This is a genomic window from Kribbella alba (genome assembly GCF_039529635.1).
Lineage (GTDB): Bacteria > Actinomycetota > Actinomycetes > Propionibacteriales > Kribbellaceae > Kribbella > Kribbella alba.
Map to the genome: position 1 here is coordinate 197784 of NZ_BAAANE010000005.1, position 55741 is coordinate 253524.

Annotated in this window: 60 protein-coding genes, 1 tRNA gene and 2 pseudogenes (2 of these 63 only partly in view); 33 read left to right on the forward strand and 30 right to left on the reverse strand. The window is 67.4% G+C overall.

Features of this window, described 5'->3' with window-relative positions; all coding sequences use genetic code 11:
- Positions 1-972, reverse strand: the 5' portion of a protein-coding gene (locus ABD210_RS16185) for a DNA topoisomerase IB (RefSeq protein ID WP_344112307.1). The gene continues 45 nt to the left of window position 1, outside the view; 972 of the gene's 1017 nt are visible here — the first part of the coding sequence; the start codon lies at positions 970-972; its stop codon lies off the left edge, out of view.
- 248 nt (positions 973-1220) lie between these two features.
- Here ABD210_RS16185 and ABD210_RS16190 point away from each other — a divergent pair, with 248 nt between their 5' ends.
- The 4 genes from ABD210_RS16190 (at position 1221) to ku (ending at position 4239) form a co-directional block, all read left to right on the forward strand.
- The gene (locus ABD210_RS16190; protein ID WP_344112309.1) at positions 1221-1394 is read left to right on the forward strand and encodes a CsbD family protein; all 174 of its coding nucleotides are present in this window, start codon (positions 1221-1223) and stop codon (positions 1392-1394) included.
- 74 nt (positions 1395-1468) lie between these two features.
- The gene (locus ABD210_RS16195) at positions 1469-2335 is read left to right on the forward strand and encodes an alpha/beta fold hydrolase (RefSeq protein ID WP_344112310.1); all 867 of its coding nucleotides are present in this window, start codon (positions 1469-1471) and stop codon (positions 2333-2335) included.
- A gap of 10 nt (positions 2336-2345) precedes the next feature.
- Positions 2346-3227, forward strand: a complete 882-nt coding sequence (locus ABD210_RS16200) for a hypothetical protein (RefSeq protein ID WP_344112311.1) — start codon at positions 2346-2348, stop codon at positions 3225-3227.
- Between the two features lie 61 nt (positions 3228-3288).
- A complete protein-coding gene (ku, locus tag ABD210_RS16205) occupies positions 3289-4239 on the forward strand; it encodes a non-homologous end joining protein Ku (protein WP_344112312.1) in 951 nt (316 codons plus the stop codon).
- A 108-nt stretch (positions 4240-4347) separates the two neighbouring features.
- Here the strand turns inward: ku and ABD210_RS16210 are convergent, their stop codons facing one another.
- Positions 4348-5022, reverse strand: coding sequence for a hypothetical protein (locus tag ABD210_RS16210; protein WP_344112314.1), 675 nt, complete (start codon positions 5020-5022; stop codon positions 4348-4350).
- Positions 5023-5286: 264 nt separating this feature from the next.
- On the opposite strand from ABD210_RS16210, the gene ABD210_RS16215 reads away from it, so the two are divergent.
- On the forward strand, positions 5287-7395 hold the full coding sequence (locus tag ABD210_RS16215; protein WP_344112315.1) for a thiamine pyrophosphate-dependent enzyme: 2109 nt from the start codon (positions 5287-5289) through the stop codon (positions 7393-7395).
- A gap of 47 nt (positions 7396-7442) precedes the next feature.
- Here the strand turns inward: ABD210_RS16215 and ABD210_RS16220 are convergent, their stop codons facing one another.
- Together ABD210_RS16220 and ABD210_RS16225 are read right to left on the reverse strand one after the other, a co-directional pair.
- Positions 7443-7922 (reverse strand): DnaJ family domain-containing protein, encoded by a 480-nt coding sequence (locus ABD210_RS16220; RefSeq protein ID WP_344112317.1) that lies wholly within the window; start codon positions 7920-7922, stop codon positions 7443-7445.
- A gap of 85 nt (positions 7923-8007) precedes the next feature.
- Positions 8008-8583 carry a hypothetical protein gene (locus ABD210_RS16225; RefSeq protein ID WP_344112318.1) on the reverse strand — a complete coding sequence of 192 codons (576 nt, stop codon included), beginning with the start codon at positions 8581-8583 and terminating at the stop codon, positions 8008-8010.
- A 450-nt stretch (positions 8584-9033) separates the two neighbouring features.
- Between ABD210_RS16225 and ABD210_RS16230 the strand changes: the two genes are divergently transcribed.
- On the forward strand, positions 9034-10578 hold the full coding sequence (locus ABD210_RS16230) for an aldehyde dehydrogenase family protein (RefSeq protein ID WP_344112319.1): 1545 nt from the start codon (positions 9034-9036) through the stop codon (positions 10576-10578).
- Here the strand turns inward: ABD210_RS16230 and ABD210_RS16235 are convergent.
- The 3 genes and pseudogenes from ABD210_RS16235 to ABD210_RS16245 form a co-directional block, all read right to left on the reverse strand.
- Positions 10563-10721 (reverse strand): hypothetical protein, encoded by a 159-nt coding sequence (locus tag ABD210_RS16235; RefSeq protein WP_344112320.1) that lies wholly within the window; start codon positions 10719-10721, stop codon positions 10563-10565. The two genes, ABD210_RS16230 and ABD210_RS16235, sit on opposite strands and share 16 nt — an antisense overlap.
- Positions 10722-10807: 86 nt before the next feature.
- A complete protein-coding gene (locus ABD210_RS16240; RefSeq protein ID WP_344112321.1) occupies positions 10808-11449 on the reverse strand; it encodes a hypothetical protein in 642 nt (213 codons plus the stop codon).
- 191 nt (positions 11450-11640) lie between these two features.
- Positions 11641-11826, reverse strand: a pseudogene (locus ABD210_RS16245) (substrate-binding domain-containing protein); the annotation flags it as partial.
- Positions 11827-11941: 115 nt separating this feature from the next.
- Here ABD210_RS16245 and ABD210_RS16250 point away from each other — a divergent pair.
- From ABD210_RS16250 to ABD210_RS16260, 3 genes are read left to right on the forward strand one after another with little or no spacing between them, the layout of a single operon-like run.
- Positions 11942-12823: a 5-dehydro-4-deoxyglucarate dehydratase gene (locus ABD210_RS16250; protein WP_344112322.1), complete on the forward strand. Its 882-nt coding sequence runs from the start codon at positions 11942-11944 to the stop codon at positions 12821-12823.
- Positions 12820-14085 carry a glucarate dehydratase family protein gene (locus ABD210_RS16255; protein WP_344112324.1) on the forward strand — a complete coding sequence of 422 codons (1266 nt, stop codon included), beginning with the start codon at positions 12820-12822 and terminating at the stop codon, positions 14083-14085. The genes ABD210_RS16250 and ABD210_RS16255 overlap by 4 nt, the downstream gene beginning before the upstream one ends.
- Positions 14079-14249, forward strand: a complete 171-nt coding sequence (locus ABD210_RS16260; protein ID WP_344112325.1) for a hypothetical protein — start codon at positions 14079-14081, stop codon at positions 14247-14249. The genes ABD210_RS16255 and ABD210_RS16260 overlap by 7 nt, the downstream gene beginning before the upstream one ends.
- Before the next feature lie 142 nt (positions 14250-14391).
- Here the strand turns inward: ABD210_RS16260 and ABD210_RS16265 are convergent, their stop codons facing one another.
- The 6 genes from ABD210_RS16265 to ABD210_RS16290 form a co-directional block, all read right to left on the reverse strand.
- Positions 14392-15291, reverse strand: a complete 900-nt coding sequence (locus ABD210_RS16265; protein ID WP_344112327.1) for a DUF2382 domain-containing protein — start codon at positions 15289-15291, stop codon at positions 14392-14394.
- Between the two features lie 82 nt (positions 15292-15373).
- Positions 15374-16819: an aromatic amino acid lyase gene (locus ABD210_RS16270; protein ID WP_344112328.1), complete on the reverse strand. Its 1446-nt coding sequence runs from the start codon at positions 16817-16819 to the stop codon at positions 15374-15376.
- Between the two features lies 1 nt (position 16820).
- Positions 16821-17834: an ornithine cyclodeaminase family protein gene (locus ABD210_RS16275; RefSeq protein WP_344112329.1), complete on the reverse strand. Its 1014-nt coding sequence runs from the start codon at positions 17832-17834 to the stop codon at positions 16821-16823.
- Between the two features lie 216 nt (positions 17835-18050).
- The gene (locus tag ABD210_RS16280) at positions 18051-18437 is read right to left on the reverse strand and encodes a pilus assembly protein CpaE (protein ID WP_344112330.1); all 387 of its coding nucleotides are present in this window, start codon (positions 18435-18437) and stop codon (positions 18051-18053) included.
- A gap of 244 nt (positions 18438-18681) precedes the next feature.
- Positions 18682-19095 (reverse strand): hypothetical protein, encoded by a 414-nt coding sequence (locus ABD210_RS16285; protein ID WP_344112332.1) that lies wholly within the window; start codon positions 19093-19095, stop codon positions 18682-18684.
- Positions 19096-19123: 28 nt separating this feature from the next.
- Positions 19124-19816 carry a M15 family metallopeptidase gene (locus ABD210_RS16290; protein ID WP_344112333.1) on the reverse strand — a complete coding sequence of 231 codons (693 nt, stop codon included), beginning with the start codon at positions 19814-19816 and terminating at the stop codon, positions 19124-19126.
- A 175-nt stretch (positions 19817-19991) separates the two neighbouring features.
- Here ABD210_RS16290 and ABD210_RS16295 point away from each other — a divergent pair, with 175 nt between their 5' ends.
- A complete protein-coding gene (locus ABD210_RS16295) occupies positions 19992-21326 on the forward strand; it encodes a sensor histidine kinase (RefSeq protein WP_344112334.1) in 1335 nt (444 codons plus the stop codon).
- Positions 21323-22066 (forward strand): response regulator, encoded by a 744-nt coding sequence (locus ABD210_RS16300; RefSeq protein WP_344112503.1) that lies wholly within the window; start codon positions 21323-21325, stop codon positions 22064-22066. The genes ABD210_RS16295 and ABD210_RS16300 overlap by 4 nt, the downstream gene beginning before the upstream one ends.
- A 291-nt stretch (positions 22067-22357) precedes the next feature.
- Here the strand turns inward: ABD210_RS16300 and ABD210_RS16305 are convergent, their stop codons facing one another.
- On the reverse strand, positions 22358-22615 hold the full coding sequence (locus ABD210_RS16305; protein ID WP_344112335.1) for a DUF6343 family protein: 258 nt from the start codon (positions 22613-22615) through the stop codon (positions 22358-22360).
- Between the two features lie 113 nt (positions 22616-22728).
- A complete protein-coding gene (locus tag ABD210_RS16310) occupies positions 22729-23073 on the reverse strand; it encodes an MmcQ/YjbR family DNA-binding protein (protein ID WP_344112336.1) in 345 nt (114 codons plus the stop codon).
- Positions 23074-23238: 165 nt separating this feature from the next.
- Here ABD210_RS16310 and ABD210_RS16315 point away from each other — a divergent pair, with 165 nt between their 5' ends.
- The 5 genes from ABD210_RS16315 to ABD210_RS16335 all read left to right on the forward strand — a co-directional run bounded on the left by ABD210_RS16315 (position 23239) and on the right by ABD210_RS16335 (position 29475).
- Positions 23239-24279, forward strand: coding sequence for an alpha/beta hydrolase (locus ABD210_RS16315; RefSeq protein ID WP_344112338.1), 1041 nt, complete (start codon positions 23239-23241; stop codon positions 24277-24279).
- Between the two features lie 208 nt (positions 24280-24487).
- The gene (locus ABD210_RS16320) at positions 24488-25234 is read left to right on the forward strand and encodes an esterase family protein (protein ID WP_344112340.1); all 747 of its coding nucleotides are present in this window, start codon (positions 24488-24490) and stop codon (positions 25232-25234) included.
- A 10-nt stretch (positions 25235-25244) separates the two neighbouring features.
- Positions 25245-26483 (forward strand): ATP-grasp domain-containing protein, encoded by a 1239-nt coding sequence (locus ABD210_RS16325; protein ID WP_344112341.1) that lies wholly within the window; start codon positions 25245-25247, stop codon positions 26481-26483.
- Positions 26484-26546: 63 nt separating this feature from the next.
- Complete coding sequence (locus ABD210_RS16330) at positions 26547-27416, forward strand: amidohydrolase family protein (protein ID WP_344112342.1); 870 nt, start codon at positions 26547-26549, stop codon at positions 27414-27416.
- Positions 27417-27630: 214 nt separating this feature from the next.
- Positions 27631-29475, forward strand: coding sequence for a glycoside hydrolase family 2 protein (locus tag ABD210_RS16335; RefSeq protein ID WP_344112343.1), 1845 nt, complete (start codon positions 27631-27633; stop codon positions 29473-29475).
- Positions 29476-29582: 107 nt separating this feature from the next.
- Here the strand turns inward: ABD210_RS16335 and ABD210_RS16340 are convergent, their stop codons facing one another.
- Together ABD210_RS16340 and ABD210_RS16345 are read right to left on the reverse strand one after the other, a co-directional pair.
- Positions 29583-30155 (reverse strand): hypothetical protein, encoded by a 573-nt coding sequence (locus ABD210_RS16340; RefSeq protein WP_344112345.1) that lies wholly within the window; start codon positions 30153-30155, stop codon positions 29583-29585.
- Positions 30152-30274 carry a hypothetical protein gene (locus ABD210_RS16345; protein ID WP_344112346.1) on the reverse strand — a complete coding sequence of 41 codons (123 nt, stop codon included), beginning with the start codon at positions 30272-30274 and terminating at the stop codon, positions 30152-30154. The genes ABD210_RS16340 and ABD210_RS16345 overlap by 4 nt, the downstream gene beginning before the upstream one ends.
- Positions 30275-30345: 71 nt before the next feature.
- Here ABD210_RS16345 and ABD210_RS16350 point away from each other — a divergent pair, with 71 nt between their 5' ends.
- Positions 30346-30477 (forward strand): hypothetical protein, encoded by a 132-nt coding sequence (locus ABD210_RS16350; RefSeq protein WP_344112347.1) that lies wholly within the window; start codon positions 30346-30348, stop codon positions 30475-30477.
- Between the two features lie 8 nt (positions 30478-30485).
- On the opposite strand, the gene ABD210_RS16355 is transcribed toward ABD210_RS16350, so the two are convergent.
- Positions 30486-31463: a YeiH family protein gene (locus tag ABD210_RS16355; protein WP_344112348.1), complete on the reverse strand. Its 978-nt coding sequence runs from the start codon at positions 31461-31463 to the stop codon at positions 30486-30488.
- 254 nt (positions 31464-31717) lie between these two features.
- Here ABD210_RS16355 and ABD210_RS16360 point away from each other — a divergent pair, with 254 nt between their 5' ends.
- Positions 31718-32497, forward strand: a complete 780-nt coding sequence (locus tag ABD210_RS16360; RefSeq protein ID WP_344112349.1) for a GntR family transcriptional regulator — start codon at positions 31718-31720, stop codon at positions 32495-32497.
- On the opposite strand, the gene ABD210_RS16365 is transcribed toward ABD210_RS16360, so the two are convergent.
- Positions 32487-33431, reverse strand: coding sequence for an MBL fold metallo-hydrolase (locus ABD210_RS16365; RefSeq protein WP_344112350.1), 945 nt, complete (start codon positions 33429-33431; stop codon positions 32487-32489). The genes ABD210_RS16360 and ABD210_RS16365 overlap by 11 nt on opposite strands.
- A 130-nt stretch (positions 33432-33561) precedes the next feature.
- Here ABD210_RS16365 and ABD210_RS16370 point away from each other — a divergent pair, with 130 nt between their 5' ends.
- On the forward strand, positions 33562-34437 hold the full coding sequence (locus ABD210_RS16370) for a LysR family transcriptional regulator (RefSeq protein WP_344112351.1): 876 nt from the start codon (positions 33562-33564) through the stop codon (positions 34435-34437).
- 16 nt (positions 34438-34453) lie between these two features.
- On the forward strand, positions 34454-35326 hold the full coding sequence (locus tag ABD210_RS16375) for a serine hydrolase (protein ID WP_344112352.1): 873 nt from the start codon (positions 34454-34456) through the stop codon (positions 35324-35326).
- On the opposite strand, the gene ABD210_RS16380 is transcribed toward ABD210_RS16375, so the two are convergent.
- Entirely contained in the window at positions 35323-36225 is a 903-nt protein-coding gene (locus tag ABD210_RS16380) for a Rid family hydrolase (RefSeq protein WP_344112353.1), read from the reverse strand. The genes ABD210_RS16375 and ABD210_RS16380 overlap by 4 nt on opposite strands.
- 64 nt (positions 36226-36289) lie before the next feature.
- Between ABD210_RS16380 and ABD210_RS16385 the strand changes: the two genes are divergently transcribed.
- Entirely contained in the window at positions 36290-36997 is a 708-nt protein-coding gene (locus ABD210_RS16385) for an ArsR/SmtB family transcription factor (protein WP_344112354.1), read from the forward strand.
- A gap of 63 nt (positions 36998-37060) precedes the next feature.
- Positions 37061-37300, forward strand: a complete 240-nt coding sequence (locus ABD210_RS16390) for a hypothetical protein (protein WP_344112355.1) — start codon at positions 37061-37063, stop codon at positions 37298-37300.
- 209 nt (positions 37301-37509) lie between these two features.
- Here the strand turns inward: ABD210_RS16390 and ABD210_RS16395 are convergent, their stop codons facing one another.
- Positions 37510-38184 carry an ANTAR domain-containing protein gene (locus ABD210_RS16395; RefSeq protein ID WP_344112356.1) on the reverse strand — a complete coding sequence of 225 codons (675 nt, stop codon included), beginning with the start codon at positions 38182-38184 and terminating at the stop codon, positions 37510-37512.
- A gap of 437 nt (positions 38185-38621) precedes the next feature.
- On the opposite strand from ABD210_RS16395, the gene ABD210_RS16400 reads away from it, so the two are divergent.
- The 5 genes and pseudogenes from ABD210_RS16400 (at position 38622) to ABD210_RS16420 (ending at position 43272) form a co-directional block, all read left to right on the forward strand.
- Positions 38622-38694 (forward strand) — tRNA-Lys (locus tag ABD210_RS16400).
- A 128-nt stretch (positions 38695-38822) separates the two neighbouring features.
- Complete coding sequence (locus tag ABD210_RS16405; RefSeq protein ID WP_344112357.1) at positions 38823-39269, forward strand: hypothetical protein; 447 nt, start codon at positions 38823-38825, stop codon at positions 39267-39269.
- A 131-nt stretch (positions 39270-39400) separates the two neighbouring features.
- Positions 39401-40486, forward strand: a pseudogene (locus ABD210_RS16410) (IS630 family transposase).
- 14 nt (positions 40487-40500) lie between these two features.
- On the forward strand, positions 40501-41004 hold the full coding sequence (locus ABD210_RS16415) for a hypothetical protein (RefSeq protein ID WP_344112358.1): 504 nt from the start codon (positions 40501-40503) through the stop codon (positions 41002-41004).
- 1548 nt (positions 41005-42552) lie between these two features.
- On the forward strand, positions 42553-43272 hold the full coding sequence (locus ABD210_RS16420; protein WP_344112360.1) for a class I SAM-dependent DNA methyltransferase: 720 nt from the start codon (positions 42553-42555) through the stop codon (positions 43270-43272).
- Positions 43273-43387: 115 nt separating this feature from the next.
- Here the strand turns inward: ABD210_RS16420 and ABD210_RS16425 are convergent, their stop codons facing one another.
- The 3 genes from ABD210_RS16425 to ABD210_RS16435 all read right to left on the reverse strand — a co-directional run bounded on the left by ABD210_RS16425 (position 43388) and on the right by ABD210_RS16435 (position 45150).
- Complete coding sequence (locus tag ABD210_RS16425; protein WP_344112362.1) at positions 43388-43669, reverse strand: hypothetical protein; 282 nt, start codon at positions 43667-43669, stop codon at positions 43388-43390.
- A gap of 435 nt (positions 43670-44104) precedes the next feature.
- Positions 44105-44515 carry a VOC family protein gene (locus ABD210_RS16430; protein ID WP_344112364.1) on the reverse strand — a complete coding sequence of 137 codons (411 nt, stop codon included), beginning with the start codon at positions 44513-44515 and terminating at the stop codon, positions 44105-44107.
- 41 nt (positions 44516-44556) lie between these two features.
- On the reverse strand, positions 44557-45150 hold the full coding sequence (locus ABD210_RS16435) for a dihydrofolate reductase family protein (protein ID WP_344112365.1): 594 nt from the start codon (positions 45148-45150) through the stop codon (positions 44557-44559).
- 36 nt (positions 45151-45186) lie between these two features.
- Here ABD210_RS16435 and ABD210_RS16440 point away from each other — a divergent pair, with 36 nt between their 5' ends.
- From ABD210_RS16440 to ABD210_RS16455, 4 genes are all read left to right on the forward strand, one after another.
- Positions 45187-45540: a tyrosine-type recombinase/integrase gene (locus tag ABD210_RS16440; RefSeq protein WP_344112366.1), complete on the forward strand. Its 354-nt coding sequence runs from the start codon at positions 45187-45189 to the stop codon at positions 45538-45540.
- Positions 45541-46477: 937 nt separating this feature from the next.
- Complete coding sequence (locus ABD210_RS16445) at positions 46478-47221, forward strand: ANTAR domain-containing protein (RefSeq protein ID WP_344112367.1); 744 nt, start codon at positions 46478-46480, stop codon at positions 47219-47221.
- A 191-nt stretch (positions 47222-47412) separates the two neighbouring features.
- A complete protein-coding gene (locus tag ABD210_RS16450) occupies positions 47413-48132 on the forward strand; it encodes a GAF and ANTAR domain-containing protein (RefSeq protein WP_344112368.1) in 720 nt (239 codons plus the stop codon).
- Between the two features lie 38 nt (positions 48133-48170).
- The gene (locus ABD210_RS16455) at positions 48171-48893 is read left to right on the forward strand and encodes a GAF and ANTAR domain-containing protein (RefSeq protein WP_344112370.1); all 723 of its coding nucleotides are present in this window, start codon (positions 48171-48173) and stop codon (positions 48891-48893) included.
- A 169-nt stretch (positions 48894-49062) separates the two neighbouring features.
- Here ABD210_RS16455 and ABD210_RS16460 read toward each other — a convergent pair whose 3' ends face one another.
- Complete coding sequence (locus tag ABD210_RS16460; protein ID WP_344112371.1) at positions 49063-49710, reverse strand: dihydrofolate reductase family protein; 648 nt, start codon at positions 49708-49710, stop codon at positions 49063-49065.
- Between the two features lie 959 nt (positions 49711-50669).
- On the opposite strand from ABD210_RS16460, the gene ABD210_RS16465 reads away from it, so the two are divergent.
- On the forward strand, positions 50670-51278 hold the full coding sequence (locus ABD210_RS16465) for a class I SAM-dependent methyltransferase (protein WP_344112373.1): 609 nt from the start codon (positions 50670-50672) through the stop codon (positions 51276-51278).
- A gap of 47 nt (positions 51279-51325) precedes the next feature.
- Here the strand turns inward: ABD210_RS16465 and ABD210_RS16470 are convergent, their stop codons facing one another.
- The 3 genes from ABD210_RS16470 to ABD210_RS16480 all read right to left on the reverse strand — a co-directional run bounded on the left by ABD210_RS16470 (position 51326) and on the right by ABD210_RS16480 (position 53684).
- Positions 51326-51832, reverse strand: a complete 507-nt coding sequence (locus ABD210_RS16470; protein ID WP_344112374.1) for a DinB family protein — start codon at positions 51830-51832, stop codon at positions 51326-51328.
- Between the two features lie 42 nt (positions 51833-51874).
- The gene (locus ABD210_RS16475) at positions 51875-52726 is read right to left on the reverse strand and encodes a phosphotransferase enzyme family protein (protein WP_344112375.1); all 852 of its coding nucleotides are present in this window, start codon (positions 52724-52726) and stop codon (positions 51875-51877) included.
- A gap of 436 nt (positions 52727-53162) precedes the next feature.
- Entirely contained in the window at positions 53163-53684 is a 522-nt protein-coding gene (locus tag ABD210_RS16480) for an alpha/beta hydrolase-fold protein (RefSeq protein ID WP_344112376.1), read from the reverse strand.
- A 123-nt stretch (positions 53685-53807) separates the two neighbouring features.
- Between ABD210_RS16480 and ABD210_RS16485 the strand changes: the two genes are divergently transcribed.
- Positions 53808-54806, forward strand: coding sequence for a molybdopterin-dependent oxidoreductase (locus ABD210_RS16485; protein ID WP_344112378.1), 999 nt, complete (start codon positions 53808-53810; stop codon positions 54804-54806).
- A 33-nt stretch (positions 54807-54839) separates the two neighbouring features.
- Here the strand turns inward: ABD210_RS16485 and pspAB are convergent, their stop codons facing one another.
- Positions 54840-55403, reverse strand: a complete 564-nt coding sequence (gene pspAB, locus ABD210_RS16490) for a PspA-associated protein PspAB (RefSeq protein ID WP_344112380.1) — start codon at positions 55401-55403, stop codon at positions 54840-54842.
- A 4-nt stretch (positions 55404-55407) separates the two neighbouring features.
- Positions 55408-55741 carry the final stretch of a zinc metalloprotease HtpX gene (gene htpX / locus ABD210_RS16495; RefSeq protein WP_344112382.1) on the reverse strand. It continues 563 nt past the right edge of the window, so only the last 334 of its 897 coding nucleotides appear in the window; its start codon lies beyond the right edge, outside the window; the stop codon is at positions 55408-55410.

Genomic DNA, 55741 nt, shown 5'->3' on the forward strand with positions numbered 1-55741 from the left:
CGTCTCCCGTACTTCGGTGTCGCCGAGGTCGTCCGAACCGGTCCGGGAGATCGCGCGGGCGATCGTGTGACCCTGCTCGTACTCCGTGATCACCCGCGGGTCCACGTAGGAGACCCGGGCCACCGTCGGGGTGTTGCCGAGGTGATCGGAGACCTCCTCGAGCATCGACTTCACCGAGGATCTGGCAGCCTTCCTGGTCTCCGGCGGATCGGCCTCGGCCAGCTCCACCGCCGCATGCACCGTGGCGGTCCAGGTCCGCAGATCCTTCACCGTGTACTCGTCGCCGACCAGCTCGTGGAACCGCTCGTTGATCAGGGTCGCGTCGATCTCGTGCCAGCCACTCTCGTCGCGGTACATCAGCAGACGCGGATTGCCGTGCCGGCTGCGCTTGAGCGCGGACACTGCCGCCACCAGCCGGTCGTCGTCCAGCTCGAGCGTGCGCCGGATGCCACCTTTGGCGGTGAAGTCGAAGGCCAGCTTGCCCTTGCGGACCCGGACATCCTTCCGGAGCAGTGTGGCGGCTCCCCGGCTCCCGTACTCCTCGGCGTACCGGGTGTTGCCGGTGCGGAAGACGCCGTGGTCGAGCATGCGGAGTGCGACCGCAAGCACCCGGCCCCGGCCGAGGCCCTCGGCGCAGAGGTCGCGGTCCACCGCTTGGCGGAACTCGGGCAGCTTGTCGGCCAGGCGGCGGACGCGATCGTGCTTGTCCGTGTCCTGCGCGATGCGCCACTCGTCGTGATACAGGTACTGCCGGCGCCCGGCCTCATCGGTGCCGACGGCCTGGATGTGGCCGTTCGGGTAGGGACAGATCCAGACGTCCTTCCAGGCCGGCGGGATCGCCAGCATGCGGATCCGGTCGAGGATCTCGGCGTCGGTCACCCGGTTGCCTTCGGCATCGAGATAGCCGAATCCCTTGCCTCGCCGGCGCCTGGTCAGGCCCGGCTTGTCGGGATTACCACGTCGCAACCGCATGCGCCTTCGGTACCCGGAGACAAACTGCTTCTCGGTGCCTCCGGCGTCGAAGCTGGTGAGGAAGACGTCGCCGTTGCCGCACGCGGGCTGGGCGGCGGTGCTCCCGGCGGTGAGGCCGGACAGGTACGCCGTACCGCCGCTGCCGGTGGCGAAAACGATTACAAGAGGCCGATAGCAAGAAGGCGAATGGGATGCGCCGGGCTGGGCACCGGAGCCTTGTCAGATCCGGCACCACACAGGAGGAAGCGATGGGTATCGGGGACAAGATCAAGAACGCCGCCGAAAGCGCCAAGGGCGAGACCAAGGAGAAGGTCGGCGACGCGACCGACAACGAAGACCTGCAGGCCGAAGGCCAGGGCGAGAAGTCCGTGGCCGACCTGAAGCAGGCCGGCGAAAAGGTCAAGGACGCCTTCAAGGACTGAGTGCCGCCCCTCTGAGTTCCCCGCGCCCCCATCAGCAGACCGCTGGTGGGGGCAGCCATGATCGGAGCGACGACGTGTTCGAAGGATTCACCCTGGAGCGGATCGACACCGGCGAGGTGACGTTGCGGGTGCGCCACGGCGGATCCGGGCCGCCGGTGGTGCTACTGCACGGTCATCCGCGGACCCATACGACGTGGTACCAGGTCGCGCCCGCGCTCGCCGCGGACTTCACCGTGGTCTGTCCGGATCTCCGCGGCTACGGCCAGTCGGACAAGCCCGCCGCGGACGAGGACCATACGCAGTACTCGAAGCGATCGATGGCGGCCGACATCGTCGGGCTGATGGTTGCCCTCGGCCATGAACAGTTCGCCGTCGTCGGGCATGACCGCGGCTCCCAGGTCGCCTACCGCACCGCGATGGATCATCCGGAGCGGGTGAGCAAGCTGGTCGTGATGGACGGCGTCCCGGTGGTCGAGGCCCTCGAACGGTGCGATTCGGACTTCGCCGAGGCCTGGTGGCACTGGTGGTTCTTCGCCCAGACCGCGAAGCCGGCCGAGCGGGTGATCTGCGCGGATCCCGAGACCTGGTACAACGCGTGGACATCGAACGGCCCGGACCAGCTGGGCCCGGAGAACCACGCCGATTTCCTGGCGGCAATCCGCGATCCCGCGACCGTGCATGCGATGGTCGAGGACTACCGGGCCGGTCCCCGCTGCGACCGCCGGCACGACGAGGACTATCGCGCGGCCGGACGGCAGCTCGAGTGCCCGATGCTGATGCTGTGGTCGACCAAGGACGACATGGAGGAGATCTACGGCGACCCGCTGGCGGTCTGGCGCCCGTGGTGTCCGGGGATCGTCGGGCACGGGATCGACTCGCCCCACCACATCGCCGAAAATGCCCCGGCCGAGCTCGTTCAGAGCCTGCAGGAGTTCCTGTAGCGTCAGCCGGGTGGACTTCGAGGAAGCGGCGAGCCGGCTCTATGCCACGCCCGCGGGCGACTTCATTGCCACTCGCAACGAGCTCGCCAAGCAGCTCAAGGCGGACGGCGACCAGCTCGGCTCGACCCGCCTGAAGGCGCTGCGCAAGCCCACGGTGGCAGCCTGGCTGACGAACCTGGTGGCTCATGAGCTGCCGGACGAGATCGACGACCTGCTCGCGCTCGGGGACGAGTTCCGGGAGGCGACGGCAGACCTCGACGGCGAGCGGCTGCGGGAGCTGACCCCGAAGCGACACAAGCTGCTCGACAAGCTGTCGAAGGAAGCCACCAAGCTCTCCGAGCGGGAGGGCCAGAAGGTCAGCGCGGATGTCGGGCAGAAGTTGCGGGAGACCCTCGACGCGGCGCTGGTCGATCCAGCCGCGGGCGAGGCCGTGCGTGAAGGCCGGTTGAGCAGCGCGCTGCGCCATGTCGGTTTCGGCGTCGTCGACGAAAGTGGCGAACCCTCCAATGTGATGCCGCTGACCGACGAGCGCCGGCAACGGGCGCAGGAGCGCCGCGCCAAGTCCTCGGCCAAGGAGGCGGAGGAGACTGCCGCCAAGGAGTCCGCCGCTGAGAAGGCCAAGCGCGAGAAGGCCGAACGCGACCAGGAGGAACGCGAGGCCGCCGAGAAGGCGCAGGCCAAGCAGGAACTGGAGGACGCGGTCGCCGCGGCCAAGCAGGCGGAGACCTCGGTGGAAGACCTCGCCGGACAACTGGACCAGGCCAGGGAAGCCCTCGCGGATGCCCAGGAGGCAGTCCACCGGATCGGCGACGAGCTCGACGAGGCCCGGAAGGCCGCCCGCGCCGCCCAGAAGGAAAGCCGCGAGGCACGTAAACGGTACAACCGTCTCTGAGCTGGGTACTCGACGCTGACAGGACACTAGTTCTCAACGCTCGGAGCGAAGGGAGTCGGTGATGGCGCGGGCGATCTGGAATGGCTACATCAACTTCGGGCTGGTCTCGGTGCCGGTCGGGCTGTTCAGCGCGACCGAGGAGCACGAGCTGGACTTCCACCAGTTCCAGCGCGGCACCTCCGACCGGATCCGCTACAAGCGGGTGAACGAGCGGACCGGCCGTGAGGTCGACTACGACAAGATCGTCAAGGGCCACGACCTCGGGGGCGGCAAGTACGTCATCGTCGAGCAGGACGAACTGGCCGACATCGCGCCCGGCCGGTCCCGCTCGCTGGAGATCTCGCAGTTCGTCGACCTGGACGAGATCGACCCGATCTACTACCAGAAGAGCTACTACCTCGGCCCCTCGGACAAGGAGAACGCCTCGGCGTACGCGTTGCTCCGGGATGCGCTGGCCAAGGCGAACCGGGCAGGCATCGCGTCGTTCGTGATGCGCAGCAAGGAATATCTGGCCTGCATCCGGGCCGACGACAAGGTGCTCGTGCTGGAGACCATGTACTTCGCCGACGAGATCCGCGACCCCGTCGAGGTGATCGGCTCGCTGCCGGCGAAGTCGAGCGGCGGGAAGCAGCTGTCGATGGCGGTCGACCTGATCGAGGCGATGAGCGGCCCGTGGCGCCCGGTCGACTACAAGGACAGCTACACCGAGCGGGTGAAGAAGCTCGTCGACACCAAGCGCAAGGGCAAGGAGGTCGTCTTCAACGAGGAGGAGCCCGAGGCAACCCCTGTGACCGACCTCGTCTCAGCCCTCCGAGCCAGCGTCGAAGCCGCCCGCGCCCGACGCCAGGGCGGATCTGCAGCGAAGAAGACGACCGCCAAGAAGACGACCGGCAAGAAGGCCGCCGGCAAGAGGACCGCCGACAAGAAGGCGGCAGCCAAGAAGACGACCGCGAAGAAGGCGGCGACGAAGAGGCCGGCCAAGAAGACCGCGGCCAAGAAGAAGGCTGCTTGAGGCGGACCGCCAACACTCACCTTCGGCGACCAGCACACTGGCGTTGAGCGTGGACGAGCTCCCGCGGCGGCCGCGGAGAGAGGTTGGTGAGTGCTGGCGGTCCGGGCCCTACTCGCCGGGTCTCGGGAGCAGGAAGGTGCCGGGGTCGGTGGACGCGCCGGCTTCGATCCAGCGCTGGAAGCCGTCGGGATTGCGGCGCTCGAACTCGTCCAGGCAGATCCGCCGAACCTCGGCGACCGCCTGCCTGTCCCGCGGGCCGGCGCCCTCGGCCAGCGTCATGGTCGTCTCGCACCAGACACCGCAGAGTTCCTCGATGCTGAGCGGGCACTGGAGCGACGCGATCAACCTCTCGTCCTCTAGCGCCTGCAGCCTGCTCAGTTCCGCCAGCCCGCCATACGCACGCTTCCGGCGGCTTCGCTGCACCCAGACCCGGGAGTGCACCAGGTCGATGACCACGGCGAGGAGCGCCGCGATCATCGCGACGACCATGCCGAGGGCGCCATAGGCGAGCAGGCTGACCACGCCCGGCACGCACAGCACAGCTCCGGCCGCACAGATCGCGACCACGATCGGTGAGTCGTACGGCGCATCGTCCGCGACCTGCCGTATCACCGTGGCGAGCGGCCACACGAGAAAGAACACCACTGCGAGCAGGATGGACGCGGCCTTGGGACCGAGCAGCAGGACCCCGGCCAGCAATCCAGCCGTACCGATTCCCACACCGGCCGCGATCGCCGTGCGCCGAAGCAAGGGGGAAAGCTGCATGTCGCCGAACTCACTCATAGTAGTGGTGGGAACACCCTCGTGGGTACCCCCGCCGACCACCGCCAAACTGGTCCCGAAGCGCGCCCCAGCACCCCTGCCGCCGGGCGGCGTCGACACCCCGACAACGAACGAGGACCCCAGCCGGTTCCCGCGACCGTGTCAGGCTGTCCCGGCAACTGCTCGCCCACTGCGTCAACTCCGGTGGTGAGCCGGCCTCGGAGCTGGTCAGATTCGAGTCGCCGGCCCGCTGATCCGGCGGCCCGCACCCGTAGACTCTGGCGCATGAGCCAGGTCGATGAGCTCTTCGCCCAGCGCGTCCAGGCTCTCAAGCCCGCGCCCTGCGACCACCCTGCTGAGCTCCTGTGCGGCCTGTACGACGCGCAGCTCGGCAGCAGGCACGCCGATCTCGCGGCCAGGTGGTTGCAGGCGACTGGCCACGGCTTCTACACGATCGGGTCGTCCGGCCACGAGGGGAACGCCGGGGTCGCCGCGGCTCTCCACCCGACCGACCCGGCGCTGCTGCACTACCGCTCCGGCGCCTTCTACCTCGCCCGTGCCGCGCAACACCAGGACAAGGACGGCATCCGCGACATCCTGCTCGGCGTGGCCGCGGCGACCACCGAGCCGATCTCGGGCGGCCGGCACAAGGTGTTCGGGCGGCACGACCTGGCGATCATTCCGCAGACATCGACGATCGCCTCACATCTGCCCCGCGCCATGGGCGTCGCCTTCTCGATCGCCCGGGCGGCCAAGCTGGCCGTACCGTCGCCGTGGCCGACGGACTCGATCGTGGTGACCAGCTTCGGGGACGCGTCGGCGAATCACTCGACGGCTACCGGGGCGATCAACGCGGCGCAGCACGCGTCGTACCAGGGAATTCCGATGCCGTTGCTGCTGGTCTGCGAGGACAACGGGATCGGCATCAGCGTGCGGACACCCGACGGCTGGATCAAGCAGGCGTACGGGCAGCGCCCCGGATTGCGGTACTTCGATGCGGATGGCACAGATCTCGCCGCGACCCTGACGATGGCGACGGAAGCAGCGACCTTCGTACGCCGGAACCGCCGGCCCGCGTTTCTCCGGCTCCGAACCGTGCGGCTGATGGGCCACGCCGGATCCGACGTGGAAGCCGCGTACCGGAGCCCGGCCGAGGTCACGGCTGACGAGGAGCTGGATCCACTGCTCGGCACCGCTCGTCTCCTGCTCGGTGCGGGGTTCCATCAGGACGAGGTGGTCGAGCTCTACGAGAACAAGCGGGCCGAGGTGATGCGGATCGCCCGCGAGGTGGCGGGACTGCCGCAACTGGAGTCGGCCCAGGCTGTTGCCGCGCCGCTGCGCTACCCGAATGCCGCGGTGGTCGCGAAGACGCTGCCAGGTCACCACCTCGAACAGAGCGAGCGGCTCACGCTCAGCCAGTCGATCAACCGTGCCCTGGGGGACGTGCTCGCGTCGTACCCGGAGGCCATGGTTTTCGGGGAGGACGTCGGCCGCAAGGGCGGGGTCTATGGAGTGACTCGCGGGCTGCAGAAGTCGTACGGGCCGGCCCGGGTGTTCGACACCTTGCTGGACGAGCAGTCGATCCTCGGCCTGGCGCTCGGCGCCGGGGTGTCGGGCTTGCTGCCGATTCCCGAAGTTCAGTACCTCGCCTATCTGCACAACGCGGAGGACCAGCTGCGGGGTGAGGCGGCGTCGCTGAAATTCTTCTCGCAGGGGCAGTACCGGAATCCGATGCTGCTGCGGATCGCCGGATACGGCTACCAGAAGGGGTTCGGCGGCCACTTCCACAACGACGACGCGATCGGCGTACTGCGTGACATTCCCGGCCTGGTGGTCGCCTCGCCGTCACGGCCGGACGACGCGGCCGCCATGCTCCACACGTGCGCGGCGGCGGCCCGCAGCGACGGGACGGTTTGCGTGTTCCTCGAGCCGATCGCGCTGTATCACCGGCGCGATCTGCTGCGGGACGGCGACGACGAGTGGCTGGCCGACTACCCGAGCGCCCACGTACCGATCGGGAAGGGGCGGACGTACGGCGAGGGCGGCGAACTCACGCTCGTCACCTTCGGGAATGGTCTGCCGATGAGCCTGCGGGTGGCGGCGAAGCTGCCGGGCGTCAGGGTTCTGGACCTCCGCTGGTTGGTGCCGCTGCCGGTCGAGGATTTGTTGCGTGAGGCAACGGCCACCGGCCGCGTGCTGGTGGTCGACGAGACCCGGCGGTCGGGTGGCGTGTCCGAGGGCGTGCTTGCGGCACTCGTGGACGCGGGATTCAGCGGCCGGATGGCGCGGGTGACCAGCGAGGACTCGTTCGTCCCGCTGGGCGACGCGGCCCGGCAGGTCCTGCTCAGCGAACAAACCATCGAAGCCGCGGCCCGCAAACTGCTGGCCCGCTGAACCGCGGCGACCCAAGTCGGTCAACAGTGCCGGTTGGATGACGGTGATCAGCTGAACAGGCGTTGCCAAAGGGAGCGCTTGGGCTTCGGACCCTGCTGCTCCGGCTCGGCCGAGGGAGCCGGGGCGGGGTGTTCCTGCCGCCACTGCTCGATGACCGCTTCCTCGTCCATCTTGCCGACCGGGATCACCGGCCCGGTGGCGTCGCGCACCTGGACCAGGATCCGCTTGTTCAGGTCCTCGAGGTAATCGCGGACCTCGTCTTCCGTGCGCATCTTGGCCACGGTTTCCGCGATGCGCGCCTTCTCCTTGCGCAGCAGCACGGTCGGCGGCAGCAAGGCGTCCGCCTCGATCTGCTCCCGGCGGAGGAAGTCCTTGACCCACCAGTCAGGGTCATGCGGGTCCGCCAGTTTCGGGATCGGCTTGCCTTCGCCGGCCAGGTCCTCGAGGTCGCCGCGCCTCTGCGCCTCCTGGATCTGCTGCTCGACCCAGTCCCCGACGTCCATCCCGGGCGGCTTGCGCTTGGTCATGTACGCCCTCCCATGTCGCTTCGACAGGTTGCAGTACAGCGAGATTCTAACCTCTTGTGAATGAGATCACAAGCTCGTCCGGGGCTCAGTTGGGCGGAATCCGGCGATCGGGCCAGAGCTCGGGCATCGGGATGGGGACGCGCCAAATCCGGACGTCCGGATCCACCAGGCCGTGCCGGATCGCGACGTACCGCAGCAGCCGCAGCGGCCCGGCAACCAGGATGAAGGCCAGCGGCAGTTCGATCACCAAGGCGCTGAGCAGGGCCTGGATCAGGTCGCGCCCGTGGTGGCTGGTCATCACGTCGAACCACGCGTCACAGACCAGCAGCACCCCGGACGCGAACGCCGTCGGGAACAGCACCTGCCGGCGCCGCCAACCCGCGATCGCCGTCGCTGTCAGCATCACCAGCAGCAGGACGTCGAAGCCGACCCAGGTCGCGACCCAGTTGCGGGCCACATAGTGGTTCGGGAGCGTGTTCGCCAGGTAGACGATCCACGGGATCAGCGTCACCACACAGACCACCATCAGCGCCAGCCGCCACTTGCGGATCTGCTCCACCGTCCGGGCGCTCGGTCCGATCCCGTGCGGGGCGGGCGTCAGCCGCAGAATCAGCTCGCGACGTTCCGCGGACGTCATCGCCAGGATCTCTTCATCGCTCACCCGTAAACCGCTCACAGTGAATGCTCACATGTACCCCCCGCCAAACCCCGCACCCTGTCCCGAATCGACGCACCCCGCTCGAGGAGGAGACCGGCCTTGAACCGCCCCGATGTCGGTTCGTCGACCGGCAGCAGCCCCACAGGACACCAGGGCACGAGCGGCACGTCAGCCCACCCTGGCCGGCCCGCCAGCTAACCTGGGCGTCTCCTTCTCACCCCGGACTGCCTCCGACTCGGCGACATAAGCAGAACCCTTTTGGTTCAGTCATCGCTTCTCGCTCATCGCGGCAGCGGCAGCTGAACGCGCACCACGGAGCCAGGTCGGCCCGTGTTGGAGCTGCGGTGCCGGCGGATCGTTGGGGGCGGAGCAGGAGTTGCGGTGGGGTTGGCATTTGGGGGGTGGGTGGCGGAGGCTGGGCGCACCGAAGCCCGTGACCGAGAGGACCCACCTGTGTCGTCTGCCATCTTGTCCGTCGTCGCCGGGGAGCGGGTCCCGAATCCGGTCCGGACCACGCCCTCGACCAACCCGGCGAACACCGCCGACGTGGTCGGCACCATCGGGGTGGCCGGTCCTGAGGTGTTCGTCCAGGCTGCCCGGGCCGCGCGCGATGCACAGGCCGGCTGGGCGGCGTTGCCGGCTCCGCAACGCGGCCAGGTGATCGCGAACGTCGGCCGGCTGATGACGGCGAACAAGGAACGGCTGGCCGCGCTCGTCACCCGCGAGATCGGCAAGCCGGCCGCCGAGGCGCTCGGCGAGGTCCAGGAGATCATCGACACCTGCGACTTCTTCCTCGGCGAGGGCCGCCGCCTCTACGGCCAGACGGTGCCGTCGGAGATGCCGGACAAGCAACTGTTCACCTTCCGCCGTCCGGTCGGCGCGGTCGCGGTGATCTCGGCCGGCAACTTCCCCGTCGCCGTGCCGTCCTGGTACATCGTCCCGGCGCTGCTGTGCGGCAACACGGTCGTCTGGAAGCCGGCTGAATACTCGTCGGTCTGCTCCGACGCGTTCTACCAGATCTTCGCGCATGCCGGCGTACCGGCCGGGGTCCTCAACGTCGTGTATGCCGACGGTCCCGACACCTTCGCTGGGCTCGAGCAGTCGCTCGCGGCCGGCCTCATCGACAAGGTCGGCTTCACCGGGTCGAGCGAGGTCGGGACCCGGATCGGTGAACTCTGCGGCCGGTATCTGCAGACCCCCTGCCTCGAGCTCGGCGGCAAGAACCCGATGGTGATCACCGAGAACGCGGATCTCGACCTGGCGGTCGAAGGCGCCCTCTTCTCCGGCTTCGGTACTGCGGGTCAGCGGTGCACGTCGCTGGGAACAGTGATCGTGCACGAGTCGGTGCACGACGAGTTCGTCTCGCGCTTCGGTGCGGCCGTCGCCGCGGCCGCGATGGGTGATCCCACCCAGGACGTGCTGTTCGGGCCGCTGCTGGACGAGAAGTTCGCGGCCGGCTTCGAGAAGTCCCTCGGCTGGATCGCCGCGCATCACCAGGTCATCGGCACCACCGGACGAGTAACCGAGGAGAACCCGCGCGCGGGCTTCGTCGGCGATCCCGCGGCCGGGCTCTTCTACCACCCGGTGATCGTGGACGGCGTTCGCGCCGACGACGAGCTGTTTCTCAACGAGACGTTCGGGCCGATCGTGGGGATCACGACGTACGGCACGCTGGACGAGGCGATTGCCCTGGGCAACAGGCCGGGGTACGGGCTGTCCAGCTCGATCTACACCACCGATCCGCAGCAGGCGTTCAAGTTCGCGGAAGGGATCTCGGCCGGCATGGTCAGCGTGAACAACTCGACCTCCGGGGCGGAGGCACACCTACCGTTCGGCGGCAACGGCAAGTCCGGCAACGGGTCGCGGCAGAGCGGGATCTGGGTGCTCGACCAGTTCACCCGGTGGCAGTCCCTGAACTGGGACTACTCGGGCAAGCTGCAGAAGGCGCAGCTGGACACGGTCACGGTCGAAGCCGACCACAGCTACTTGCTGCCCTGATGGCGGCCACCCTGCCCGACCCGGATGATCGACGTCGCCGAGGCAGTCCGCCTAGCGCCGATCGTCTCCCCCGACGGCTTGACGGCAGCCTGCTTCTCCCCCGACGACGGGCACTGTAGGCCGAACAGAACGTCGTCTGACATGACGCTCGTGCTCACCCGCTTCGAGATCGTCCCCTGCTCGACCAGGCCGCCGGCCGGGCTTGTCAACAGCGCGGGGGTTGCGAAGGTCAGGGTTGGCCGGGGCCGTTGGGGTCCGGCGGCCAGTTGTCGGGATTGCACCAGTCGGGGTCGTAGCCCTGCTGCCGGCAGTACTCCCGGATGATCTCTTCGCGGGTCGGGGGCCGGGGCGTGGTCGGCCTGTTCGGCTTGGCCGTCTTGGTGGCCGTCTTGGTCGGCACCGGGCTCTGCTCCTCGGAGCGTTGCACCTTCTTGGTGGTCCGCGTCCTCGTCGGTACGGTCGATGGTTTCACCGTGGTCTTCTGCACCGGTGGCGGAGCGGAGGGCAAGGTCGTCGGAGTCGGCGTGCTCGTCGGCGTCGGCGTGATGGACGGGCCCGGCGTGCTGTCGTCGACGAGCTTGGCCGCCTGCGGTCTCGGCTGCTGGTGGTCGAACAGGCCGATCGCGTTCAGGGCCCAGAGATTCACCGCGAGGAACAACGCGATCCCGCCGGCTCCGGCGATCACCGTCCGCCGGGAGGGTCCGCCGTACCGGCCGACCGGTCCGCGGACCGGATTGCCCTTGCCGTCGTCCCAGAACCGCCAGCCGTCGGGCGCGGGCGGCCACGACGGATCGGGACGCCAGGTCTTCGGCGGCACCCAGCTCCGACGAGGCGGCGTAGGCCAGTTCGGCGGAACCACGAACCGCTTCACGAAACCTCCACGTCGCCGACGGAAAAACCCGACCCAGGCTAGTTGATCCACCCGGACCCCGACACCCCAGTCGAGTAAGCACCCGGTAAGAACCGCTCACCCAGACAGATCCCCAACGAAGCGGGACCCGGAAAAGCTACTTCTCCTCTCGCTACTTCGGCGTGTCGCGTGGACTCAGCTCTCACCAACGGTCAGATCGACCTGCCACACCGCAGCGGCCGGCACCTCCGGCAAGCCCACTCGGTTTGCTCGAGGATCTCGCCGGCCTGGCGGCCGAGTTCATCGCGCGAGACCGAGACCGTGGTCAGGTTGGAGTGGGCGACGCGGTCGAGCGCGAGGTCGTCGAAGCCGATCAGCGAGATCTCGGCGGGCACGGAGCTGCCGAGCTCGCAGCCGGGCCAAGGCGCCGAGCGCCACCAGGTCGTTGTAGCTCAGGCTCGCTGTCACAGGATACCCTCGCTGGGCAAGCGCTTACCAACCAAGGGACGCACCGTGACATTGCAGCTCGACCGCCTGTCCTCCTTCCCCGTCACCGCGTTCGATGCCGACGGCAACCTCGCCCTCGATCCGTACCGGGAACACCTGCGGCACCAGCTCGACGCGGGCCCGGCGGCCATCTTCGCCTGCTGCGGGACCGGCGAGTTCTTCTCACTCACCCTCGACGAGTACGCCGCCGCGGTGCGCGCCGCGGTCGCGGAGGCCGCAGGCGCGCTGCCCGTGTTCGCCGGCATCGGCTACGGCACCGCCATGGCCCGGCAGTTCGCCGCGGCGGCGCGGGAGGCCGGCGCAGACGGGTTGCTGGTGTTGCCGCCCTATCTGGTGAAGCCGTCGCAGCAAGGTCTGCTCGACCACTTCCGGGCGCTGGCCGCGACCGCCGGGCTGCCGCTGATCGCCTATCAGCGCGACAACGCGATCTTCACCGCGGACAGCGTCGCGGAGCTCGCCCGGATCCCGGGCATGATCGGGTTCAAGGACGGCCTGGGTGATCTCGATCTGCTCCAGCGGATGATGGCCGTGGCACCCGATCTGACGTACTTCAACGGACTACCGACAGCCGAGGTGACGGCCCGCTCGTACGCCGCGATCGGAGTACGGGCGTACTCGTCGGCGGTGCATTGCTTCGCGCCCGAGATCGCGCATGCGTACGAGGGCGGGCTGGAGGAGTTATTGCCCGAGTTCTACCTGCCGCTGGTCCGGCTCCGGGACAAAGGCGCGGGCTATGCGGTCTCGCTGGTCAAGGCGGCCGTGCGGAGGCGGTGGACCGATGTCGGGTCGGTCCGGTCACCACTCACCGATCCCCTGCCGGAACACCTGGAGGAACTCGACCAACTCCTGGAACAAGGCCTGACCGTCGTCCGGAAGGGAACCGCATGAAGCTCACCGAGGTCGTCATCACCCCGATCGCGATGAAGGACCCACCGCTGCGCAACATCCAGGGCGTGCACCAGCCGTACGCGCTCCGGTCGATCCTCCAGGTCCACACCGACGAGGGCCTCACCGGCCTGGGCGAGACGTACGGCGATCTGGCGATCCTCACCGCTCTCCGCGGGGTCGGACCGCGGCTGGCAGGGCTGGATCCGTTCGACCTCAACGGACTCGAGCGGATCATCCGGGAGACGCTCGGCTCGGCCGCGGGCCTTGCGACGCACGGGCTCGTCGGAGAAGCGAGTGACGAGAAGACCCTGGCCACGGTCCTGTCGGCCTTCGAAGTAGCCTGCTGGGATCTGCAGGGGAAGGCGCTCGGTCGGCCGGTCGTCGAACTGCTTGGCGGCAAGGTCCGGGACCGCGTTCCCTACAGCGGCTACCTCTTCTTCAAACCCGCGACACACACCCCCGATCCCGGCTATCCCGCCGACGCGTGGGGCGAGGCCATGGATGCCGAGGGGATCGTCGCCCAGGCCCGGCGCATGGTCGGCAGCCACGGCTTCAAGTCGCTCAAGCTGAAGGGCGGAGTGCTCCCGCCGCAGGACGAGGCCGACGTGATCCTCGCCCTCCGGGATGCCTTCCCCGACCACCCGCTGCGACTCGACCCGAACGCAGGTTGGACCGTCGCCAGCAGCGTTGCCGTCGGCAAGAAACTCGAGGGGGTGCTGGAATACCTCGAGGATCCGACTGCCGGGATCGAAGGCATGGCCGAGGTGGCTCGCCAAGTCTCGATGCCACTGGCAACCAATATGTGCGTGACCGCCTTCAGTCATCTGCCGCCGGCCGTTCGCGTGGACGCGGTGCAAGTGGTCCTGTCGGATCACCACTTCTGGGGCGGACTGCGCCGCTCGCGGGAGCTGGCGGCGATCTGCCGGACCTGGGGCATCGGGTTGTCGATGCACTCGAACTCTCATCTCGGGATCAGCCTCGCCGCGATGACGCACCTGGCCGGGGCGACTCCGGAACTCACCTACGACTGCGACACGCACTACCCGTACTTGGTGGAGGACGTAGTACAGGCAGGGGTGTTGGAGTTCATCGATGGCGCCGTCGCTGTGCCTGACGGGCCTGGGCTGGGGGTCGAGCTGGATCTGGATTCGCTCGGACGGTTGGCCGAGCAGTACGAGAAGTGTGGGTTCGACACCCGCGACGACATCACCCCCATGCTGGCCGTCCAGCCCGGTTGGGATCCCGTGACGCCGCGATGGTGAGCCACGGCGCGTTCGCCTACACCTGGGATCTGGTCGGCGATCCGGCCGCGGCCGAGCGGTTCGCGGCGTTGGCCATCGACACGGTGACCCCGCAGGCCGCCTATCACTCGGTGCGAGCGACCACCGCCTGGCATCCGGCGCACGGCTGGGCGGTCGGCGGCTGACGGCTGACGGCTGGAGCCTCCCGCCTTCGGCTGCGTTGAGTGTGCGAACTGTGCGACCGAGTGAAGGGACCGTGTCGCCGGAAATCGGTTTCCGACGACACGGTCCCTACAGTCGATGCAGTGATAGAGGTGCAGGATCGACCTAGCTCCTGCGGTGCTTGGGGTCGGTGGTGTCTTCGACCTCGATCTGTTCCTTGCGGACGGTGTCGCTGACCTGCTGCTCGTCGCGCACTGTCTCGGTGTCGAGTCCGACGCGTTCGACCGGGACGGTCTCCTTCGCCACCACCGGACGCTCCTCGTGGAGCACGACCTCGCGCTCGTCCTCCTGGATGTCGCCGCCGCGGGCCTCACCGTCACCGATCGGCTCGCGGGTGACGTGGACCTCCTCGTGGCTGACGGGCACGGTGACCTGCTGCTCCTCGGTCACCACGTGCTTGTGCAACCGCACCCGACCGGTCTCCACCGTCTCGGTCCCGGCCCGCAGTCGCTCCTCCGACCGGACCATCGACTCCTGTCCGTCCACACCACGACCATCCCTGCCACGCGCATCCATACCGCGCGCACTCAGGTCCTGCCCGTCCATGCCGTGCGCGTCCATGCCGTGCTCGCTCATGCCCTGCTCGTTCGTGCCCGGGCGCCGCAGACCGTTGCCGGACATGCCCTGCCCGGCGGCGGCATCGTCGTACCGGCCCGGTTGGCTCTGGCCGGAACGCGGCTGACCCGGCATCGCGGACTTCAGGTCGTAGTGCCGGTAGAGCTCTGCGGCCTCAGCCTCGGACAGATGGCCCTGGTCGTCGATGCGCGGCGCGTCCTTGATCGTGTCCTTGCGGGCGCCGAGGTGCAGGCCGTCGCGTTCGGTGTGCGCGCCGGTCAGCGGCACGAAGGATTCCTTGTTCCCGAACAGTCCGGTCTTCACCGTCACCCACTCAGGCTCACCGGACAGGTCCGATGCGTAGAGGTTGGCTACGGTGCCGACCTTGTTGCCCTCTACGTCGTAGACATCCTTGCCGATGGCCCTTTCCAGTTCCTGCGCGGTGCTCATTTCTTCAATCCCCGTTTCTTGTCGTCGGCAACTGCCTTCGACCGCCGGGTACCCGCAGTCACGGGAAGCAAACAATCCGTGATCAGATCACTTCTTCAATCAACCGCTGCAGATCCACGCCGAGCGGGCGGTCCGCCTCGATCAGCGGTACGACGTTCGCCACCGACTCGAGGAACTCCCGCAACCCGGCCGGCACCACCCGCTTCGACAGCGCGAACGCCTGGTAGACCGCCAGCAGTTCGCACGCCAGCACCTCCCGCGAGAGCCGAACCGCCTCGCCCAATCCGCCGGCGGCCTCCCACGAGAAACTCTGCACATCCTCTTGTCCATTGGACGTCTCGGTCGATCCGATTGCCGACGGCAACGCCAACCGCCGCAGACTGTGCACACTCGCTACAGCCCGCTTGTGTACTGCGACCAGCCCCGCCTGCGGACCTGGCTCGTGGGCCAACTGCGCGGGCAATCCCGTCACGGCCGGGTCCAGCAACCTGTGCAAGCGAGCGGCCGAAACCTCGGACGCATGAGCCAGCGCGGCAACCAGTTGATCGCAGTGCGCCGCGAGGTCGATGCCATGAAATCCCGCGGTCCCGACGAACTCGGCGTCAAGAAAGGCAGGCGAATCGGTCACACCATTGAGCGCACGTTCGACAGCCTCTTCCAGCCGGGCCACCGATCGCCTGGCATGTGAGATCACGTGTCCCGCCACCCGGAACGAGACCGGCGCCTGCAACGACCGCGGCTCGTCTTCGGGCCCGGCGAGCTCAAGGATCCTTGCCAGCTCAGCCGTCAGTACGTCATCACCCCTTCCGCACAAGGGGTTGTACGGATCGCGATTGGCTCCGACGACCACAATGGCAGCCGCGGCGACCAAACTCATCCTGTCCACAAGCCGCCGGCTCCGCCCGACCTGCAACCAAGCCCGCCCAGTTGCCCCAGGAATCCCCGCCAACAAGGCGATCCCTTCCTTAGGCCCGAGCTCGAAGTCCGATCCGGTGGAGTTGGGGTGCAGCTCGGCGGGTGGTTCGCCAGTGAGGTAGCGGATGGTTGCGTCTGGGTCCACTACTGCGCCGATGCCGACGAGTGGTCCGAAGGCGTGGGCGAGCGGGATGATCTCGCCGGCTGATCCGGCTCCGCCTGCCGGGATCGCGGGCACCAGTCCGCTGTTGAGCAAGGCGACCAGTTGTTGGCAGAGCTCCGCGGAGACGCCCGCATCACCTGTCAGGAAGGTCCGCAGCCGGGCGACCACCACAGCGCGTGCTTCGTCTCGGGGCAACCACGGTGGGCCGCCGACAGCCCTTCCCAGCAAGAGATTCCGCTGATGGATCGCCTGCTCCAGCTCGGTCAGTCGAACCTTGCTCAGGGCGCCCATCCCGGTGTTCACCCCATAGACCGGATTGCCCGATCGCAGAGCCGAGAGAACGTCGGCCCGAGTCGCAGTCAAGCGTTCGACAAGATCCGCCGAGAGCTCGAGCGGCCCGGGGGTTGTCAGTTGCTCCGGGCCCAGGTCTTCGGGGTGGTTGATGAGCATGTCAGTGGAACCTGAGCATTGTGCCGACGTCGGCGGACTCGGCTCGACGCAGGATCAGGTGGGCGATGGCGACGTCCAGGAGGGAGAGGCCGCGGTGCCAGAAGAGGTTGCGTTCGGCATCGTTCTCCCGGCCGGGCTTCTGGCCGGAGACGATCTGCCCGAGTTCGGCGTACAGGGTCTGGGGTGAGAGGCGGCCGGTGTCGACGTGTCGGCGGAGTGCTCCGAAGCGGCCGGACTGCGCCTCACGCCAGTCGTCGACGACCACCTTGTCCATCACGTCGAGCAGGTCGAGTTCGACCGCACTGACCGTGCCGTACGGAACCACGAAGGCTCCCGGTTTGACCGCCGCCGTTTGCAGCAACGGTTCCGGCTCGATCAGGCGGGTGGCCTCGACCAGTACGTCTGCGCCGTCGAACGCCTCCTCGGCGGTGGCGACCACCCGGACGGGCGTGGACAGTTCGGCGGAGAGTTCGGCGGCGAACTTCTCCCGCGACTCGGGCCGGCGGGACGTCACGCGGATCTCGTCGAGGTCGAAGAGGTCGTCGAGCATCGTGACGTTCCACCACGCGGTGCCGCGGGAGCCGGCGTGGCCGAGGATCTTGCTGCCGGGGCGGGCCAGGTGCCGCGCGCCGACGGTGGTCATGGCGCCGGTGCGGGCCGCGGTGATCATGGTCGCGTCCAGTACGGCGAGCGGGATCCCGGTGGTCGGGTCGAAGAGGTTGACCATGGCGAGTTCACTCGGCAGACCGACCTGGTAGTTCGGCACGAAGTCGCCGACCACCTTCACCCCGCTGACGCCGTGCTCGCCGAGCCGGTTCAGGTGGCCTCGCAGGATGTTGAAATGCCCGATCCCGCCGTTGTCCGGCTGGAGATGAACCCGCGGCTCGAAGCTGGTCTGCCCCTCGCCGTGATCCCGGACCGCCTCCTCGACCGCGTCGACGATCTCCGTCCGGGTCAACCCCAGCGAGTCGATCTCCGGCCCGGACAGGAAACGTAACCAGATGCCTTCAGGCATGAAACCTCCGCAGTAGTCGTCCTACTCCGCATGGTGCCAGGGCCGACCCAGCCCGTACTCCGCGGCTCGGTGCGGGCTGACACGGCTGCCGCCTGACGCGTCGGCAACTGAACCGCCAGTACTGGCGCGCCGTCTCGAGCCGCGGATCCAGACGCCGCGGGCAAGAGCCCGGACGCCTGCAGGCCCCGCGGCCGGTCTGCGAAATGCAGGTGCCGGTCAGCCCTTCAGGAGGGCCAGGAGGGCTTCGGCGTAGGCCTGTTCGGCGTCTTCGGCGGTGTAGCGGCCGTCGGTGAGTTCGACGGCGTAGCCGCCGGGGACGGCCTCCAGGCGGACGAAGGTGTCGCCGAGGAGTTTGCGGAGTTGTTCCTCACGGGGGAGCCAGATGACCTCGCGCTGCTCGATGCTGTCGAGCGCCCACTCGGTGGTCCCGTTGAACCCGATCACCTTGCTGCCCTGGTAGTCGTGCACCTCGACGGTCATATCGCTGACCACGAACACGTCGTCGTCCATGTCCCGGTCGGGCACCACGAACCGGTCCCCGGCCCCTGGCACCCACAGAGCCCCGGCTTTCCTCAACCGCTTTGCCTGCTCAACCGTGATCACCCCTCCATACTCCCCACCCACAGCAAGTCGCGCACCCCGACGCCCACCCTGCGGGCACGGCGGCGAGGCCTTCGACCACGGTTGTCAGTTCGACGGCCGGTCGGTCCGGGTGAGGCCCCTCAACCCGACTCCGGACCGGACCGGCCGTCGCTGGTGGTGGCACATCCTCCTTCCCGGTTGTTGCGATGGACTACCTGGAGTGGAGGTCCGCCCTGTCTGCAGAAGGCGGACGAAGGCCAGGTCCTCAGCCGATCAGGGCGTGCCGGAGCTCCGCCGCGCGGTGAGCGATCCGGTCGCGGGCGCCGGCGGCGAACCGGTGCAGCTGGAGGTCGAGGATCGCCGTCGCCTGCAGCTGGGTGACCTCCAGCAGGTCGCGGACCCGTAGTACGGCGGCGTCCCGGTCGGGGGCGGAGGCGATCGCGTCCAGCACCTCGGCCCGGCGGTCGAAAGCGCGCAGCAGGCCTTCGTAGATCTCCAGCTGCGTGTACGCCGAACGGTCGGGTTCGACAACTCCCGGGTGCACGACTCGATCGTCTCCCTTCGAGGCGCCGCGGTCGAGAGCCGCGCCCCGGACAACCTGGCGCCACAGCGCCGGTACGGCGTGGGCCCGGCTGCGGGAGCGAGCACGAGCGATCGGCAGGGCATAAGTGGTCGTCATCAGTTGCGCTCCTGATTGATGTCGGTGGTCAGTCGGCCTTGGCGACCGCGTGTGATTCACGGGCCGGGCATCGCCGGCCCGGCGTGGTGAGCGCCTCGAAGTGCCAGGGCTCGTTGTCATAGCGGCGGCAGATCCCGTAGCGCCAACCGTTCTGGTTCAGCCACACCATCGCCGCCTGCGGGCCGATGTCGACTGCCATGCCTTTGACATGCGCGGAGTACTCCGGGGGGAGCACCCAGCGGGTCGCAGCCTTGTACGAGCCGTATCTCTCGATCGCCTCGCGCAGCAGCTTCTGCTGCTTGGCGACGCTGCGGCGGCCGGAGGTGATGCTGATGGCGACTCCGTCGGCCTTGGCTGCGGCGGTCGCCTTTTTGAGCCGGGACCGCAGCCGCGGCGTCAGGCCTTCATCGCTGCTCTCGTCGTAGGACACCTGAGCGGACTTCGTCGGCTTCGGTGTCGGCTTGGTGGGCTTCTTGCTGGGCGGCGGCATCTTGACCGGCTGAGGCGTCGCCTTGACGCTCAGCTCGACCGCAGGCGGGGCGGTGCCACCGGGACCGGATCCCCCGACGACTGGTTGCTTGTCCGCGGCGGGGTTCAGGTCCAGTAGGTCGGCCAGCTGCGAATGCCAGATCAGCAGCGACGCGACCGCGACCACCCCCGTCACGGACAGCAACCGGGTCCGCACCGAGATCGTGCGGCGCGGCGGCGGCTCGTTGGTCATGGGGTACAGCCTCTCGGGTCGGCGGGGTCGCCACATCGGTCCCAGGGACCGTCCTCGGCAGCCGGAAGTCGGACCTGGGTATGGGGTCGGACGCCCGCTCTCCTCCGAAAGTTGGAGACGCTGCCGTCCGGGCGCAGGAGCCGTACATTGTCACCGACGACTACCCTCAGCAAGTGTGTGGGCTTTCTGGCGTCGGTTGCCGTCGCCGCAGCAGGACTTGCTGCTCGCGGCGCTCATCGCCATCGGCTGGTTCTCCGCGCTGGCGCTGATCAACAACAGCGGGCTGCGGCCGGCCAACCCCAGCGTCAGCTTCGTCACCGGCGTGTTCCTGGTTCTCACTGTCGCGCTGGTGCGGACGATCCCGCGGATCACCCTGGTCTTCGTCTCGCTGCTCTATCCGTTCGTGTACGCCGCGGCCGGCACCGGGCTGGCCGAGCAGATCGGCATCGGCATCTTCGGGCAGCCCGCGATCAGCAACGCGGCTCTGCAGTCCGAGTTGCACCTGGTCCCGCTCCTGGTGGTCGGCTACCTCGCTGCGGCCAGCGGTGTCCGCCGCTTCACCTGCCTGTTCTTCACGATGGGCAGTCTGGCCGGCCTGATGATCGCGCTGCCGACGGTCGTCGCGCTCGTGCTCAGCCACACCCCGGGCATCGTCACCGACCGGTACGAGCGGCTGCCGAGGACCCTGGCCAGTCTCTACAGCTATGTCGACCTTTCATTGTTCGTCTTCGCGGAAGCGCTCACCTGCGGCATGGTGCTGCTGGGCGCGAACGCTCTGCGGCGCCGGAAGAGCCTGCGCGTGCTGGAGCACCGCAACGCCGAACTGGTCCGGTTGCGCGCGATCGAGGCGGAGCGGGTGGCCGCCGCCGAGCGGACGAGGATCGCCCGGGACCTGCACGACGTGGTCTCGCACCACATGAGCGCCGTGGTCATCCGCGCCCAGGCGGCCGACCGGGTGGCGGACGACAAACCCGAAGAGTTGCGCGAGGCCGTCCGCTGGATCATCGCCAGCGGCAAAGAGGCGCTGACCGCGATGCGGGAGACCGTGCGAGTGCTGAACACCGCCTCGCCTGGCGGCGGCGGTGAGACGGCCCCGGTGCCGGAGCTGGCGGATGTCGCGCGGATGGGTGAGCGGTTGAAGGCGGTCGGCGTCGAGGTGACGATGGACCTGCCGACGCGGCGGCGGCAACTCACCTCCGCCACGGATCTGACCGCGGTACGGATCATTCAAGAGGCGTTGACCAATGTGATGGTGCACGCGAAGGCCACCGCCGCCCATGTCAGCTGGCAGAGCGGGCCGCAGGGCGAACTGCTGATCATCGACGACAACGGCGGCGGCGGACCCCCGCCGGTGAATGTGCTCGAGACCGCCCGGCGCAACGAGAGCGGCCGCGGCAACGGACTGATCGGAATGCGCGAACGAGCGCTCGCGAGTGGCGGCACGTTGGCCGTCGCCGCCGGACCACTGGGTGGATGGAGAGTGCAGGCATGGTTGCCGCCGCAGAGGTGACAGAAGAGATCCGGGTCCTGGTGGTCGACGACCAGGGCGTGATCCGGATGGGTTTGGCGATGATCCTCGATCACGAGCCGGACCTGACCACGGTCGCGCAGGCCGGCGACGGCGAGGAGGCGCTCCGGCTGATCGAGCAGTACGACCCGGACGTGGTGTTGATGGACATCCGGATGCCGGTGATGGACGGCCTCGTCGCGACCGAGCGGATCACCGAGGCCAACCGCGAGTCCGGCCGCAGCCGGCCCGCGGTACTGGTGCTGACCACGTTCGACGATGAGGCGTACGTGCTGAGCGCGGTGCGGGCCGGGGCGTCCGGGTTCCTGTTGAAGGACACTGATCCGGATCTGCTGGTGTCTGCCGTGCGGGCAGTCCATCGTGGCGATTCGCTGGTGGATCCGGCATCGACACGGGTGCTGCTGGAGCGTTGCGTCGAGCTGGAGCGGCAGGTCGGCAGCGGGGCCGCGAACCCCGCCCCCGCCGTGTCCCCGGACAACCGCTGGACCGGGCTGCTGGCGCAGTTGAGCGAACGCGAACGGGAGATCCTGGTCTGGATGGCGCGCGGGCTCTCGAACCGCGACCTGGCCGCGAAGCTCTTCGTGAGCGAGACGACGGTGAAGACCCACGTCAGCAGCGTGCTCTCGAAGCTCGGCCTGTCCAGCCGGGTCCAGGCCGTGGTGGTCGCCTACGAGGCGGGCGTCGTCCGCCCCGGCGAGGCCGAGGTCCGCTGGGACGCCTGAGCGCTTGCTGAGCCTGTACTGCGAGGTCTCACAGGTACAGGTAGCACGCGACGGCCGCGACGGCGAGCAGAACGGCGAGGGCCAGCAGCTGGGCACGAGCCGACACCGGTCGGCGTTGGGGAAGGAAATCTCCGGTCACATCGTCAAGGGTGCCCCGCAGCCGGCCGCCGGACATCGGCCTCAAGGACGGTTCTGTTGTGACTTGAGTCGCCCCGGAGTAGCCCCCTCGTCCTACCGAGGGAGGATGCCGCCGCGGACTGTTGCCCTCAGCCCCTGCCTGGGAACGATCCGTCATCGCCGCCCGGTCCGCAGCCGGGTGATCACGATGCCCAGGTCCACGAGGCCGACCAGTGCGAACAGAAGGGGCACCAGGATCAGCAGAACGGGGACCTCCAGGCGGACGAGCATGATGGCGATGAAGATGAAGAGGAGGACACCGATCAGGGCCAGCACGAGGCGCAGGCTCAACGCGCTGCGCGGCGGTTCCGGGCCGTTTCCGTCGAAGAATCGATCACCATTGGGCACGTCCTCACCACCTCGATCAGCCATCCGGTGCCCAGCCCCTTCCCCGCGCATGCGCGGGGCTGCTCGCCGTTGTCCGACGCATCAGGTAGTACCGGCTTTCGTCCCGGGCCTGACGTCGGTCAGCCGTCCGCCCCGAGCTACTCCGCCCCGAACCACTCCGCGATGACCTTCTTCGGGACGCACATGCGCCAGGCGTCGAGCACCAGTTCGCGGAGCTCGGCCTGGTCGATGGCGTCGAGGTGCACCCGGATCCACTGGTAGCGCTCGTCGGACGGGACCGGCCGGAAGAACTTCTCCGGCTCGGCGGCGATGGCGGCGTCCCGCTCTTCCTTCGGGAAGCCTATTCCCATCGATTCCTCGTCCGGGGACACCGCGAGATAGACGATCCGCCCGACCCTGAACTTGATCCGGTCCCCGACCAGCACCTCGTAGCTGCGCGGGAGACCGGCTGTGGCGTTGCGGATGTCCGCCAGGTCGACCATTGCTGCGACTCCCTTCTGCGGTGCGGCTCCTGCCCGCGACCGTACCGCCGGCCGATGACAGAACCTGTCAGTGTTCGCCGCCCTGCTGTGATCTCCGCCTCCTCCTGCGGCTCGAAAGGTCCCGATCCTTCTTGGAACGGTGCATTGACGTCGTACCGTGTTCGGATGTCCGAAAAGCCGGTGATCAGTGCTGTGGAGGGGGCTGAGGTGGTGTTCCGCCTCGCCGATCCGGAGCATGCCCTGCCCGGGGTCCGGCTCTGGGAGGAGCTCGGGCTGGCGGCCGAGCAACTGGAGTTCAAGCCGGTCGACTACGGCTGGGAGTTGCGGCTGCCGCGCCCCTCGGTGCACCGGATGGAGTACCTGTTCGACATCGCCGACAGCGGGATGCGGACGGACCCGACCAACCCGCGCGTGGTCGGCGGCGCCTTCGGTGAGCACTCCTGGCTACCGCTGCCCGGATACGTCGAACCAGCCTGGATCTCCGCCGAGCCGATCGCGTCGAGCCTGACACCGCTGCCGGTGGACCCGACGCCGGTGGGGCCGGTCGACGTCCACGTGTGGGCTCCGGAGGGGATCGCGCCGGGGTTCGAGTTGCCGTTGCTGCTGTCGCACGACGGGCCGGAGTTCGCGTCGTACGCGGGGCTGACGCAGTACGTCGGCGCAATGGTTGCCGAGGGCACCTTGCCGCCGCTGCGGTTGGCGCTGGTACGGCCGGGCTCGAGGAACCTCTGGTACGCCGCCAACCCGCGGTACGCGCAGACCTTGACGAACCACGTGCTGCCGGCGGTCGCCTCGCAGTACAAGAGCAAGCTGCCGGTGATGATGGGCGCGAGCCTGGGAGCACTGGCCGCCCTTTACGCCGAATGGAACCACCCGGGCACGTTCGCCGGGCTTTTCCTGCAGTCCGGGTCGTTCTTCACCCGGGCGACGGATCCGCAGGAATCGAAGTTCGAGTACTACGCCGAGGTGACCGGCTTCGTCCAGCAGGTGCTGACGGCAACGGAGCCGCCGTCGCGGCCGCTGGTGGGGATGACCGCGGGCACGCCGGAGGAGAACGTCCACAACAACCGGGTGATGGCCGCGCACCTGGCCTCGCTCGGCCTTGAGGTCGGCTTCGACGAGACTCCCGACATGCACAACTTCACCGCCTGGCGCGACGTCCTCGACCCCTCCCTCACCAACCTGCTGACCCGCGTCTGGTCGTAGGGGCGAGCGGGTGCGCAAGACACTCGCCGGCTTCGGAGCCGTGTTTGCCGCTGCGGCAGCCACCGGGCGGATCAGTGGCAACGCACTGTTTCGCACGGTCCGCCGGACGCGCGGCGACTGAGCGGACAAGCTCATGACATGGAAGGGTTACCAGCGAGGCATCACCTGCTACATCCTGGTCTGACCGACCGGGAGGAAGTGAGGCTGCATGGAGCGCGAGCAGGTCGAGCTGGACGCTCCCGGGCTTGACCGGCCGGGCACCCTGATCCGGTACGGGCACTACGGGCGACCCGTGCTGGTGTTCCCGAGTGAGCAGGGCCGGGCCTGGGACTACGAGAACAACGGCATGGTCGGAGCCGTCGCGGATCTGGTCGAGGCCGGCCGGGTCAAGCTGTACTGCGTGGATTCCTACGACCGCGTGAGCTGGTCCGACCGGAGCATCCCGTTGGAGGAACGCGCCCGCAGGCACGGGTTGTACGAGTCGTGGATCCTCAACCAGGTCGTCCCTACGATCGGCAGTGACACCCCGGGCGCGTCCGACATCGTGACCACCGGCTGCAGCCTGGGCGCCTTCCACGCGCTGAACTTCGCCATGAAACGAGCAGACCTGTTCCCGGTGGCGATCTGCCAATCGGGGAACTACGACGCCGCGAGCTGGCATGCCTGGGGCGAGCACGGCGAGGCGACGTACTTCAACAACCCGGCCGACTACCTGCCCAACCTGGACGGCGACCACCTGGAGTGGCTGCGGAACCGGGTGTTCTTGGTGCTGACAGTCGGCCAGGGCGACTGGGAGACCCACCCGACCGGCTCGTTGCCATCCGCCCGCGCGACGGCCGCAGTACTGGCTTCCAAGGGCATTCCGCACGAGCTGGACCTGTGGGGCCACGACGTAGCGCACGACTGGCCCTGGTGGCGCAAGCAGCTCGCCCACCACCTTCCCCGCTTCTGTTAGGAGTCTCATCGTGGCTGACCGCTCTCAGCATCTGATCGGGTTGTTGCTCGGCGCCGAGGAGGACTGGCCGCAGGCCTTCGAGGCGCTGCTGGGGCGGGTCGGCCCGGTCAAGGACCAGACTGGTACGACACACGAGTTCAGCGCCGAGCGACTCTCCATCGAGCCGTTCGACCTGAACGACCCCGTCCGGGTCGGGCTGGTGATCGACCGGCTCGCCTACTGGTACTACCACCCGCGCGAGTGGCTGAAGAAGGCCGCGCTGATGAACGGCACGTACTTGCTGAACTCGCCGTTCACGTTCCAGGCGATGGAGAAGCACAGCGCGTACTGCGCGATGCTGCGGCTGGGGCTGAAGATCCCGCGGACCGTGCTGGTGCCGTACAAGAACCCCGTCGACAACGTCCGCTGGGCCTACACGTCGGCCAAGTACAACAGGCCGTTCGACCTGGACGCGATCGCGGACGACCTGGGCTATCCGATGTACATGAAGCCGTTCGACGGAGGCGGGTGGCGCGGCGTCTCCCGCATCAACAACCGCGAGGACCTGCACAAGGCCTATGACGACTCCGGCGAGATGCTGATGCACCTGCAGGCCACGGTCGACTACGAGAAGTTCGCCCGGGCGCTGTCGATCGGCGCCGAGACGATGGTGATGGACTTCCAGCCGGACGAACCGATGCACAACCGGTACGCCGTCTCGCACGACTTCCTCAGCTCGTCCGCGGGTCACCAGGCGGTCGCCATCTCGCGGATCGTGAACGCCTTCTTCGGTTGGGAGTTCAACTCCTGCGAGATGCTGGTCAGCGGCGATTCGGTGCACCCGATCGACTACGCGAACGCCTGCCCCGACGTCGCGGTGACCTCGCTGCACTACTACTTCCCGTGGGCGATCGGCGCACTGGTGAAGTGGTCGGTGTTCTCGCTGGTGACCGGCCGCCGGACCAAGGTCGACCTGCACACCGAGCGGTACTTCGCGGTCGCGGACGACGAGTCGCTCGACTACGACGCCAAGATCGACGCATACCTCGCGTTGGCCGACGAGTACTTCGAAACCGCCAAGTACAACCAGTGGTGCGCCGAGAACCTCCCGCATTTCCAGGACCAGCTGGTCGACTGGGTCTCCGGCGAGGACTTCGACCGCATCATCCGCGAAACGGTCGCGGCCACCTATCCGGCGCACGAGCAGGAGAAGTTCCTAGCCCACTTCCGCGGCCTCACCAGCCTCTGGGTCACCGACCAGTCCCGCTGACCCGACCAGTCGCTGCTGCTCCCTGTGCCGGGTCTTTGAGGCCGGGTCTTTAGGGTAGGCCGGGTGCGCGATGAAGATGTGCCGCGATGGTGGCAGCGGCTGGGTCTCGAGGGACTGGTGGATGTGCACGTGCACTTCCTGCCGGACCAGGTGATGAACGCGGTCTGGGCCTACTTCGACCAGGCTGAGAAGCACTACGGGACCGCCTGGCCGGTCAACTATCGGACTCCCGTCGCCGACCGGCTGGCGACGCTGGATGCGCTCGGCGTGCGGCAGTTCCCGGCGCTGGTCTATCCGCACAAGCCGGACATGGCCGCCTGGCTCAACGCTTGGGCTCGCGAGTTCGCTGCGGAGACCCCCGGCTGCGTGCCCAGCGGGACGTTCTACCCGGAGCCAGGCGCCTCGCAGTACGTGAAGGAGGCCTTGGAGCTCGGCACGCGGATCTTCAAGGTGCATGTCCAGGTCGGGGACTACGACCCGCGCGACGAGGAGCTCGACTCCGTGTGGGGTCAGCTTGCCGAGGCCGGAGTACCGGTGGTTGTGCACTGTGGCTCCGGGCCGATCCCTGGACGGCATACCGGTCCGGGACCGTTCGGCGAGGTACTGCGGAATCACCCGCGGCTGACTGCGGTGATCGCGCACCTGGGGATGCCGGAGTACGAGGAGCATCTGCGGCTGGCCGAGTCGTATCCGAACGTGCACCTGGACACGACGATGGCGTGCACGCCGTTCACCGAGGCGATGATGCCGTTCCCGCGCGAGCTCCGGGCGCGGCTGGGTGCGTTGCCGGATCGGATCGTGCTCGGGTCGGACTTTCCGAACATCCCGTATGAGTACGCCGTTCAGCTGGAGTCGTTGGAACGGCTGGAGCTGGGTGACGAGTGGCTCCGGGCGGTGTGCTGGGACAACGGCGTGCGGCTACTCGGCGAGTAGCCGGCTGCCGCTGTTTGCTCCAGCACGAGGGCGTGTCGTGACACCGAGCGGTACCCGTCATGCATCCACGACACTGGCGGCCACTCGGAGGAGTGGCGTGGAGACGACCCTTTTGACAACGCTGTCTCTTCTTCCGGCGAAGCATTGCTCCTGTAATTTTCAACGTTGTACTGTCGTCTGCGACCCGCCACTCCACCTCACGGGAGGCCCCTCGATGTCCAGCACTCTCCCAGCCTCTGCCCAGCCCCGGACCGGGCAGCCGCGGCCCGAGCATCCGCGGCCGCAGTTCGTGCGGCCGGACTGGCTCAACCTGAACGGCGAGTGGCAGTTCGAGATCGACCGGTCCGACTCCGGGCTGGAGCGCGGCGTCCGCGACCGCGAACTGCAGCAGCGGATCGTCGTCCCGTTCGCCCCTGAGTCGCAGCTGTCCGGGATCGAGAACGTCGATTTCCTGGAGGCCGTCTGGTACCGGACGACGGTGACGATCCCCGCGGACTGGGCCGGCAACCACGCTGTCCTCCACTTCCAGGCCGTGGACCACGACGTGACCGTCTGGGTGAACGACGTCGAGGTGGTCCGGCACCGGGGCGGCTTCACCCCGTTCAGCGCCGACCTGTCCGGTGTGGCCGGGCCTGGCGAGGAGGCCGTGATCGTGGTCCGCGCCCGCGACACCCGGTACGGCGTACAGGCGCGCGGCAAGCAGACCACGAACTACTTCAACTCGGGGTGTCACTACACCAGGACGACCGGGATCTGGCAGACCGTCTGGCTCGAGGCAGTCCCGGAGGTGCACCTGCAGCGGCCGCGGATCAGTCCAGACGTCGCAGGCTCCGCGTTCCACCTCGCCGTACCGGTCTCGGCGAACAAGCCCGGTTGGAAGGTCCGCGCGATCCTCTCGGACGCCGATGGCGAGGTCGTCGAGGCCGAGGTCCGCGCCGATCTCGACCTGGTCCCCCGCCTGGTTCTGCCCGTGCCGGCCGACCGCGTCCGCCTGTGGGACACAACGGACCCGCACCTGTACGGCGTACGGCTGGAACTGGTGGATGCCGAGGGCAACATCGCGGATGCCGCGGACAGCTACGCCGGGCTGCGATCCGTGTCGATCAACGGCCAGGCGATCCTGATCAACGGCAAGCACGTGTTCCAGCGGCTCGTGCTCGACCAGGGGTACTGGCCCCAGAGCCTGATGACGGCTCCTTCGGACGAGGCGCTGGTCGCGGACATCGAGCTGAGCCTGGCCGCCGGGTTCAACGGTGCCCGGCTGCACCAGAAGGTGTTCGAGGAGCGGTTCCTCTACCACGCGGACCGGATGGGCTATCTGGTCTGGGGCGAGTTCGGCGACTGGGGTGCAGGTGTTGCCGAGGGCACCCAGAAGGACAACCAGCAGCCGACCGCGTCGTTCGTGACGCAGTGGCTGGAAGCGGTCGAGCGGGACTACAGCCACCCGTCGATCATCGGCTGGTGCCCGTTGAACGAGACGCACCAACTGCTGCACGACCGGATCACCCAGTTGGACGACGTGACGCGGGCGATGTTCCTTGCCACCAAGGCGGCCGACACGACCCGGCCGGTGCTGGACGCGTCGGGATACTCGCACCGGGTGCCCGAGACGGACGTGTGGGACTCGCACAACTACGAGCAGGACCCGGTCGAGTTCGGGAAGCAGATGGCCGGCCTCGCGGACGGAGCGCCGTACGGGAACACGGGCGGCGAAGAGGGCCGGCCGATCTCCCAGCCGTACAACGGGCAGCCGTACTTCTGCAGCGAGTTCGGTGGCATCTGGTGGAACCCCGAGGCGGCCGCGGCGGAGGGCACCGACAGGGAGGAGTCGTGGGGCTACGGGCAGCGGGTCAAGGACGTGGAGGACTTCTACGACCGCTTCCACGGCCTGGTCGACGTGCTGCTCGACGACCCGTTGATGTTCGGCTACTGCTACACGCAGCTGACCGATGTCTTCCAGGAAGAGAACGGCATCTACCGCTTCGATCGCAGCACCAAGCTGGACGTGCCGCGCATCCACGGCATCCAGACCCGCGCGGCCGCCTTCGAGAAGGACTGACCCTCAGAGCTCCAGTCCTGTCTGCCGAGTCATTCGCACCTGCCGCCTGGTCCCGGCATACTGCACAGTCGCCGGGTTCAGGGCCGGGGTGGTCGCCGAAGCCCCACCTAGCCGGGCTCGCCCTGACCGCTGTCGAAGATCTTGAGCGCGCCGGAGAGGGCGGCCCTGGTCACGGTGAGCTTGCTGTCGACCATGAGCAGTGCGAGGGCCAGCGCCAAGGCCTCGGGGCGTGCCGTTGGGGCGATGATGAGTTTGATTGGCTTCGGACCTCTGAGCCTCTTGACCTCGACCAGCGGGTTACCATCACCGTCCCGCAGTTCCTCGACGTTCGTACCGGTCACCAGATAGGTGTAGCTGCGTTCGCCGACTTCGATCCGGAGCGCGCGGTCCTTCTTGGCCAACCCTCGACCGGACGTGATACGTACGACGACGCCGTCGATCGTCATGGTGGTGCGCTCATCGAGCGGCAAGGGCCCGTTACGCGCGGAGTCCGGGTACCGCACCTCCACAGCCGGAAGGCCTGTCGCGGTAACGGTCGCGACCCGCGGCACGTTGCCCGCCCAGAGTTCGATCTCTCCGTACGGCTCGGCCGCACCGGTCCATCGGAAGTCGGTGTTCCGTCGATGGTGGCGATCGCCTACCGGCTTGGCACGACTGAAGTCGATCTCGATCGTGATCACCTACCTCGAACAGGAGCAGGCAGCTCGTCCGGGATCAGGTCGACGATGCGGTCCCAGACCTCCTTGACGGCGGCCAGGCGCTCGAGTTGCTCCGGGCGGAAGCCGCGTTCGTCCCCCATGACGTGACACCCTATGGGTGCCACCGGTTCACCGGTGGCCGATCTGTCCGCCGTGTGAGGAGGTTCCAGGGATGCCGCCACCCGAGGTCGAGGAGATGCGCGCCCGTGCCGGCCGGCTGCGCGTGCTGGCCGACCAAGTCGAGAAACTCGTCGACGGTGTGAAGGACTATGCGGGCAAGCTGGTGCACCCAGCGGCACACTGAGCCGACTGTCAGAGCCCTTGGAGTAGCAGACTGCTCGCGGCGACACAGATCCACAGCACCGCGCCGAGCAGCAGCGGACGCGGCCCCGCCTGGCGCAGCTCCGCCGGCCGCAGTGACAGGCCGATCGCGACCAACGCTGCGGTGATGAGGACCGTGCCGGCCAAGGAGAGCCCGGCCTGCCAGCCGGCCGGCACCAGTCCCGCGCTGCGCAGTGCGGCGGCCGCGATAAAGCCGATCAGGAACAGCGGCACCATCCGCCGCCACGACAGCTTCCGTCCGCCCGCCGAGCTCGAACGGGCTTCGCGCCGGGACTTCAGAATCACCAGCCCAAGCACGATCGGGACCAGCATCAATGATCGGGTCAGCTTGACGACCAGGGCCTGGTCGCCTGCTTGCTGGGAGTAGGCGTACCCCGCGGCGACAACCGAGGAGGTGTCGTTGATCGCGGTTCCCGCCCAGAGCCCGAAGGCGTCCGGGCTCATGCCGAGCAGGTGACCGAGCGGCGGGAAGAGAAGCACGGCAACGACGTTGAACGTGAAGATCGTGGCCAATGCGTAGGCCACCGAGGACCGCTTCGCGCCGATCGCGGCGCTCGCTGCGGCAATCGCCGAGGCGCCGCAGATCGCAGTACCGATTCCGATCAGGGTCTGTGTGTCGCCGCGCACGCCGAGCAACCGCCCGAACAGCCAAGCGCCGCCGAGCGCAATCGCCAACGTGCCGAGCATCACCGGCAATGAACCACCGCCGACACGGACGACCTGCTGCAAGGACAGGCCGGTTCCTAGTACGACGATCGACAGCTGGAGCAGATTCTTCGACGCGAACTCGTAGCCGGGACGAAGGCGCTCGCCTCGCAGTACAGGTATCGCAACTCCGGCAAGCACTCCCAGCACGATGCCGAACACCGGTCCACCGACCACCGGCACCAGCCGCCCGAGCGGAACCGCAGCTCCGGTCAGGACCAGCACCACGAGCAGCCCAGGCACCCGACCGACCAGCCGGCCGGGACCCGTCGTCCCAGAAGTCGCAACGGATGTCGCCCCGGAAGTGGCAACGGAAGAGGCTGCGGAAGAGGCTGCGGCGGACCGGCGAACCCGCAGGTGTGACCTAACCTCGACGTGCAGCATCCGGTCCGACCTCCTGGCAGTAAATGACCGTACATTTACGTTAAGAGATGACCGGACATTTCGCAAGGCGGCCCTGCTGCAGGCCGCTTCCGACGGCAGGAGCGAACGACCGCATGAGCGAGCGCACGCTCGACCGCACTGGCGGCGAGCCGCTGTGGAAGCAGTTGCAGCACGACCTGGTACGCCGACTCGGCGCCGGGGAGTTCGACGACGTCTTCCCCGGGGAGCTCGCGCTGGTCGAGGACTACCAGGTCAGCCGGCACACCGTGCGGCAGGCGCTCGGCAAGCTCCGCACCGACGGGCTGATCGTCGCGGAGCGCGGGCGGCAACCCCGGGTCGCGACTGCGCCAGAGATCCGCCAGCCGATGGGCGCGTTGTACAGCCTGTTCTCATCGGTGGAGGCGTCCGGCCTGACGCAGCACAGCGTCGTACGGGCGCTGGACGTCAGAGCGGACGGCGTGATCGCGAGCCGGCTGGATCTGGAGGCGTCGATCCCGCTGGTCTATCTGGAGCGGCTGCGGTTCGCGGGTGACGAGCCGCTCGCGCTGGACCGCGTGTGGTTGCCGAAGTCGCTCGCCGAGGGGTTGCTCGAGGCGGACTTCAGCCACACGAGCCTCTACAACGAGTTGGCAGAGCGGACCGGGCTCAGGCTGGACCACGGTCGCGAGGACATCCGCGCGGTGAACCCGACGCCGGCCGAGCGGGCGCTGTTGCATTGCCCGGCGGATGCGGCCGCCTTCTCGATCAATCGGCTCGGCCATGCGCAGGGCCGCAAGATCGAGTGGCGCCACACAGTCGTCCGCGGCGACCGCTTCGCCTTGTCCGCGGAGTTCTCCGCCCACGAGGGCTATCGGCTGACGTCAGCCACCACCACCGCGATTTCTAGAACGTGACTGACTTCAAGTGATCCACGACGACGAACTCGGATCCGGCAGCAGTCGCTGATGCGCGGAGTTTGGTGAGACCACCCCAGTCGACCGCGGGCTTGTCCAGCGGCTGGTCGAAGTCGTCCCAGTGCGTGGCGATCACCGTCTTGACCGGCTTCAGGGTCGCGAGCAGCCGGTCGGTGACACCTGGCTCGCCGCCCGGCGCCGCCAGTACTACGTCGACCTGCAGGTCGCGGAGTGCTCCGGGGTCGAAGCCCGCAGTACTGAGGCTGAGGATGCGCAGACCACCGATGGTCAGCACGTAGGCGAGAGTGCCGCCCTCGACCAGGTCGGCGATCGTGCGCGGCTTGGGCGGTACTGCGCCCGGCCGCGTGCCCGGGTACGCGAACTGATGCCGCTTGCCACCACAAGAGTGCAGCGACTTGTAGACCTCGACGGTGAAACCTTCGAAGGGTAGGTATTCCCCGCCTGTGACCTGGGACAGCTGATCCGACGGTGCGCGCAGAGCCCGGAGCAGGTTGAGGTGGGTCTCGTTGCCGAGCACTGTCGCCTTGGTCTTGCGCGCGATGTAGGGCACGTCTGGCAGATGGTCGTAGTGGGCGTGATGGACCAGGATCGCGTCTGCGGTGGTGACGTACCGGTCGATGACGGCCGGCTTGCTGACTATCCGGGTCGCGGGGTCGGCGCCCTCGGCGGAGTACGTGCCAGTGTGGAAGCGGGTCAGCCAGGGATCCGTCAGCACGACCGACTTGCCGCAGCGGATCTGCCAGGCGTGGTTCCCCCACCAGGTGAACTCGACCGGCTCGCGCTCGGCCCCGGCCTGCTGAGCCTCGGCCTGCTGTGCCGTCGCCTGCCCCGCCCCGCGTACTCCGACCACTCCCGCTCCGCCGATCGCCGCTGCAGTCGCGCCCATCAGAACACCCCTGCGACTCACCGTCATGTCGTCTCCTCCCCTGCTCCGGACCGCCCGGCGCATGGTCCTCAGTCAAGGCGAGGCGATCCGGCCATGTCGAATATGCTCTTACACATGAACCGATCTGCTGGTGATATCGACGCAGGTCAGCTGGGTCATGCTGACTGAGCGGCATCTCCAGATCTTTGTGGCGCTCGCCGACGAGCAGCACTTCGGCGACGCAGCCCGCGTCGTCGGAATCACCCAGCCGCCGCTGTCGCAGGGCCTCCGCCGTCTGGAGGCACTGGTCGGCGCCAAGCTCTTCGAACGAGGTCCTGGCCGGGTCGAGCTCACTCCGGCCGGCGCTGCCCTGCTCCCGTACGCACGACGTGCGCTCAGCTCGCTGGACGACTTCCACCATGCCGCCAGCGCCCGGGATCCTGACGGCCCGGAGCTGCGACTTGGTCTGGCTCCGGAGGTGCCTGCATCAGTCGGCGCAGCGGTGGCGGCCGCCTGCAGCGAATGGATGAGCCGGGTCTCCGTGGTGACCGCGCCGACCAGCTCGCTGGTGAGTGCGATATCAGCTGGGCGGCTGGGACTGGCCGTGGTACTGCATCCAACTGTGCTGGACGGGCTGCAAGCTGGTCCGGTCACACTCCTGCCAACCTGGGCGCTAGTGCCTACTACTCTCTTCCCCGACGACGGCGAGCCACTGCCGCTCCGCAAGCTCGACGGTCTGCCGGTGGCAGTCCGGCCGCGCGCTGAAGCTCCGGCCGCACGTGACTTGTTCCTGGACACGCTTGCCCTGCATCGCCCCCGTGGCGGCACCGTGGTGGTCACGGACGAGCGTGCCGGGCTAGCGATGGCTGCAGCCGGCCAAGCGATCGCGTTGACGCCGGACCCTTCCCTGGCAGCAGCAGGAGTCGGCCGCCACCGTTTGGTTGACGATCCCCTACCTGTCAGGTTGCGCCTGGTCTGGCCTCACCCCCGTACGCCGTCCGCTCTACCGGCCGAGGTCATCCCGCAGATCAGCCAAGCCCTGGCGGCGTCATGATCCCCCTGGTGGCGGCATGAGCGCCCGGATCCGCGCGGTGTTCGACGACGCCGGCACGCGGGGTTGGCTGCAGGCGACGTCACTGGATCGGCCGGACGAGAGCGTCGAGGTGGACGCCGATGCCGTAGTACCACTGGCATCGGTCTACAAGTTGCCCCTGCTCGCGGGATTTTGCCGGCTCGTGGATCAAGGCGAACTGGATCCGCGCGAGCAGCTCACCCTGTTGCCAGAGGCAAGGACTCCGGGTCCGACCGGCCTGTCGATCCTGGCTGACCCTGTCACGATGTCGTTGCGCGATCTCGCCGTCTCGATGATGACCGTGTCCGACAACGCCGCCGCGGACGCGCTGCTCGACAAGGTCGGGCTCGATCGGCTGGCGATACTCCTGCGGAACTTCGGGTTGGACCACACCCGCGTACGACGTGGATCAGCCGGCAATCTGCGGGACCTGCAGCGCCGTACGGGGGCGAGCGACCCGGACGCGGCGTTCGCAGTACTGGCCGACAACGACCGGACAGATCCGGCCGGGGTTTATGAAGCGGCCAACGCCTCGGCAAGCACGGCGAGGGACCTAACGCGGTTGTTGCGTCTGCTGTGGACCGGGCAACTCCTCTCGCAAGACCAGACGCGCTTCGTCATGACCACGATGGAGCAGCAGGTTTTCGCACATCGGCTGGCGGCGGGATTCCCCTATGACGGTGTACGGGTCGCGGGCAAGACGGGGACGTTCGGAGCGCTCCGGCACGAGGTCGGCGTGGTGACCCTGCCCGGCGGTGACGCCTACGCCATCGCCGTCTTCACCCTCGCCGCGCGCGGAGACCGACGGCTCCCCCGGGTCGACGCCGCCATCGGCGAGGCCGCCCGGATAGCCGTCGACCTGCTGCGTTAGTCCGCGGCCACCGCATACGCCTCGATCTCGATCAGGGCCTCGGGGCGAAACAGCGAAACCACCTGTACTGCGGTGCTGGCAGGCGGGTTCGTCGTGTCGATGTGCTTGTCGCGGGCGGTTCGCACGGCCGGCAGGAAGGCGATGTCGGTGACGTAGAAGTTGAGCTTCACCACGTCCGCGAAGGTCGCCCCCGCGGCCGCGAGACAGCGCCCGAGATTGGCGAAGACCTGCTTGGCCTGGGCTTCCGGATCACCTTCCCCGACCAGTTCGCCGTCGGCATCGAGTGACACCTGCCCGGCGATCGCCACCCAGCGTCCGGGGCCGGTCACGACATGGCTATAACCGTTGCCTGGGGCAACACCTTCGGGCTTCGGGTGGGAGAGCTTACTCAAGGGATTCCTCCAGCTGGCGGGGCCACCATCCTTGCCTAGTACTTCCCGTCGCACCAGTGCATTGTCGGCAGACCTGACCTGCGGGAGCGGTACAGCTTGACCTCGAACACAGCCTGCCTCGAACTGCAAGGGGCACTCGGCCACCCGAGGCGGCCGGACCAGCTCCGACTGGATCGGGGTCAACCCCGCAGCCTCGAACTTCGCCGGTTCGTAGCGGAACCGGTCCTGTTTGGCTGCGGGAACCGGATCACGCCCGGTGAATCCGGCGATCCGTTCGACGTTCTCCCACAGGTCCGGAGCAGGGAAGTTGATCACCAGCTCCGGTCGGTGCCGGAGGTTCTCGGCCGTCTGGCCGTTGTCGCCGAGCCCGAGGACGACGACCTCACCCAGCGCCCAGGCGGACGACATCGCCGCGAGGTTGAAGGTGCCGTCACTGTTCTCCGTGGACAACAGCTCGACCGGCGTCCCGACGTACAGGATGGACGGTTCGATGGTCAGGTGCGTCATGATTCCGACGCTAGGAGCTGGTCGCTTCGGTGGGCGCCGACTGTCGGCGGGGCAGGATGGTCTGGTGACCACTTCTCTGGAAGGGCAGGACCTCGCCGCCTGGGCACGGATGCTGGCGGACGGCACGCGCGCGACGGTGTGCCTGGCGCTGCTCGACGGACGAGCCTGGACCGCGACGGAGCTCGCGCAGCTGGCCGGCGTTTCGCGTCCGACGATCTCTGAACACCTGAACCTGCTCGTCGATGGTGGACTGCTCACCGAAGTTCGGCAGGGCCGCCATCGCTACGTGAAATTGGCGGGCCCGGAAACCGCTGAACTGCTGGAGGGACTCGCCGCGGTGGCGCCTCGGCGTACGGAGGTCGCCAACAGTCTCTCCGCGGCGAGCAAGCGGGATGCGTTCGCCAGAGCGCGTACGTGCTACGACCACTTCGCCGGGAAGCTGGGGGTCGCGTTGCCGGACGCTATGACCGAGCGCGGGCTGCTCGACTGGACGGAAGGCGTCGCGTTGACGGCGGAAGGCCAGCGGTGGTTGGAAAATCTCGGCATCGTGGTCGAACCGCGGCGCGGCCGCCCGGCGGTCCGCTCCTGCCTCGACGTGACCGAACGGCGCCCTCATCTGGCCGGCGCGGTCGCTGCCGCCTTGTGCGAACACGCTTTGAAACAAGGCTGGGTGAGCCGCATCGTCGGCGGCCGGGCACTCAAAGTGACGGGCTCCGTACAGACTTTGGGCTTGCCTACCAGTGTGGTGCGAGAACTTCTCTCCAGGTCGTGAGATCCCCGCCAGAGAACACGCTGCCCACGAGCAATCGGCCCCGATTCGGCCTAGTCTTCGGCCATGACTGGTTTCGAGCCCGACACCGAGCTGGTGTCCCGTCTCTCCTTGCCCAGCCATGTGGTCGTCCTGGTGGACGGCCGCTGGTACCGCGGCTGGCTGATCGGCCGCGAGCACGAGGAGACGGGATGGACCGGCACGGTGCAGTACGAGGGCGACGACGGTGTCGAGCGGACGGAACGCCTGCCGGCGGACCGGATCGCGCTGCCGGAGTCGCAGCGACCGACTGAACGAGCGTCGTAGGAAGCGTCGTAGGAGGCGTCGTAGGAGGAGGAAGCGCGCGAAGGCCCCCGGGATCGTTCCGGGGGCCTTCGCACGTAACGCTCGAGTCGGGGCGCCTCAGGCGACAGACGAGAACCCCGTCCCAGGCCCTTCGGGCGGTTGACCTGGGACAGGATCCTCAGTGGCGTTACACACGGTGTATCGGTGGTAACCCGCCCGGCGTTACAACATCATGAAAGTTTCCTGGTCTGGATCAGCCGCTGGGCGACATCGCGCAGCTTGACGTTGTTGTCCTGCGAGTAGCGCCGTAGTACTGCGAAAGCCTGGTCGTCGCTCAGGTCGAACCGCTCCATCAGGATCCCCTGCGCCTGACCGATCAACTTGCGCGCCTCGATCGCCTGCCACAGCGTCGACTCGCTCCGGGCGTTCGCGACCGCGACCGCGGCATGATCGGCGTACACCTGCGCGATCGCGTTGTCCCGGCTGCCAAAGCTGTCCACGGCGGGATCGAACAGGTTCAGCGCCCCGACCGTCGTCGTGGGCGTCCGCAACCGGACACTCAGCACGCTCCGCAACGCGACCGACGCCATCTTGCCCGACCACGTCGGCCACCTGGAATCGTCCGCAGCGTCGGCCACCACCACGCTGGTCTCCTCCTGGAGCGCGTCGTACGTCGGCCCCTCGCCGAACTCGATCTGCAGCCGGTCGGCCTCCTCGACCAGCGCATCGGTCGACGCCGCAGACTCCAGCCGACCGCCCCGATGAACCAGTACGACGCTGCCGTGGCTCGCGCCGATCGAGCCCAGCACATACTCGAGGAACCGCTCGGCAGTCTGCTCGACATCCGGTTGCTCGTGCAGGACCAGCGCCATCCGGGCCAGGTCCTGGGCGAACTCGTCGTTCACGCGGCCAGAGCCGAACCGGGCAGGGGGATTCTTCTCACCGGGAAAGGTCCTCAGAGGTCAGGAAATCGCTCACGGGCGGCACGCAACACCGCCGGCTGACTTCCCAACCGGGATGAACCATACATGAGCAATCCGGCCCCACAGCCGGCCTGAGGGACTTGGCGCTCGGCCACGATAGAGCGATCCCGGCGCACCTGACTGAACGCCGGGACCTGGACGGACCAAACCTCTCGAGCGACCGGCCCTCCTTCTCGTCCGGTGCCCTATTCGACCTTGGCCAATCCTTCCCCAAGACCTACGTCGTCCGCCCCGCGGCCCCAGCCGCCACCGCCTCGCGCAACCCCGCTACTTCGCTCCGGTGGCGCCCCCGGCACCCAACGAGCGAAACAACCCCCAAACCTGACAGACTGTCCCCCTCGGCTTAACCCCCCGAGCCCGGGCCTCTAGCTCAATTGGCAGAGCAGCGGACTTTTAATCCGCGGGTTGTCGGTTCGAGTCCGACGGGGCCTACTTTCTAAAAGTGGCCTCTGACCTGCAGAAACAGATCAGAGGCCACCTTTTTCTAAGAGGGCTCGACAGCCTTTTCGAACTCGCGTCATGACACGGTTCGTGACGCAAGAGAGCCTAGAATCGGCCGCTTGGCCAAGGCGAACGGTCGCAAGAAGCGCGAGCGCGGCGGCATCGACGTACTGCCGAGCGGCGCCATCAGAGTGCGCGTGTATGCCGGAATCGACCCGGTTTCGAAGCGCCGCCATGACCTGATCGAGGTCATCCCTGCTGGCGCCGACGCCGAGAAGCTGGCCGAGGAAGCACGCGTCCGGCTGCTGAACCAGGTGTACATGTGTTGGCGGTGCCAGCGCGGAGCCGCGAAGCAGGCCCCGAACGCCGCGACCTCGCGATCGCGCAGTCCGGTCGACGTGGGCGAGGCATGGCCGACGGTGAAATCTGCCAGAATGGAACATGCCCAAACTCCCGCAGCCGATCATCGAAGTTGCGTGGCGACACGCTGGCGAGGTCGGAAAGATCCACTACCGAGCGAAGCGAGCAGACGGATCTCCCCGCCACCTGATCGCTCGCCAAGGTGAGGCACTCTACGAATTGCTTGAGCAGCACCTCGCGGCGATCGGCTACGCCGGACCAAGAACAGCGGCTGAAGAAGGCTCGGAGCACTAGTGTCCTGAGGCGTTAATTCGTTTCTAGTCTGTGGACTTGGTGGATGCCGAGTCCGAGGGTCCCGCCGTTGGTGTTGTCTGATGAGGAACGTGACGTGCTGGCGGGGTGGTCTGGGCGGCGTGAGGCCTCGCAGGCGTTGGCGTTGCGGTCTCGGATCGTGTTGCGGTGCGCGGAGGGTGGCACGATCGGTGAGGTCGCCGGGGATCTCGGGGTGTGTCTCGCCCGACGGTCTCGAAGTGGCGGTCGCGGTTCTTGCGTGCCCGGCTCGAGGGTTTGTCCGACGAGCCGCGTCCGGGCCGGCCACGGGTCATCGATGATGCGAGGATCGAGGCGCTGATCACCAAGACCCTCGAGGAGAAGCCGGCAGGCGGCGACACGCACTGGTCGACTCGTTCAATGGCCGCCCAGACCGGCCTGACACAGTCGGCAGTGTCGCGGATCTGGCGGGCGTTCGGGCTGAAACCCCATGCAGTGCAGTCGTGGAAGCTGTCCACGGATCCGCAGTTTGTCGACAAGGTCCGAGACGTTGTCGGCCTGTACATGGCCCCGCCCGAGAACGCGCTCGTCCTGGCGGTCGATGCGAAGAGCAACATCCAGGCGCTGGACAAGGTCTGCCCCGATCCTGCCGATGCTGCCCACCACGCCGGCGCGGATGTCGCACGACTACATGCGTCACGGCACCACCAGCCTGTTCGCCGCGTTCGACATCTCCAGTGGATCAGTGATCGCCCAGCACTACCGCCGCCACCAGGAGTTCCTGCGGTTCCTGAAACTGATCGACGCCGCGGTGCCCAAGGACCTGGATCTGCATCTGATCCTGGACAACTACGCCACCCACAAGACCCCGCAGATCAAGGCATGGCTGATCAAACATCCCCGCTTCCACCTGCACTTCACCCCGACCAGCAGCTCGTGGCTGAACCTCGTCGAACGCTGGTTCGCAGAACTCACCAACCGCAAACTCCGCCGCTCAGCCCATCGCAGCATCACCGACCTCGAAGCCGACATCCGAGCCTGGATCAACCACTGGAACGCCGACCCGAAACCCCTCGTCTGGACCGAGACCGCCGACCAGATCCTCGACACCCTCGCCGCCTACTGCATGCGAATTAACGACTCACGACACTAGGACGTGAGGAAGTCATGCGTAAACGCCTTACCGTCCTCGTCTCGGCCGCCCTGATGGCCAGTGTCGTGCCGGGCTATGCCCAGGCCGCTACACCATCGTTCGCCGGCTGCACCGCCTCCGATTTCCAGACCGGCAACTGCCTGACTGCGGTGGTGTCAGGCAACACTTCGCCGCTCGAGGCCGCCGTCTCCCAAGCCGTCAAGCGCGGCGAAGATGCCAGGGCCCGGCAGTTCGTGGCCTCGCGCAAGCAAAGCCACCACGACGCCGCACAGACCAATCTGGAGCAGATGCTCAAGGACCGGTCATTCGTGCAGCCCAGCCTGGTTGACTCGGCTGGCTCCGGCACCGTCAGCGGCTACATCCACACGTTGCGGGACACTCCGACCTACCTCTACTGCGGCCCCTCCAACTGCACCCAGGTAGGCAAACTGCAGGTCGATATCCGCATGAACATCGGCGAGTACCCAAAGAACCTGCTATCCGGCGGTGTTGATGTGACCGCCGGGCCGGTCGCGTAATCCGAGTTTGCTAAGGAGGTCTGACATACGACTTGACCGTGGACTCACGCAAGAAAAGTGTCGCGGCGATTTGGGCCCGCCGGAGGCGATTGCTCTTGGCTCTGCTGAAGACACCGAGGGCGGGGCGCGGCGGTGAACGGCCGGAGGCCGCATGCGCACGCTGCGCCGCGTGCCGAAGGCGCGCCTTGATTCTCAAGAGGGCATTCCGGCAGAGAGGCCAGAAGCCATGGTGTCCTCCGTCGACTGATGCGCGACACTCGTCCGCCAGGTGATCTGCGACAGTCGAGCGCGCGGATCGCGGCATGTGCGTGCGCTCCCGGCCATCGATCGTCATGCTGTCTAGGTGACCAACTGCGACCATGAGACGGCGTCGCCGCATGTGGGTGCTTGATCCGGCGAACAGCCGAGAGTTGCTGGACCGACTTCGGCCTCACTCCCTGAGCTCAGACTTTGAGGTCGTTTGGTGCGGCGAGGGTTGGAGGGCGCTGGTCGGTGACTGCCACGACGACCTCGCCGCTGCGTTCCCCGACTACCGGTTCTACGCAATCAAGCAGGAGTGGGGCGTGCTCGCGTTCCAGGCACGGCCGAGGGCCGGGGAAATGACGGCCGAGGAACTGGCTCGGGTGCACGAGATCACGGACAGCTATGGCCAGGCGTCTGAAGTCGTGTGCGAGTGGTGCGGCAGACCTGGCTCACTCCGAGCAGATCGACCCGAATGGCTGACGCTGTGCGACCGCTGCGCCCAGGACCTGGAGACCACCAAGTACCCCCGCCTAAGACCCATCGTGTAACCGCTCATCCGCGGCATGTCCGTATGGTCGTGATCGGAACGTGTATGTCAGGAAGTCTGAACTGGACGGCATGCGAGGAGCGGGGATGACGGTTCCCGTGCGTTTGGACTCGTTGGTCTTCCCTCGACTTCGGTCAGCGGCGCGGGAGGGCGGGCCGTCTGCCCCCATCGACGAGCCGAAGCGTCAATTCCTGTTTGGTGTCTGGCTCCCGATCACGGTGCTCACGGGCTGCGCGTTATTGCCGGTCAACCTTCGGGTCCAGGCCGTGCCGGTGGCTGTCTTGAGTGCGCTGTTGACGGCTGTTCCGGGCAGCATGTTCCTTCTTCGTTGGGGGTCGTTGACGGGTTCAGCGCAGGCCGGCGGTCGCCCAAGTACACGATCAGCGCGGCTGTGTGGACGATCTGCTACGCCGTTGCGGCGGGGGCCCTCTACTCGCGTTCATGGCGTAGAGGCGCCGCGTCGGCGCGAACTTCCGCTCATCGGCATGAGCGCGCGGAATGCGGCAGAAGAGGATGAGTCTTCCGACGTTCTGCATGTTGAGGATGGGTGCCCGCTTGTGGAAGCAGCACGGCGACCAGATGGCGTCCCCTTCCGCGGTCGTGTTCCTGCTGCCAACAGCAGCAGCGGCCGGTCCGAGCCGGCGGCCGCCAGGGCGCATCCTTGGAGGAGAAGTGTTGTCGATTGCGGCTGACACGCGCTGCGCTGCGCGATCCTGGAGCTGACAGCCCGTCTGGCATCCGAGAAGTACCCTTGGCCGGTGTTCTCGCCTCAGGGCCCGTCTCTGCGTGATCTGGCGATCCAGGCGCTGTCCTCGGTCGAGCACGGCTACGACCTGCTCGCTCCGACGTTCGACCACACGCCTTTTCGCACCCCCGAGAGCATTCTTGACGCGGCCGCTGACGCGCTGCGTCCGCTCGGGCCGTTCGGCCGGGGACTGGACGTGTGCTGCGGCACCGGTGCGGGCATGCGGGTCCTGCAACCCCTGTGCCAAGAACGGATCACGGGCGTCGACTTCAGCACTGGCATGCTCACGCAGGCGCGCAACGCGCACCCGGACGCCGACTGGGTACGAGCCGACGTCCGGGCCCTGCCCTTCGCCGAAGCCTTCGACCTGGCGGTCAGCTTCGGAGCGCTCGGGCACCTCCTGCCCGCCGAACGGCCCGCACTGTTCGCCGGGGTATACCGCGCGCTACGGCCCGGCGGGCTCTTCGCCTTCCCGATCGGCGCGCCGCCACCCATCACCTCGGGCTGGTACTGGGCGCTGCTCGGATTCGATCTGGCGATGCGAGTCCGCAATGCCGTGTGGCGTCCCCGCTTCGTGATGTACTACCGCACATGCCCGCTGCACGCGGTCCGCAAGGACCTGACAGCAGCCGGATTCATCGTGACGACGGTCCCCTTGGCGGCTCTGGGCCGACGCGACGACGGCAGCCCGCGGTGCCGGCTTGTCCTCGCGCGCACAACCAGCACGCCCTGACTGATACGCAAGCCACCGAAGCTCAGGACCGCAACTCGGCACGCGGGCGCGCTGCGATCTGCGGCAGATGCGGTCGTTCGCCTGGGCTCTCCTGCGCACGATACGAGCGTCGGCGTCAACCATCGGTATCTGCTTCGGAGTGACGCCCCTGGTATTGACGATCCGGGACGTCGCGGTGCCACCGTCGGTGCTGGCACCAGATCGCAGCCGCGCTCACTGTCGCAGCAACCCAAGGAAACCAGAGACCAGCCTTCGACCAAGACCCGGTGTGCACGATGTCGTTCTCGTCGTCTCCCATCGGACCGCCCGGTTGGTAACTCGCTCGCACGGAGCGCCCTCGTTCGACGAAACCATCAAGCGTGACGCCGTCCTTCACGATCGTCTCGTCGTCGCTCACCCACCGACCCGAGTTGGTGCATGACCCTCGTGGGCCGGAGCAGGTAGTGGACGCCTCCGTGAACGTTCCCCAGTACACCGGCCGGTCACGACCAGCGACGGCAATGACGCCCATCACGATGAACGCTACACAGACACCCCCCATGGTCGCGTAGAAGAGTGCATGTCCCGCAGCGCGCCAGCCGTTCCAGACTCCGCCCCAACTCGCCATGAACAAAGCATTGCAGCAGGAGGGATCTACGCGCCCGCCCTGGCAGGCGCCGAACGCGGCAGATCCGGACGTCGCGGTTAACAGGCTCGGGCAGGTGCACTACCAGCGCAAGGACGACGGCCACATTCACTGAACAAGTCAAGCAGGGCCTGGCAGTGACCTCGAGTTGTCAGTCGGGGGCGTCTTCGGCACCAGGTGGTCGCGCCTGCTTAGGCGGCCTCCTTGCTATTTGCGCCAGGGCATGTGCTGCAAGGTCCAGGTGTTGCCGTCGGGGTCGGCGAACCATGCGTAGAGGACGCCGCCTGAGTCCTCGATCGGGGCGACGTCGACCCCGCGATCGATCAGCCCTGCGCGGGCGGCCTCGATGTCGGCGACGACAAGGTGGAGGCCACGCATGGAACCCGCTGGCATGTCCGCCTGTGGCAGACCCGTGCTCAGCGTGATCGAGCAGTACGAGCCTGGCGGGGTGAGCTGAACGATGCGGACTCCCTCAGTTGGGCTGACGTCGACGTCGGCGGTGAAACCGGCCTGGTCGGTGTAGAACGCCTTGGCCCGGTCGATGTCACTGACCGGGACGAGCACGAGTTCCAGCAGGAACGATCCAGGGCGGACCCTGGGCGTGGGGTTGTCTGTCATCAGAAAAGCCAATCTGTCGCGAAACGGTCGGTCGGGTGATGTCAGGAGAGCTGGTAAGTCAGGTGGGTGACTCCGATACCTTCGATCACCTGCGGGGTGCCAAACGTGCGAGGGGCGTCGGTGAGTCCGTCGAGCATCCGGACGCCATCGCCCAAGGTCAGAGGAACGAGGTCGACGCGGAGTTCCTCGATCAGGCCGCTGCGAATCGCCTGCCCGACAGTCGACCCTGGTCCGACGCCGACATGCTTGTCGCCAGCCACAGCCGTCGCTTTCGCGACGGCCGCCTCGACTACATCGGTGACGAACGTGAACGACGTATCCGTGTCGACCCAGTCCTGCGGCGGCTCGTGGGTGACCACGAAGACCGGCTTGCCCAGTGGATGCGAGCCGTTCCATCCATTGGTGGCGTCGAACAAGCGTCGACCGATCACTACCGCGCCGGTACCATCGAGCAGGTCCCGCAGATAGGCCGCTGTGGCAGCGTTGGTCCGATAGGTCAGCCGCTCGGCCTGGTACGTCGGCGTTTCCACGTCACCCGCCGTGCACCAGGCGAACAGGTGCTCGAACCCCGTCCCACCCGGACCCACGATGTATCCGTCGAGCGATACCGACGCCTGTGTGTAAACCTTACCCACGCTTAGCTCCCATTCTCTCCGAGATTTGTTTCCGGCTTGCAGCAGTCACGTCGGAACAGATCGACCGATCTCGACACACTGGACCGGTCGCTGACCTACTCGACCGTGCAAGAACCGCAGGCTCGGTACCGCTACCTCGCCGGTGCCCCCGACCTCGAGCTCCCCCAGCTGCGGCACACCCGCGCCACCGAGCTCACCAACGACGGCGTCAGCCCGCGCATGATCCAGAAGCGCCTCGGGCACCGCAAGCTGCAGACCACCCTGGTGTACGCCGACCACGCGGACGCCGAACTACGCGCCCGGCACCGCCGCCGCGCGCGAGCCACACTCCCTTTGTCATCCCAACTGACGCCGCCATGCGCACGAACTCCGACGGTGGCCGTACCTTAATTCGCCGGCAGTAGGCGAGTGAGGGTGTCGAGGATCTGGTCGGCGGTCTTGGTCCAGACGAAGGGTTTGGGGTCGGCGTTCCATTCGTTGACCCTTCGGCGAACGTGGCTTCGAGTTCGGTGACGCTGCGGTGGCAAGCCACCTCAAGCATGGCCTTGCGAAAGGGATTTGGGGTCGGCGAACTGGTCAGCGAGCGACGCGTGCGCAAGGCAACAGAAAGGACACCCGGTCCGGCTCTTGTGCAGACATCGGCGATGGGTCACGGTGTAGTGGATGGTAGGCGGGGGAGATCGGCGGTTCGCATCTCGGCTGAGGGGTCCGGGGGAGCGGTCCGCACACTCACCGGCTGACGCCAGGTCGGTCGCCTTGGTTGATCGGGTGCCCCGCCGCCCATCACCTGGTCGCGGACCGATGCGGAGTCGGCACCGGATGGCCTGGAGGCGCCCCGACAGCTTGGAGGGGTGTGGGGCAAGCCCGTCGGGACGCCGGTTTCAGGCGCATGACGCCGTTAGGAGAGGGCGTACGCCTATCGCCCCCGCAGGGGTATTGGTATCGGCGTGTACTTCGATCCGCGCGCGTCGGCGCGCTGCACTACGTGGATCGGCTCTCGCCACTCGCTAGTCACAGATGCCCCTCCGCCGAACAGCGGCTGGGTCACCGGGGTCTGGGGCGACGCCATGAACTCTTCTCTCGTGATGTTAGCCTCAAACGACCTAACTCGCCACCGGTCGGGTGGAACTGCCACCGATCTTGTGTGGTTACGGTTCCGGTTGGGGTCGGGGTTGGCGTACATTCGAAATGCGCTCGCCGCATGTCGCGGCGCTGGCGTGCTGCCCCAGACCCGGTGGCTCCTTACGAGGGTGATTTGAGTTGGGGCTGGGCGTATGCCTTCTGATTGCATTGCCAGTCGCTCATCAGTCGATCAGGCTGCTCGGCGATGCCGATGACCAGCGCACAGCGGTACGCGCGTGGCCAGGTTCACCACGGGGCGATGCTGGCCCTGGCCGACGCGGTACTGGAGTTGCACTCCGCCGCCGACCCCGCCGCCGCCGAGACAGGCGTGCTTGACCTGGCGATCCGTGCGGTCCCCTGTGGGTTCGCCGGACTGACTGCGGCCACAATCGACGGGGGCCTGGCCGCGGTATCCGATCCGGTGGTCGACGAGGCCGATCAGCTGCAACGTGGGTGCGGCGAAGGCCCACGGTGGTTGCCGGATGGGCTGGATGCCGTGGTGTGCGTTGTTGACACCACCACGGACGCGCGCTGGCCGCAATGGGGACAGCAGGTCGCTGTTCTGGGGCTGCGGAGCATGCTCAGCGTGGAGTTGTCTGCGAGGAGTGCCGGATTGGGGGCGTTGGTGCTCTACTCGCCGGAGCCTGGCTGGTTCGGCACACCCGAGCAGGAGATGGCGATCGCGGTCGCCCGGCACGCCTCGATCGCCCTTGCTGCCAGGCGCGAGGAGTCGAGTCTTCGCCACGCCATGGAGTCTCGCCCGCTGGTCGGCAGAGCCCAGGGGCTTCTGATGGAGCGTTTCGGCATCGATGCCGACCGGGCGTTCGCCATCCTGCGGCGCTACTCCCAGGATCACAACATCAAGCTCGTCGAGGTCGCGTCCTCACTACTCAGCAGCACCGACCTTCCGTCCCCGCTCCGCGATGCTGACGGCCGGATCCACAGATGACGGGTCTGGCGGGGACGCTGCGAGCGGCACCGACCGCCTTGGCCGGGCACGGCACCCCTCCCGCCGTGACCCGGCGAGGCCGCGTGCGGATAAGCCGATAAGGGGCGAGGATAGGAGCGCGACGCTGCGATCCAGCTGTATCGGTCGGCCCATCCAGGCGCGCGTACCGACGCTGAAGGCGGTGTGGAGCAGTGGCATCGTTGCGGGTCCACCAGATCCTCGTTGACGTGCTGACGGCGCGCAGCGAGGCCGGCGCGAGCGTCGTGGACCGATTGTGCACGGCATCGGTCGAGGCGTTGCCGGTCAGCGGAGCGGGGTTGGCGCTGATGACGGCGACCGGGCATGGCGGCACTGTGTCCGCGACCGATGGTTCGGCCATAATGATGGAGAACCTTCAGAACACTCTTGGAGAAGGTCCGTGCATTGACGCCTTCCGCGATGGGCGGCCTGTGCTGCAGTCCGATCTCGCCGCGACAGGGATGTCGCGTTGGCCGGGGTTCGCGTCTGGCGCGCTGGAGGCTGGTATCGCGGCCGCGTTCGCGTTCCCGCTGCAGGTCGGCGCGATCCGGTTGGGTGTACTCGACTTCTACCGCGATACGACGGGGTCGCTGGCCGGCTCTGAACTCGCGTTGGCGCTGGACTTCGCCGCCGCCGCGACCACTTTGGTCCTCGATCTGCAGTACGTGACCGCTCCGGGGCAACTGCATCCGCACCTGGCTGACGCCGCGGCGGGTCATCGTGAAATTCACCAAGCCACTGGCATGATCACTGTCCAGGCCGCGGTCGGGATGACCGAGGCGCTGCTCTTGCTGAGGGCTCGGGCCTTTGCCCACGCTCGCCCACTGCGCGACCTGGCCAAGGATGTGGTGGCCCGCAGGGTGACATTCCGGTCGGAGGAAGATCCATCATGAAGAGAACCGGTGATGCGCGGCCAGGAAGGGCATCAGCTATGACAAGGGAGCAACGCCTCGGGCAGGTGTTCGTGGAACTCGCGGACACTCTTGTCGACGACTTCGACGTCATCGACCTCCTCTACGTACTGTGTGAGCGCAGCGTCGAACTGCTACCGGCCAACGCCGCCGGCCTGATCCTCGCCGATCACCGAGGCCAGTTGGAGGTGATGGCGTCGACAACCGAGGAAGCTCGAGTGCTGGAGCTCTTCGTACTGCAGAACTCCGAAGGACCATGCCTGGATTGCTATCGGACCGGACAGCCGCAGGTCAACATCGACCTGCGGGAGGTCGAGGCGCGCTGGCCCAATTTCCGGGCCGCGACCATCGAGGCAGGCTACCGATCGACGCACGCGCTACCGATGAGACTGCGCGGAAAGGTCATCGGCGTCCTCAACCTGTTCTGCGCGCACCAGGTCACCTTGAGCGAGGACGAGATAGCTCTCGGCCAGGCGCTGTGCGATGTGGCGACGATCGGTCTGCTGCAAGAACGCACAGTGCGGCAGGGGGAGATCCTCGCAGAACAGCTCCAGCGCGCACTGAACACCCGGATCCTGATCGAACAAGCCAAAGGAGTGCTCGCCGAGCGCGCCGGGATCAGCGTCAACGAGGCGTTCGTCCTGATGCGCCGTTCGGCGCGGACCAACAACATGCATCTGCAGGCCACCGCCCAAGCAGTCATCGACGGCACGTCCGATCTCAACCCGGCCCAGTCCGGCTAGCGCTGTGCGGTTTGGCCCCACCACCGTGTGACACGGTTCGTGACGCGAACTGGAGTCAACAGACGCTGGAGATGGTGTCCAGCGGGACCGCTGGCGATACTCGTGACGCCTGCAGAGGGCAGATGACACGCCGCTCTACCCGCTCCCGCGGTGCACGTTCATTGCGTTGTCACCGGTTCTTGGCCGTGAAGGTCAGATGCGTGATGCCGCTCGGGGTTGAGACCGCCTCGATGTCGTAGGTCTCCTCGAGTGACTCGAGGCCGTCCCACAGGCGGACACCGCGGCCGAGCACGATGGGCACCTGTGCGACGTGCATGTGGTCGACCAGCCCTGCGGCAAGGAAGCTGCGAACGACGGTGGGGCCGCCGCCGATCCGTACGTCGGCTCCGTCGGCCGCCTCACGAGCCTGCTCGAGCGCGTCGTTCGGCGTGGCGTCGAGGAAGTGGTACGTGGTTCCGCCCTCCATATCGATCGAGGGCCGCGGACGGTGGGTGAGCACGAAGACCGGCGTGTGGAAGGGCGGGGTCGGCCCCCACCAGCCCTTCCAGTCGGGGTCGTCATGCCAGCCGGGTGGGCCGAACTTTCCGGCGCCCATGATCTCGGCTCCGATACCTGGCTCATGCCGTTCGGCGAACGCGTTGTCGGCACCGAAAGTGCCGCCGGGCAGGCCGTCCGCTGCGCGGAAGAACCGGGTGCTGACAAACCACTCGTGCAGCCGTTCGCCGGCGTGCCCGAACGGGGAGTCAAGCGCCTGACCGTCGCCGGTGGCAAAGCCATCAAGCGAGATCGCCAGATTGTGGATGCGGACATCGGACACTGGACTGCTCCTTCGCTCCGTCGGCGCCGCCGTCCGGCGCCATCACGAGAAGGTCGGAGCCAACCAGGCCGTCTTGACGTCGGCACGAAAACGGATCAGTGGGACGGCGGGACGAACCCCTGCCTCCGGGAGCCATGCACTGGCGCACCACTTGGTCCTGCCACAAAGGGTATGGCACGGGCAGCGTGAGCACTGCTGCCGACCCGAGGTTGGTCGCGTGGTCGAGCGACGCGCGCGGATTGTCTTGAGTCCTGCGAGCAACGGCCTCGACGTCGCGCTGCGTAACCCAGCGGGCTGAGCAACTCGCAGTGTTGCGTAAAAGGCTGTGGTTCCACTTCAGTTCGTGCCCGCCGCCGCCAGAGAATGCAGACAGGCCCAGGATGGACTCGACCGGCCGACCAGCTCCCGGGTCAGCTAGGTCGGCCAGCAGCGATGAGAGACTGCTACAAGGGCGAGGAGAGTCCGGAGCGCATCCGCCCATATCCCGACAAGTCCAATTGAGGGCGGCAGCGAACATGGCGAAGCGCATAGCTCAAGCCTGGCAACGCATCGTTGTTGGCGCGGTCACGATCGTCGTCGGCGTTGTGCTGCTTGCCAAGCACATTCCAGTTCTCGGCGCATCAGCGTTGCCGATCGTTGGCGCCGGGACAGCCCCACTCCTAATGGGCCTCCGCCAGCTGTTCGCAGCTCGCCAGGATCACCGCGCGAAGTAGGTCCGGAGCGTTTAGCTGGAGTAGGCGTTCTCAGAACCCTGCACAATTCCCCGGCGGGTCCGCTAGGTGCTCCGTGAGTACTGCGCCGTCGTCTGTCATCGACGTCCTCGCGACAACTGTCGGCACGTTCCGGCGGGTGGGGGTCATGGAAGCACGTGGTGAGAGCATGTCGTGCCGAGTCGGCGGCGCGCTCACGGTGGCGCCGTCACGTCGGCATGACCGAATACCGTTTGATAGGGGTTGCCAGTGTCTGTGGATGATGTGCGGGATGCGTATGGCCGATGGTCGGATGAATACGCTGACAGGTTCGCCACCGCGGACGCTATGCACGAACTGGACCGCAAGCTGGTGTCCCAGTGGGCCGGTGAAATCACGGGCCGCATTATCGACGCGGGGTGTGGGCCTGGGCAGTGGGCCGACTTTCTGAGCGGCCAGGGCTGTGACGTCGAAGGTGTCGATCTTGTGCCGCACTTCGTGGACATCGCCCGATCGCTATTTCCCACGGTTCCCTACCGTGTGGCGGAGCTGAAGGACCTCGGCGTGCCCGATGGGTCGGTGGCGGGGATCCTGTCGTGGTACTCGATCATCCACACCCATCCGGACGACGTGCCGCGCATCCTCGAAGAGTTCGCACGTTGCCTGTGCGACGGTGGCACCTTGCTGCTTGGCATGTTCGAAGGCCCCCGGGTCGAGCCGTTCTCGCACACAGTGACGACCGCCTACTTCTGGTCGATCGAGGAGATGTCCCGGCGGCTCGTGGAGTCGGGCTTCCGAGTCGAAGCAACGGAAAGCCGCGCTGACGGGAAACGACCTCATGCCGCGATCGTCGCGCGGCATGTGGGTGTCGATGAATGACTAGTGGAACGGTAAGCGGTGGGGTCGCCAGAGGTGAGCGGTAGCGGCTATTCGCCCGTGGCGCCGTCGATGCGTTCGCGGAGGAAATCCGCGTGTCCGTTGTGGCGCGCGTACTCCTCGATCATGTGCAGGTAGATCCACCGCAGCGTGTAGTCCTCGCCGGGACTGGCCTCGTCCAGACTGCGCCCTGCCACGGCCTCACGCGACCGGGCGACACTCGCCTGATAGCTGGCCAGGTCGTCCGCGGCCCGTGTGATGTCGACGTTGTCGCCGCCTCCCGTCGAGCCGGGCACATAGTCCCAGAAGTACTGGTGGTCCGGTTGGCCATCGTACGAATGAAACCAGGCCTCGACTGCAGACAGGTGCCGAACAAGGCCGAGCAGCGACAGTGTCGACGGCGGCACCGACCGCAGCGCCAGTTGCTCCGGCGTCAGCCCGCCACATTTCAGCAGCAACGTCGTGCGCTGGAACTCGAGGCGGTCTTCGAGCGCAGCCCGCTCGTCTATCGGGTCGTTCGGCGGCTCGGAGCGCTCGGGCATAGGCCATGTCGACATGCCGGCAACCTTACCCACCCGTCGGACCTCGGTGGCCCGCGATCAGTTGTGGGTATCCAGCGCCTTGCGACCGAGCGCCGCTCGGATCTGACCTAGCCATTCTGTGCCCAGTTGGCGCCCGTTTGGGAGTTGGTCGCCTCGATCCCAGCGCCACGTTGTGATCATTGCCAGCACAAGGATCCGGCACTCGCGTAGCAGGTCCTGATCGACACCTGGATAGTGCTCGCTGACCTCTTCGGGTGCGTGGGCGAGGTCGAATTCGACAGGCCCACGGCAGCACGTTTCAAGGTCAATGAACAGCAGTCCGTTCTTGGTGTTGAGCACGTTGCCTGGATGCGGCTCGCCGTGCAGAAGCTGCTCGGCGGGGCGGCGCTCGTCGATAGCTCTTCTCAGACGTCGTAGCGTGTTACTGAGGAGATCCCGGTCGGCGTCGGCGAGCGCTGGGGTGTGGTCGCGGTTTGCCACCAGTTGTTGGGCGCTCTCGACTCGATCTATGAAGTGCGGCGTCGGGACATCGAGCTTGCGCATCCCAGCATGCAGCCGCTCGAGCGCATAGGCGTAGTCGGCTGGTGAGAGCACTTCAGGTGCGACGGGTTCGTAGTAGGTCCACAGCGTGACCACGAAGCCATCACGTTCATAGACACGCGGTTCCACTCGAGGCGCGAGAGCAGCCACCGGGTTCCCGGCTTCGGCGAGGCGTTGAGCAAGCTCGATCTCGAACAGTGCGACCTGCTCGGCCACAGGTGCCACCCGGGCCAGGACGTCACACGGCAGCAGACGCAGAGTGAGCTTGTTCGAGTCATTGAGAACGATCGCGTCGTCGACTCGCAGTTCGAGCGATGAGGCGATAGACATGGCCGCAGCCACCGCACGCTGGGCCTCTGTCGCCTGCATAGTTCGCCTTGCCCCTCTCCTTTCAGAGCCGCCGAATTGCTCCAAGCGGTACAACCTGGGCACCATACCAAGCTGTCGATAGCGAGCGTTCGTGCCGCGACCGGGCGATCTCATGCGCCAGCCGGAGCGCGGGAGGACGTGACCACGCAAACTTCGCAACGAACCGCTCGCCGACGACCGCAGTTGCTGACCACCACAAGGGGTCATCCTCGCCCACCAATTCGCGAACTGCGATCGGGTAGTCGCCTAGCGCAGGCGCGACATGCTGCAGCGCCGCGGCGATCGCCGCGGGCGAGCACTCATCCAACCACCTCACGGCCGAGACTTTCCGTCACATCCACCGAAGCCTTGCTGCCCTTGCCCCAGTGAGTGTGGCGATCTCCGGCCCATGGATGACTGGCCCGCCTGGTGTCCTGCGCCTTCGAGCGCTCTGGCTTCAGCGTCCAAACGCCCAGGCGACCATCAGCGGGAACTCGGCTTGCCAGAACGGGTCGCCGTGGGTCCCGACCCGCTCGGTCATCACGACGTCCGCATCGGCATCGCGGAGCGCGTCCGCCCACCGGGTCGCGTTCTCCAGGAAGAACGGCTCCTGCGTGCCGGCGACGAGGTAGGTGCGCGGAAGCGGGCTTGGCATCACGGCAGGCGGGCGGTAGCCGCCGCCGGGCGAGGCGGAGAAGACCGTACCGTAGATGCCCGGATGCCGAAGCCCCATGGCGAGCGCGAGCTCTCCACTCGCCGACACGCCGCAGACCGCGGTGCGTTCGGCCGGCAACGCGACGCTGAAGCGCGACCGCACCCAGCTGCGGACGTCGTCGACGAAGAAGCTCCCGTGGGCCGCGAACCGTTCCTCGTCGAACGACGGTGAGTACTCACGAATCCGGACCATCTCATCCTCATCGTCCGTCCGGTAGGCGCCGACGATCATCGTGGTGGGGCCGACGGCTGCTTGGTCATCCATTGGTCGCACCTCCGATCCGCCCAGCCATACTGCCAGCGTCCGTTCTGCCTGCATACGACCAATAAGACCTCTGACTGCCGTCTCCGCTAAGCAGGGGGCTCCGGTGCGGACTACCGTGGACAGGTGAATGGTCGGGTGGCCAACCTCGTTCTTCTGGGCGTGGTGCCGCTTGCCGCGGCGTCGGGGTTCTGCATGTTCGTCTTCGGCAGCGGGCTCGTTTGGCCGATCGCCGTTCTGCACGGGGCCCTGGGCCTGACGGTCTTCGTGCTTGTCCCTTGGAAGTCGATCGTCGTACGCCGGGGGCTGCGGCGCGCACGGCGGCCCGGCCGGACCACCTCGGTGCTCTTGACCGCATCGACGCTGGTGGCTCTGGTGACTGGTGTGGCCCACCGCTTCGGCGTTCTGCTGGCCGACTCACCCGTGACCACACTGCAGTTGCACGTCGGCGCAGGTGTCGTTGCCGCAGTACTGACGCTGTGGCACGCCCACCATCGACGGGTCCGGGCGCGCCGGACCGACCTCTCGCGGCGCACGCTTCTGCGCCTCGGGGTGGTGGCGTCGGCGGCTGGTGTCCTCGAGGGGAGCGCCCAGGCAGCGAGCGCGCTGACCACGCCATCCGGCGTACGTCGACCTACCGGTTCTTTCAAGCTCGCGTCCTCGTCGGTCGCCGCCATTCCGACCACGTCATGGCTATTCGACCAAGTGCCCGAGCTCGACCCCGCGGCCTGGCGGCTGACCGTCAGGACGGGCGACGCATCCCATGACTGGTCCCTGGAAGACCTGGCCCGGTGGAACGACCGGCAGATGGCCGTCCTGGACTGCACCGGCGGCTGGTGGACTCAGCAGGAGTGGGCCGGAGTACGAGTGAGGAGACTCCTGCCCGACGGTGCCACCGGCACGGTGGAAGTGACGAGCGCGACGGGCTACCACCGGCGGCTCCCGCTCACCGACCACCTACTCCTCGCCACGCGCGTCGGCGGCACCACGCTCAGCGTTGGGCATGGTGCGCCGGCACGCCTGGTGGTCCCCGGACGGCGCGGCTATCACTGGGTCAAGTGGGTCGTTCGCATCGACCACGACAGCCAACCATGGTGGATCCAACCGCCGCTCCCCTTGCAATGAGACTGGGCGCCGGTTCACACGAAGAGCAGTGGGTTACAGGCCGGGGGCGCCGTAGACGGGGAACCAGCGGGCGAGGTCGGGCTCTATGCGGAGGTCGTCGGTGAGGACCGACCTGACCTGCAGTTCGGTGGAGTTGTCCCGGCGGTCCGGGCCCGCTGGGACGAACGGATACCAGCTGCCCTGCTTGTACAGGTAGACCAGCCCGAGCGGCTGGGTGCCGTCGGTGAAGTTGACCAGCGTGCATAGCAGCGCCGTGCCGAAGCCTGCGTCGACGAGTTCGCTGTTGACAGCGTGCAGGTCGGTCACCAGGCCCGCGACGTCGTCGGGACTCGTCTGGCGGACTAGCCAGGTGTAGCCGAACCTGTCCGTCTGGCTGGTGTACTTGCCGTCGTCGAGGGCGAGCAGCTTGTCGACCTGGTCCCGCATGGCGGCGAACCCGCCGCCTTCGGCGGCCTTGAAGCACACCGAGCCTGTTCCGGTTGGCCGGTAGCCGGTGGCCGCCTGCAGATTGATGGCGGCGGACGGCAGGGCGAACAGCTGATCGAGGTTCGGCGGCGCGGGCTTGGACCGGCCGAGCAGGGCATCCAAGAAGCCCATCGCGTCAGCCCTGCTCGCCGAGCTGGCGGGAGATCGCGGCCAGCTGGTCGAGGCGCCGCTCCAGCGTCGGGTGGGTCGAGAAGAGCGAGGCGATGCTCGTTCCCTTCGCACGCACTGGAACCAGGAAGAACGCGTTGAACGCCTCGGCCTGCCGCAGGTCACGGGTCGGGATCCGGGACATGTCGCCGCTCAACTTGGTCAGTGCCGAAGCCAGCGCCGATGGTCGTCCCGTCAGCTCGGCAGACGAGCGGTCCGCGGCCAGTTCCCGGTAGCGGGACAGGGCGCGAGTGAGCAGGAACGACAGCACGTAGACGACAGCGGAGACCAGGACCACCGCC

Excerpts from the sequence above, each read along its gene's own strand:
- ABD210_RS16190 (WP_344112309.1), top strand. The coding sequence starts at position 1,221 with ATGGGTATCGGGGACAAGATCAAGAACGCCGCCGAAAGCGCCAAGGGC.
- ku (WP_344112312.1), top strand. The coding sequence starts at position 3,289 with ATGGCGCGGGCGATCTGGAATGGCTACATCAACTTCGGGCTGGTCTCG.
- ABD210_RS16210 (WP_344112314.1), bottom strand. The coding sequence starts at position 5,022 with ATGAGTGAGTTCGGCGACATGCAGCTTTCCCCCTTGCTTCGGCGCACG.
- ABD210_RS16215 (WP_344112315.1), top strand. The coding sequence starts at position 5,287 with ATGAGCCAGGTCGATGAGCTCTTCGCCCAGCGCGTCCAGGCTCTCAAG.
- ABD210_RS16220 (WP_344112317.1), bottom strand. The coding sequence starts at position 7,922 with ATGACCAAGCGCAAGCCGCCCGGGATGGACGTCGGGGACTGGGTCGAG.
- ABD210_RS16235 (WP_344112320.1), bottom strand. The coding sequence starts at position 10,721 with ATGTCAGACGACGTTCTGTTCGGCCTACAGTGCCCGTCGTCGGGGGAG.
- ABD210_RS16255 (WP_344112324.1), top strand. The coding sequence starts at position 12,820 with ATGAAGCTCACCGAGGTCGTCATCACCCCGATCGCGATGAAGGACCCA.
- ABD210_RS16260 (WP_344112325.1), top strand. The coding sequence starts at position 14,079 with ATGGTGAGCCACGGCGCGTTCGCCTACACCTGGGATCTGGTCGGCGAT.
- ABD210_RS16265 (WP_344112327.1), bottom strand. The coding sequence starts at position 15,291 with ATGAGCACCGCGCAGGAACTGGAAAGGGCCATCGGCAAGGATGTCTAC.
- ABD210_RS16270 (WP_344112328.1), bottom strand. The coding sequence starts at position 16,819 with ATGCTCATCAACCACCCCGAAGACCTGGGCCCGGAGCAACTGACAACC.
- ABD210_RS16275 (WP_344112329.1), bottom strand. The coding sequence starts at position 17,834 with ATGCCTGAAGGCATCTGGTTACGTTTCCTGTCCGGGCCGGAGATCGAC.
- ABD210_RS16285 (WP_344112332.1), bottom strand. The coding sequence starts at position 19,095 with ATGACGACCACTTATGCCCTGCCGATCGCTCGTGCTCGCTCCCGCAGC.
- ABD210_RS16290 (WP_344112333.1), bottom strand. The coding sequence starts at position 19,816 with ATGACCAACGAGCCGCCGCCGCGCCGCACGATCTCGGTGCGGACCCGG.
- ABD210_RS16305 (WP_344112335.1), bottom strand. The coding sequence starts at position 22,615 with ATGGCTGATCGAGGTGGTGAGGACGTGCCCAATGGTGATCGATTCTTC.
- ABD210_RS16310 (WP_344112336.1), bottom strand. The coding sequence starts at position 23,073 with ATGGTCGACCTGGCGGACATCCGCAACGCCACAGCCGGTCTCCCGCGC.
- ABD210_RS16315 (WP_344112338.1), top strand. The coding sequence starts at position 23,239 with ATGTCCGAAAAGCCGGTGATCAGTGCTGTGGAGGGGGCTGAGGTGGTG.
- ABD210_RS16320 (WP_344112340.1), top strand. The coding sequence starts at position 24,488 with ATGGAGCGCGAGCAGGTCGAGCTGGACGCTCCCGGGCTTGACCGGCCG.
- ABD210_RS16335 (WP_344112343.1), top strand. The coding sequence starts at position 27,631 with ATGTCCAGCACTCTCCCAGCCTCTGCCCAGCCCCGGACCGGGCAGCCG.
- ABD210_RS16345 (WP_344112346.1), bottom strand. The coding sequence starts at position 30,274 with ATGGGGGACGAACGCGGCTTCCGCCCGGAGCAACTCGAGCGCCTGGCC.
- ABD210_RS16350 (WP_344112347.1), top strand. The coding sequence starts at position 30,346 with ATGCCGCCACCCGAGGTCGAGGAGATGCGCGCCCGTGCCGGCCGGCTG.
- ABD210_RS16360 (WP_344112349.1), top strand. The coding sequence starts at position 31,718 with ATGAGCGAGCGCACGCTCGACCGCACTGGCGGCGAGCCGCTGTGGAAG.
- ABD210_RS16365 (WP_344112350.1), bottom strand. The coding sequence starts at position 33,431 with ATGACGGTGAGTCGCAGGGGTGTTCTGATGGGCGCGACTGCAGCGGCG.
- ABD210_RS16370 (WP_344112351.1), top strand. The coding sequence starts at position 33,562 with ATGCTGACTGAGCGGCATCTCCAGATCTTTGTGGCGCTCGCCGACGAG.
- ABD210_RS16375 (WP_344112352.1), top strand. The coding sequence starts at position 34,454 with ATGAGCGCCCGGATCCGCGCGGTGTTCGACGACGCCGGCACGCGGGGT.
- ABD210_RS16380 (WP_344112353.1), bottom strand. The coding sequence starts at position 36,225 with ATGACGCACCTGACCATCGAACCGTCCATCCTGTACGTCGGGACGCCG.
- ABD210_RS16390 (WP_344112355.1), top strand. The coding sequence starts at position 37,061 with ATGACTGGTTTCGAGCCCGACACCGAGCTGGTGTCCCGTCTCTCCTTG.
- ABD210_RS16415 (WP_344112358.1), top strand. The coding sequence starts at position 40,501 with ATGCGTAAACGCCTTACCGTCCTCGTCTCGGCCGCCCTGATGGCCAGT.
- ABD210_RS16430 (WP_344112364.1), bottom strand. The coding sequence starts at position 44,515 with ATGACAGACAACCCCACGCCCAGGGTCCGCCCTGGATCGTTCCTGCTG.
- ABD210_RS16445 (WP_344112367.1), top strand. The coding sequence starts at position 46,478 with ATGCCGATGACCAGCGCACAGCGGTACGCGCGTGGCCAGGTTCACCAC.
- ABD210_RS16455 (WP_344112370.1), top strand. The coding sequence starts at position 48,171 with ATGACAAGGGAGCAACGCCTCGGGCAGGTGTTCGTGGAACTCGCGGAC.
- ABD210_RS16470 (WP_344112374.1), bottom strand. The coding sequence starts at position 51,832 with ATGTCGACATGGCCTATGCCCGAGCGCTCCGAGCCGCCGAACGACCCG.
- ABD210_RS16475 (WP_344112375.1), bottom strand. The coding sequence starts at position 52,726 with ATGCAGGCGACAGAGGCCCAGCGTGCGGTGGCTGCGGCCATGTCTATC.
- ABD210_RS16480 (WP_344112376.1), bottom strand. The coding sequence starts at position 53,684 with ATGGATGACCAAGCAGCCGTCGGCCCCACCACGATGATCGTCGGCGCC.
- pspAB (WP_344112380.1), bottom strand. The coding sequence starts at position 55,403 with ATGGGCTTCTTGGATGCCCTGCTCGGCCGGTCCAAGCCCGCGCCGCCG.